Origin of the sequence: Geofilum rubicundum JCM 15548 (assembly GCF_000974365.1) — a bacterium.
Lineage (GTDB): Bacteria > Bacteroidota > Bacteroidia > Bacteroidales > Marinilabiliaceae > Geofilum > Geofilum rubicundum.
In genome coordinates this window covers 1-46,281 of sequence record NZ_BAZW01000032.1, presented here as the reverse complement: position 1 = coordinate 46,281, position 46,281 = coordinate 1, and the positions used below count along the sequence as shown (strand labels likewise).

Annotated in this window: 28 protein-coding genes and 1 pseudogene; 11 read left to right on the top strand and 18 right to left on the bottom strand. The window is 46.3% G+C overall.

Annotation, left to right across the window (positions count from 1 at the left end; all coding sequences use genetic code 11):
• The first annotated feature begins 202 nt into the window (after positions 1-202).
• The 7 genes from JCM15548_RS13440 to JCM15548_RS13410 all read left to right on the top strand — a co-directional run bounded on the left by JCM15548_RS13440 (position 203) and on the right by JCM15548_RS13410 (position 9,116).
• Entirely contained in the window at positions 203-541 is a 339-nt protein-coding gene (locus tag JCM15548_RS13440) for a translation initiation factor (RefSeq protein ID WP_062126351.1), read from the top strand.
• Between the two features lie 37 nt (positions 542-578).
• A complete protein-coding gene (locus JCM15548_RS13435; RefSeq protein ID WP_062126348.1) occupies positions 579-986 on the top strand; it encodes a DUF8478 family putative metalloprotein in 408 nt (135 codons plus the stop codon).
• 192 nt (positions 987-1,178) lie between these two features.
• The gene (locus JCM15548_RS13430; RefSeq protein ID WP_062126345.1) at positions 1,179-3,482 is read left to right on the top strand and encodes a TonB-dependent receptor; all 2,304 of its coding nucleotides are present in this window, start codon (positions 1,179-1,181) and stop codon (positions 3,480-3,482) included.
• Positions 3,483-3,786: 304 nt separating this feature from the next.
• Complete coding sequence (locus JCM15548_RS13425; protein ID WP_062126342.1) at positions 3,787-4,137, top strand: hypothetical protein; 351 nt, start codon at positions 3,787-3,789, stop codon at positions 4,135-4,137.
• Positions 4,138-4,145: 8 nt separating this feature from the next.
• Positions 4,146-5,075, top strand: a complete 930-nt coding sequence (locus JCM15548_RS13420; RefSeq protein WP_262487057.1) for an aminotransferase class I/II-fold pyridoxal phosphate-dependent enzyme — start codon at positions 4,146-4,148, stop codon at positions 5,073-5,075.
• A gap of 229 nt (positions 5,076-5,304) precedes the next feature.
• A complete protein-coding gene (locus JCM15548_RS13415; protein WP_062126336.1) occupies positions 5,305-6,339 on the top strand; it encodes an inorganic phosphate transporter in 1,035 nt (344 codons plus the stop codon).
• A 164-nt stretch (positions 6,340-6,503) separates the two neighbouring features.
• Entirely contained in the window at positions 6,504-9,116 is a 2,613-nt protein-coding gene (locus tag JCM15548_RS13410; protein ID WP_062126333.1) for an alpha-L-arabinofuranosidase family protein, read from the top strand.
• A 2-nt stretch (positions 9,117-9,118) separates the two neighbouring features.
• Here the strand turns inward: JCM15548_RS13410 and JCM15548_RS25615 are convergent, their stop codons facing one another.
• The 17 genes and pseudogenes from JCM15548_RS25615 to JCM15548_RS13340 form a co-directional block, all read right to left on the bottom strand.
• Positions 9,119-9,379 carry a beta-xylosidase family glycoside hydrolase gene (locus tag JCM15548_RS25615; RefSeq protein WP_157482765.1) on the bottom strand — a complete coding sequence of 87 codons (261 nt, stop codon included), beginning with the start codon at positions 9,377-9,379 and terminating at the stop codon, positions 9,119-9,121.
• A complete protein-coding gene (locus JCM15548_RS13400; protein ID WP_062126327.1) occupies positions 9,346-10,968 on the bottom strand; it encodes a glycoside hydrolase family 43 protein in 1,623 nt (540 codons plus the stop codon). Before JCM15548_RS13400 ends, JCM15548_RS25615 begins: the two co-directional genes overlap by 34 nt.
• Before the next feature lie 56 nt (positions 10,969-11,024).
• A pseudogene (locus JCM15548_RS13395) lies at positions 11,025-13,168 on the bottom strand (alpha-glucuronidase family glycosyl hydrolase).
• A 172-nt stretch (positions 13,169-13,340) separates the two neighbouring features.
• On the bottom strand, positions 13,341-14,375 hold the full coding sequence (locus JCM15548_RS21720) for a hypothetical protein (RefSeq protein ID WP_157482763.1): 1,035 nt from the start codon (positions 14,373-14,375) through the stop codon (positions 13,341-13,343).
• Complete coding sequence (locus JCM15548_RS21715) at positions 14,345-16,219, bottom strand: glycosyl hydrolase 115 family protein (protein WP_162198247.1); 1,875 nt, start codon at positions 16,217-16,219, stop codon at positions 14,345-14,347. The genes JCM15548_RS21720 and JCM15548_RS21715 overlap by 31 nt, the downstream gene beginning before the upstream one ends.
• Before the next feature lie 147 nt (positions 16,220-16,366).
• Positions 16,367-17,548, bottom strand: a complete 1,182-nt coding sequence (locus tag JCM15548_RS24130) for a RagB/SusD family nutrient uptake outer membrane protein (RefSeq protein ID WP_227625807.1) — start codon at positions 17,546-17,548, stop codon at positions 16,367-16,369.
• Between the two features lie 2 nt (positions 17,549-17,550).
• Positions 17,551-18,336 carry a RagB/SusD family nutrient uptake outer membrane protein gene (locus tag JCM15548_RS24125; RefSeq protein WP_227625806.1) on the bottom strand — a complete coding sequence of 262 codons (786 nt, stop codon included), beginning with the start codon at positions 18,334-18,336 and terminating at the stop codon, positions 17,551-17,553.
• Between the two features lie 29 nt (positions 18,337-18,365).
• Positions 18,366-19,412, bottom strand: a complete 1,047-nt coding sequence (locus tag JCM15548_RS24120) for a SusC/RagA family TonB-linked outer membrane protein (protein WP_227625805.1) — start codon at positions 19,410-19,412, stop codon at positions 18,366-18,368.
• Entirely contained in the window at positions 19,409-21,430 is a 2,022-nt protein-coding gene (locus JCM15548_RS13380; protein ID WP_227625804.1) for a SusC/RagA family TonB-linked outer membrane protein, read from the bottom strand. Before JCM15548_RS13380 ends, JCM15548_RS24120 begins: the two co-directional genes overlap by 4 nt.
• A 306-nt stretch (positions 21,431-21,736) precedes the next feature.
• Positions 21,737-23,911 (bottom strand): endo-1,4-beta-xylanase, encoded by a 2,175-nt coding sequence (locus tag JCM15548_RS13375; protein ID WP_062126325.1) that lies wholly within the window; start codon positions 23,909-23,911, stop codon positions 21,737-21,739.
• Between the two features lie 139 nt (positions 23,912-24,050).
• Positions 24,051-25,445, bottom strand: coding sequence for a glycan-binding surface protein (locus JCM15548_RS13370; protein ID WP_062126322.1), 1,395 nt, complete (start codon positions 25,443-25,445; stop codon positions 24,051-24,053).
• 112 nt (positions 25,446-25,557) lie between these two features.
• Positions 25,558-27,198 carry a RagB/SusD family nutrient uptake outer membrane protein gene (locus tag JCM15548_RS13365; RefSeq protein ID WP_062126319.1) on the bottom strand — a complete coding sequence of 547 codons (1,641 nt, stop codon included), beginning with the start codon at positions 27,196-27,198 and terminating at the stop codon, positions 25,558-25,560.
• 21 nt (positions 27,199-27,219) lie between these two features.
• Entirely contained in the window at positions 27,220-30,375 is a 3,156-nt protein-coding gene (locus JCM15548_RS13360) for a SusC/RagA family TonB-linked outer membrane protein (protein ID WP_062126354.1), read from the bottom strand.
• 372 nt (positions 30,376-30,747) lie between these two features.
• Positions 30,748-34,890 carry a hybrid sensor histidine kinase/response regulator transcription factor gene (locus tag JCM15548_RS13355; protein ID WP_162198246.1) on the bottom strand — a complete coding sequence of 1,381 codons (4,143 nt, stop codon included), beginning with the start codon at positions 34,888-34,890 and terminating at the stop codon, positions 30,748-30,750.
• A 123-nt stretch (positions 34,891-35,013) separates the two neighbouring features.
• The gene (locus JCM15548_RS13350) at positions 35,014-35,853 is read right to left on the bottom strand and encodes a restriction endonuclease (RefSeq protein WP_062126314.1); all 840 of its coding nucleotides are present in this window, start codon (positions 35,851-35,853) and stop codon (positions 35,014-35,016) included.
• Positions 35,854-36,001: 148 nt separating this feature from the next.
• Entirely contained in the window at positions 36,002-37,093 is a 1,092-nt protein-coding gene (locus JCM15548_RS13345; RefSeq protein WP_062126311.1) for a mechanosensitive ion channel family protein, read from the bottom strand.
• A 70-nt stretch (positions 37,094-37,163) separates the two neighbouring features.
• Positions 37,164-40,208 carry an ATP-binding protein gene (locus JCM15548_RS13340; RefSeq protein ID WP_157482757.1) on the bottom strand — a complete coding sequence of 1,015 codons (3,045 nt, stop codon included), beginning with the start codon at positions 40,206-40,208 and terminating at the stop codon, positions 37,164-37,166.
• 262 nt (positions 40,209-40,470) lie between these two features.
• On the opposite strand from JCM15548_RS13340, the gene JCM15548_RS13335 reads away from it, so the two are divergent.
• From JCM15548_RS13335 to JCM15548_RS13320, 4 genes are all read left to right on the top strand, one after another.
• Positions 40,471-41,058 carry an outer membrane beta-barrel protein gene (locus tag JCM15548_RS13335; RefSeq protein WP_062126305.1) on the top strand — a complete coding sequence of 196 codons (588 nt, stop codon included), beginning with the start codon at positions 40,471-40,473 and terminating at the stop codon, positions 41,056-41,058.
• A 58-nt stretch (positions 41,059-41,116) separates the two neighbouring features.
• Entirely contained in the window at positions 41,117-42,202 is a 1,086-nt protein-coding gene (locus JCM15548_RS13330) for an alpha/beta fold hydrolase (protein WP_162198245.1), read from the top strand.
• A gap of 129 nt (positions 42,203-42,331) precedes the next feature.
• Complete coding sequence (locus JCM15548_RS13325) at positions 42,332-44,428, top strand: PAS domain S-box protein (protein WP_083985143.1); 2,097 nt, start codon at positions 42,332-42,334, stop codon at positions 44,426-44,428.
• A 10-nt stretch (positions 44,429-44,438) separates the two neighbouring features.
• Positions 44,439-45,203 carry a LytR/AlgR family response regulator transcription factor gene (locus tag JCM15548_RS13320; protein WP_062126296.1) on the top strand — a complete coding sequence of 255 codons (765 nt, stop codon included), beginning with the start codon at positions 44,439-44,441 and terminating at the stop codon, positions 45,201-45,203.
• A gap of 91 nt (positions 45,204-45,294) precedes the next feature.
• Here the strand turns inward: JCM15548_RS13320 and JCM15548_RS13315 are convergent, their stop codons facing one another.
• Positions 45,295-46,191, bottom strand: coding sequence for an N-acetylmuramoyl-L-alanine amidase-like domain-containing protein (locus JCM15548_RS13315; RefSeq protein ID WP_062126293.1), 897 nt, complete (start codon positions 46,189-46,191; stop codon positions 45,295-45,297).
• Between the last annotated feature and the right edge of the window lie 90 nt (positions 46,192-46,281).

Here is a 46,281-nt window from a genome sequence, read left to right as displayed (position 1 = left end):
CCATCTATCCTTAACCCATTCAACCCTTTTACCTTTTACCCCATCAACCCATATACCCATATTTCCCAATCAACCCTATTTACCCATCATACCTTATACCCTATCAACCCCATCAACCTATTGACCTATTGACCTATTGACCTAATACCCTATCAACCCCATCAACCCATCCTACCCATTCAACCCTTCTTAAAAAAAAACCATGTCCAAAAAAAACAACAAAGGCGGGATCATTTTCAGTACCAATCCCGATTATAGCTACGAGGAAGAAGAGAACGATGCTGAAACCTTATCGCCGGCTCAGCAAAACCTGAAGGTTTGGCTGGATAAAAAGCAGCGTAAAGGAAAAATAGTGACCCTCATTACCGGCTTTATTGGCGGTGCGGATGACCTCAAAGAGCTCGAAAAGAAACTCAAAAACACCTGTGGAAGCGGGGGCAGTTCCAAGGATGGAGAAATTCTGATTCAGGGCGATCACCGTGACAAAATCCTAACTTTTTTAACAGCCAACGGGTATAAGGCCAAAAAGGCAGGCGGATGAAAATACCTAATTGTGGGGATTTGGTATTCCGTTACAAATGTCCATTTTTGCAAAGCAAAAGGATAAACAAAAGGTGACGCTACCAAAGAATCATATCATCGCCAAACATTTAGCCATCCCGACAGGGGGATTGCTGCTTTTATTGCACCTGTTTATTTCCCTTTCTTACACCTTTTTTCTACATATCCATACCCTCGACAATGGAAAGAAGGTGCTTCACTCCCACCCTTTTACAGCTTCCGACGCAGAAGGGGACCCCATGCACCAGCACCCGGGCAGCGTTTATCAACTATTACCCGATTTAAATGACTATCTGGACGTTCCGGAACATGGCCAAACATTCACCCTCAACACGGCCGCATTCTTCGGCCAAATGCCGGTTATTTATGATCTCCACTTCAAAAAATGTCCACAATTTCTGCGTGGACCTCCCGCTTTAGGATAACACAGACACTCCATTTTACCTGTTTTTCACATTGAGCTGATATAGTGCTTTTACCACAAAAAAGCGCGGACAGGCTAATGTTGTGCGTCCATGTAAAATAGTGTCTGCCAGAAAATCACTCATTGAAAAGTCTTTGAAAAAATGTGACAAGGACGAGTTATCTATTTATAAAAAAGATTAGAACCTACAAACATGCGAGCCATCATAACCATCATCACACTTTTATTTTTTATCCCACTTATTTCTATTCTAAATGCCAACAAGCCGCCTGTGGCCAATATCAGTGGCACCATAATGACCAAAGGTGAGCCCGTCCCCTATGCCTCGGTACAAATCAAGTCCACCACCATTGGCACGGCCACGGATATCAATGGGGCTTTCCGACTGGAATTACCCGAAGGCACTCATCAGCTAAGGGTGCAGGCCATGGGCTACAAACCGACCGAAATAAGCATTGATGCCTCCGAAGCCGTTACCGGTAACTTTAACATCGAAATGGAGGAAGATGCTCTGCGATTGGAGCAGGTAGTGGTGACGGCCGACCGCGACGAGCGCAGCCGGAAGGAATCCACTTCCATCGTTAACGCCCTAAGTTCTGATATGCTCAGCAACTTACAAATCACCTCCCTAAGTGAAGGTCTGGCCTTTTCACCCGGCTTACGGGTGGAAAACAATTGCGGCAATTGCGGCTCTTACCAGTTACGCATGAACGGTTTGGACGGCCCCTACTCACAGGTATTGATCAACGGCCGACCCATTTTCAGTGGTCTGGCCTCCGTTTATGGTCTGGAACTTTTGCCGGCCAATATGATCGACCGGGTGGAGATCATCCGGGGTGGCGGATCGGCCCTTTACGGCAGTAACGCCATTGGTGGCACGGTGAACGTGATCACACGTGAACCCATCAGTAATCGCTATGAGGTGCAATTGCAAACGTCCATGGTGGGCGTGGGCAGCAGCGCCCAGCCGGACAACACCATTCAGTTCAACACCACACTGGCCTCGGAAAACAGCAAGCAGGGACTGGCCATTTATGGTTTTCATCGGAACCGTTCGCCCTACGATGCCAACGGGGATGGCTTCTCGGAACTGTCAAAAATAAAAAACAGCACCATGGGCTTGCACTACACGGTAAAACCCGGTTATAAAAGTAAGATAACGGCCGACTATTTCCATATTGGTGAAACACGCCGTGGCGGGGATGCCTTCGACAAGCCATTGCATGAAAGCAACATTGCCGAGGCCGCGGAACATCAAATCAACTCCGGCAATGTGGCCTGGCACCTGTTCACAGCACCCGATCAGGAGTTGTCCTTCTTTGCAGCGGGGCAGTCGGTCCACCGCGATTCCTATTATGGCGCCTCACAAGCTTTGGATGCCTATGGCACCACCAAAGACTTCTCCTATTCAGCCGGCAGTCAGTACAAAATTAACAGTGGCGCCAACAATGTGATTATGGGTATAGAAGTGAATGGCGGCCAATTGGAAGATGAAAAATTGGGCCGGTCGGATGAAGCCAACACGCTGGTTTCCGACCAACGGTCGACCGTTGGCGGTGTCTTTTCGCAGTGGGAAAGAAAAATGGGGAACTTTTCGGTTTCAGCGGGACTGAGAGCGGACCATTATTCCATTGAGGACCACATTTCCCATTCAGACATTTCGAATACGGTGCTCAGCCCCCGATTGAACATCCTCTATGGTTTAAACAACCATGTACAGACCCGGGTTTCCTATGCCAAAGGTTACCGGGCCCCTCAGGTGTTCGATGAAGATTTACATATCGAAACCTCTGAAGCCCGTCAGGTAACCCACGTCAATGCCAACGATCTGGAGCAGGAAACCAGCCACAGCTACATGGGATCGGTCAGCTATCAAATGCAAAGCGATAAGCAAAACCTGGAATTGTTGGCGGAATTCTTCTATACCGATCTGCAAAATCCCTTTGACAATGAATTTGGTGAGCCCAATGAAGAGGGGGTAGTGGTTTACACACGGGTGAATGAAGCGGCAGGCGCAGTGGTAAAAGGAGTAAATATGGAAGCAACCTGGATACCGTCGGACAAATGGCGCATCAATGGCAGCTATACCGTTCAGAGCAGCGAATTTGGAGCGGCCCGGGAGTTTGGCGAAAAGCGCTTTCTCCGGACACCCAACCATTACGGTTACCTGTCCACCGAATGGAATCCATCAGAAAAAATCACTTTCAACACCAATGCCACCTACACCGGCGAAATGCTGGTACCCTATTTTGGTCCCCTGGCGGGCGAGGACGGCGAATTGCGGACATCGGACAGTTTTTTCGACTGGTCGGTCAATCTAAAGTACCACATCCGCACCAACGTGGGTTCTTTCCAAATTTTTGCAGGTTTGAAAAACATTCTGAATAGTTACCAGAGTGATTTTGACAGAGGTGGCGAGCGGGACCCGGGTTATATATACGGACCGACGGCTCCACGTACTTTGCAGTTTGGGGTTAAAATCAACAATTTTCTATAATGTATTTGTAAGCCATCGAGGCACATTCAAATACAGATCAGATTCAAAAACTGTTTTGCTCAAATACTCTGTAAGCAGAAACCCAAAACTGTCATCAAACCATAAAAACCGACTTTGGTCAAAAAACATCTGTTAACGAATACAAAAACAAGCAGGAAATTCCACTAAAAAAGTATTTTTGCAGACAAAGCAGGAAAAAATCCGCTTTTTGAAACCAAAAAACAGATAGAAACTGTTTAAAAATCCCACTCAACAGGGCGTTTTAAACAGTTTCTTAATACAACCATTAAATTCGTATTTTTTTATGAACATTCAGGCACAGGAACTTAACCGTACAATACAGGATATTAATCCGGCACTATTTGAAATGTTATCTGAACGGGGAAAATCCATTTTCTTTCCCAAGAAGGGTATCCTTGGACAAAGTGCAGAAGCCAAGGGCACGGCCATTAATGCCACCATTGGTTCTGCCATTGAAGATGACAACAGCCCCATGCGCCTGAAATCGATCAGCAAAAACATCAACCTGGAGGCCTCAAAAGTCTTTCCATATGCACCCAGTTTTGGAAGGCCGGACATCCGTGCCCGCTGGCGTGAAATGATATTAGAGAAAAACCCGGCGCTCAGTCTTCATCCCTCGGTTTACCGGTTGTAACCAGCGCATTGACACACGGCATCAGCATGGCCGGTTATATGTTTGTCAATCCGGGTGAGGAAATCCTTGTTCCCAGTCTGTTTTGGGGCAACTACAACCTGTCATTCATCAATGCTTACGATGCCAAAATAAAGCCTTATAACCTGTTTAAAGGGGAGGGCCTGGACGTGGCTGCCATGGGTGCAGAACTGATGAGCGAGGGCGACAAAAAGATTTTACTCTTGAACTTCCCCAACAACCCCACGGGGTATTCTCCGGATGTCCGTGAAATGAAGGAGATTATTTCTGCTGTGGAGCAAGCGGCCAAGGCAGGAAAAAAGATCGTGGTCATTTGTGACGATGCCTATTTTGGGCTGGTTTTTGAAGAGGGCATCGAGGCCCAGTCGCCATTTGCCTGGCTGGCCAATTTGCATGAAAATGTTTTGGCCGTTAAAGTGGACGGCCCCACCAAAGAAGATTATGTTTGGGGATTCAGAGTCGGCTTTATGACCTACGGAATTAAAGGAGGTACGGAAGCGCTTTACACGGCATTGGAAAACAAAACAGCAGGAGCCATCCGGGGGAGTATCTCCAACACCTCCAATCTTTCCCAATCATTGCTGCTCGAGGCTTTTGATTCCCCCACTTATCAGGAGGAGAAAAAGGAGAAATTCAATATTTTGAAAAGCCGCTATGAAGCGGTCAAACAAGCCATGAAAAATCCGGACTACGCCGAATTTTTCAAAGCCAAGCCTTACAATTCAGGCTATTTTATGTGTATTGAATTAAAGGATGGTCTCGATGCCGATGTGGTACGCAGGCTTTTGATAGAAAAGTACAGCATTGGAACCATCAGTCTGAACAATCTGCTAAGAATTGCTTTCTCAGCAGTGGCGGTCAAAGACATTCTAGCCTTGTTTGATGGCATTTATTCTGCCTGTAAAGAGTTGACTGTATAAAATTTAAAATCAGCAACTTAAAAAACAACAGCAAACGATTACAATATCTACCGTCAAAAAAACAAAGGGGCTTGTCTGTGCGACAAGCCCCTTTGTTTTTTCCCTTTACTTTGGGACCGTAGCGCTACGCATAAATACCCATTTTAAGGCCATCACTGAGCAGTCTTACAGTTTTTAGTTATTTTTACCATTCAAGGCACCAAAAAAAGGCATCTGAAGTAAGCAAATTATGACATCACCTATTTACAGTCATTTACTTTTACCCTATGTGATAGCGATGTTTTTGGCCATTACCATGGGCGGAAGCGGAACAGGTCCCTCTTTTTCAGTTGCTTACGGTGCCAATTTGATCAAAAAGAGTTTGATTCCCGGACTGTTCGGACTCATGGTGTTTATCGGGGCCATTGTAGCGGGTAAAAACACTTCGGTAACACTGGGAAAGGACATTCTGCCGAGTGAAATGATGACCTACGGACTGGTTTCCATCATTCTCCTGTCGGTTAGTTTGTCGCTGCTGTTTGCCAATATTGTGGGGATCCCCCAATCTACCAGCCAGGCCACCATCATGGCCATCACCGCTCCGGCTCTCTATTACAACATGCTCAACACCAACAAATTATTGGTGGACATTCTCCCCACCTGGTTTGTACTGCCCCTCATATCCTTTATCCTCTGCTTTTTGATAGGAAAGTACATTTACCACCCCATACGAAAGCGGGGCTATCTGATGTCTGCCAAGACCCATAGCCATCCCATTTTGCAAGTCCTGGTGGTGGGTATGTCGCTCTACGTGGCCTTTAGCATTGGCGCCAACAATGTGGCCAATGCGGCCGGTCCCATTGCCTCCATGACGCTCAATGAGATGGACATAGAACCCACCGAACACAACTTTCTGCTGATCATGATGCTGTCCACGCTGATTGTGGCACCCAACTTCGCCATAGGCAGTTCGGTTTTTGGCAACAAAATCATGCAGAACACGGGCAAAGAGATCATTCTTTTCGGAAAAATAGAAGCCATCATTATCGCCTTCGTCACCGCCAGTCTGCTGCTTATGGCCTCTGTCTTCAAGGGGGTACCGACTTCCCTCGTACAATTGAATGTCGGCGCCATTTTAGGCATTGGCGTGGCCAAGCTTGGGGCGAAAAACATCTTCAAAAAGACCGAAGTCAATAAATTCTTCATTATTTGGTTGATTTCTCCGATTATGGCCTTCTCCATTTCTTTGTTTCTGACCTGGCTGGTGGATTGCTACGGATGGTAAACCGCCTGACTTTTTCGATTCTTTATTACCTTCCTTCAATTTTCTGATAGTCAAAAACGGACCAATTGTCTAGCTTTGAATGGTGGCGGGCAAGCGGTATTAAAAGCGGCGAATTTTGTATCTTGCAGAACATAGGATGATTCTCACCCAAAGATGACCTTAAAATGAAAAGAAATCTCACACTAAGGCGGTTGACCTTGCTTTTATGCACTTCCATTTTTTGGAGCCAACCAATGGTCTCAGAAGAACAGAGTCCGGATTCGGTGTACCTTTTTGCTTATGCCACCGAAAAAAACAACCACCACAACGGACTGCATTTTGCCTGGAGCGACAACGGAGAACAGTGGGCGCCTGTTGGCCCGGAGCATTCTTTTATTAGAAGTGATTACGGCACCTGGGGTGGTGAAAAAAAGATGTTTGACCCCTTTCTTTTCCGCGACAACCAGGGTCTGTGGCATTTAATATGGTCGCTGAACCATTACGACGATGTATTTGCTCACGCGGCCGTGGACGACCTGATTCTGTGGCGCCGTCAATCCTACCCACAGGGAGTGGAGGGCCGGAATGTTTTACTGCCGGAGGTGACTTTCTCCAACAAAGACCAGAACTATCGAGTGACCTGGCTGTCGGTGGCCCATGAAGACTCAAGCTACTACGCCAGTACCACCAATGATTTCAAAACCTTTAGTCCTCCCCAGGAAATACAGGCAGCCAAGCGTCAGGACCTTCGCAGGGACATCGAAATATCCGGTAACATGGAAAGGGGAACCGTTCACAAGGTACCCCACTCCATGGTTATCGAACTCATTGCCGAGCATCAAAAAACAGAAGCACGCAACAAGCTGTGGTCCGAAACCACCAAAGGTGATTCAGCCCGCTTTGCCGGTCTGGAGCCCCTTAAAGTGTCGCTGAGCGTTGAGGGAAGCAAAAGCAAGAAGATATCCGAACAGCTGATTGGTATTTTCTTTGAAGATATCAACTATGCCGCAGATGGTGGTTTGTATGCCGAACTCATTGAAAACAGAGGCTTTGAGTATGCCTTATCGGATAAAAAAGGCAGCGACCCCGACTGGAACAGCTTTAAGGCCTGGGCGGTCAAGGGGGACCAAATGACGCACCGTATAAAGACAGAAAATCCGCTGCATCCTAACAATCCGCACTATGTGGAGCTAACGGTTGCGGACAAGGGCGGCGCCTTGGTGAATGAAGGCTTTGGTGGGATCCCGGTAAAAGCGGGTGAAAAATATGATTTCTCGATGTTTGCCAAGGTCATGAAGGGAAGAAAGGGTAAAATACTGGTCCGCCTGATGCATGGCGACAATGAAGTGCTGGCTGAAACCGAAATTAAGCGTATTGGTTCCGGATGGAAGCAATACAGTGCCGAGCTCACGGCCAGTAAGACCATTGACAATGCCAGACTGGAGCTATTGCCCCAGTCGAAAGGCACTCTGGCACTGGACATGATTTCGCTTTTCCCGCAAAAGACCTTTAGGGGTCGAACAAACGGACTGCGTGCCGATCTGGCGCAGACCATCGCGGACATCAACCCAAAATTTGTACGCTTTCCCGGTGGGTGCGTAGCCCATGGCGATGGTCTGGACAACATCTACCACTGGAAAAACACCATCGGTCCGCTGGAAGCCCGCAAGCCACAGCGCAACATTTGGAATTATCACCAGTCGGGCGGACTGGGCTACTACGAATACTTCCAATATTGCATGGATATTGGCGCGGAACCCATTCCCATTGTGGCGGCCGGGGTACCCTGCCAAAACTCATCGTGCGGGGGTGCCGGACAACAAGGGGGCATTCCCATGGAGCACATGGACGATTACGTGCAGGATGTGCTGGATTTGATTGAGTGGGCCAATGGCTCACCCGATACGTACTGGGGTAAAAAAAGGGCAGATGCGGGACATCCTGAGCCTTTTAACCTCAAGTATGTGGGTGTGGGCAATGAAGATTTGATCACCGATGTTTTTGAGGAGCGCTTCACCATGATTTATGAGGCCCTCCAGGAAAAGCATCCCGAAATTGTGGTGATTGGAACGGTTGGTCCCTGGTTTGAAGGAACCGACTACCGCGAGGGTTGGGATTTGGCCCGAAAGCTGGATTTGGCCATGGTAGATGAGCATTACTACCAGCCACCGGGCTGGTTCATTTACAACCAGAATTATTACGACAATTACGACCGCAACAGCTCTAAGGTTTATCTGGGAGAATATGCGGCCCATCTGCCGGGACGCCCTACGAATCTCGAAACAGCACTGGCCGAAGCGCTCTATCTGACAGCTGTGGAACGCAATGGCGATGTTGTAGAAATGACCTCCTATGCCCCACTGCTGGCCAAAGAGCGTTTTACCCAGTGGAATCCCGATCTGATTTATTTCAACAACACAGAAGTGAAGCCAACTGTGGGGTATTATGTGCAAAAAATGTACGGCCATAACATGGGAGACCGGTATATAAATAGTCGGATCGACCTGAATGGCGATTATGAAAAAGCCGTTGAGAACCGCGTTGCTGTATCGGTGGTTAAGGACAGCCAGGGGCAGGCGCTGATTATTAAACTGGTCAACATGCTGCCGGTGGCGTTGCAAACCGGGCTAAAGGTGGAGGATTTGAAAATTTCTGCCACCCGGGCGACACGCACCGTTTTGACGGGACACCCGGGCGACAAAAAACTCTTACCGGTGGAGGATGAAATAGTTGTGGGTTCTGACTTTGAAGTGGAGCTGGCTCCCTACTCATTCAGCATAATCAGAATAGAGAACTAAATTTAATAGATCTCATCGTCACCGCTATACTCAAACCAGTGGTAATCGGCACGGATATCCGCATCGCTGTCGCCCAACGAAACGGTGTACAGGCCATAGAGACAACCGACAAAGCCACCGGCGCTTTGGGTACTCAGGAAGCGGGCGTCCTGCTCTCCGCCGATGGTAGACCAGGTCTGCCCATCTTCAGAAAAGCTAAAGGTGTATGTATCGTGGTCCGATTCAATTCTCAATTGCAGTGGCGCCTGGCCGTCTCCTTCCAATAAGGCAGAAGCATCAACTCCAATTCGTAGAGCGAACTTTCGGCATTGGAACGGAAGAGTTGCACTACGGGCTGACCATTTTCGAGGGATTGACAGAGGTAGTAAAAACGGTTCTCCTTTTGAAGTATGGCAATACCCGCCTTGTGATCTTCTGTCTGTGGTGTAAATTCAATGGCCGTAGTGGCGGAACTCACCAGGTGCTGTTGCCGACGTCCGATAAAGGAGGGACTGCTTTCAAGCATTTTCTCACCCGGCAACAACTCCATGCTCAGCACACCGCCAGGAGCGTCGATCTGGTACCATGGGCGGTCGGGCACGCGAATATGCACCCAGGTCATATCCAGCTCATCACGGGTAAAATCATCTCTCAGAGTAAAATTACCGTTCAAAGGACGGATTTCTTCCAGATTCTTCAAGGCCGAATTAAAAGCATAAGTGTATTGCACCTCTTCAAAATCGGGATTGATAACAGGCCAGCCATCTTCCCAGCGAACGGGTGCCATGAAGGTCTCGCGTCCGGTATTGTAATGGTTGCCCTCGTAGGGGCGACAGGCCAGGAAGACCGACCACCAATTCCCTTCCAAGTCCTGTATCAGGTCGGCATGCCCGGTGCTGGTGATGGGATTGGGCCGGTTGGGATCGAGGTGCATCTGGGTCAGAATGGGATTCTTCTCCCAGGGGACGTAAGGTCCCCTGATATCTTCACTTCGAAAAATGACCTGACGGTGGTTGACGCTGGTGCCTCCTTCGGCGGCCGACAAGTAATACATGCCGTCGATATGATAGATATGCGGGCCTTCGATCCATACCGGCTCCTCGCTGATATCCACGCCACCGTTGACCAAAATGGTGGGCTCGCCAACGACCACTTTCTCATCCATATCCAATTCATAAAGGCGGATGGTGCGGTGTCCTTCATACAAGGGCGTGTTGTCAGGTGCATCGCTGTTATAGACCATGTAAACTTTGTCCTCATCGAAAACCAGAGAGGGATCGATGCCGGAGACTTCCGGAAAGAAGGTCGGGTTGGACCAGGGATCGGATGGGTCTTGTGCGCTTACCACAAAATTACCGCGCCCCCAGACTTCGGTGCAGGCCACATAATAGGTGCCGTTGTGGTACTCAATGGTGGGGGCAAAAATGGCCTCATTGCCCAGACCCAGACCTTCGAACTGCACCTGTTCAGGGCGGTTCAATACATGCCCTATTTGTTCCCAGTGCACCAAATCGGGACTGTAGAAAATGGGAATGCCGGGAAAATAGCCAAAGGTAGAGTGAACCATGTAGTAGCCATCTTCACCGGCACAAACACTGGGGTCGGGATAAAATCCAGGCAGTATGGGGTTAACAATGGTGGTTGGCTCGTATGGGGTATTGGTTGCTTGTTGACATTGAGAAAAAAGCACAGCCAGACCCACGGCCAAAATAAAAAAGTGCAGTTTTTTGAATAGAATAAACTTCATAGCAGAAAAGATGAAGGGAGGAAAACTCACGGAATTTATACGGACCAAAGCACCTAAAAAATCGGTAAACACAATTTCACACCTAACATTTATGTTGCCCGTACGTCCTTCCGTGAGTCCCTCCAAAGTTAAAATAATTTATGAAATTAAAAAAGTCATTTGTACTTTTTTTGAATGATTAATTAGTTGTGATGCAACATCTCAAACTTCGTTTCCTTGAGCTCATCCAGATCGTGGACAGGTCGCTCCAACTCAGCAGGGATGGGTCTTTTGGAATAAGTCTGGAAATAAAGCAGGCACGCATCCCGCCACCAAATGGCTTCCCGCGTTTGCACCTTAAATTTAAATTGAATGTCGGCAAAGCGCTGGTCATCGATGAACCCTTCCAACCTGTCCCACTCCCTCTGAAAATGACGGGCCTCTTCAACACCGGCATAATACCTGTAAACGATCGAATTCCAAAGCGTTTGTCCACTCTTTAAGCGGTAGTCCCATGGCAAATGGTGGAACCACAAGAGGAGATTCTCCGGACAAGTCTCGGGGGAATTATACAGCTCCTTTACGGGACTAAAATACTGTTCTACCGCATTGCTGCCCGTTTCACTCCGGTCGAAACCAATACCGTACGCACTGGCCTTATGATAGTAACGGGGCAGCCAGTCGGGCCGCGCCCCTTCAATATCCGTCCACGGCTCTGGTCCGTAATGGTGACTCCAGCCCATCAGATGGTGCAGACCCAGCGGGGTCATATAATCCACCACGCTTCACGCGAGCGCATCATCATATCGGTCAGGGGCCCGACAAATGCCGGGTTGTGCGAGAGCGTCATTTTAATCCACTCGTCGGCAATGTCCTCACTGCTCAATTGATGGTCCCAGGCCAAACGGCCAAAGGCATACCAGTTCGACTGGATCAAATGGTGTCCCGTCCACGTTGTGTCCCTGCCAATATTGGCCACTCCGGCGATAGCGGTTAAGGTCTGCGGAAACAGGGTGCCATCGGTGGTTCTGGCCACGGTAGAACCGGGGCCTTTGGCCCAGGTATCGGCATCGAGGACTTCCTTCCACATGGTGGACAGGTAGGCCAGGTGATCGGAAAACCCCAGATACTCCTGCGTGATTTGAAATTCGAGCATGACCGGTGTTTTTTGCATGGCACCGAAGAGCGGACTAAAGGGTTCGCGGGGTTGGAAGTCGATCGGTCCGTTTTTCACCTGCACAATCACATTGTCCTCAAATTTCCCGTCGAAGGGCATGAATTCATTGTAGGCCTGACGTGCCCGGTCGTCATCACCCGGCTCGTACACAAAGGCCCGCCACATCACAATGCCCTCGTGGGCTTGAAGGACGCGCGCCAGCATATTGGCCCCATCCTGATGGGTACGTCCGTAGTCCATAGGACCAGGCTGTCCCTCTGAATTGGCCTTGACCAAAAAACCGCCGAAATCAGGGATGGCCCGGTATATCTCGGCCACCTTATTTTCCCACCATGCTTCCACGTCGGGGTTCAGCGGATCGGAATTCTCCAAGCCGCCAATGACGGCGGGTGAGGCAAAGTTAACCGACATATAAATCCGAATGTTATAGGGTCGGAAAATATCCGCCAGTTGGGCAAATTGTTGAATGTATTCCGCCGTCAACACATCCGGATTGGCATTGACATTATTAATGGCGGTGCCATTAATGCCAATGGAAGCATTGGCCCGGGCATATTGCCGGTAAAAATCCTCCAATTCAGAAAATTCTTCCGTTCGGTTCCAGAATATAGAATGGCCGGCATAACCCCTTTCAACGGTGCCATCCAAGTTGTCCCAGTGGTTTAAAAGGCGCAGGTCGTATTTGGGACTTTCAACAACTGCCAGGTTTTCTAAGGACTGTCCACTCTGCATCCGGCGAAGAAGCGCAAAGGTGCCATAAAGCGCTCCGGCAGAAGAATTGGCGGCCACAACCGTCATGCTTCCCCCCTTCACGTCCATGGTGCGCAAAACATAGCCTTCCTCCCCTGCCCGACTCAGCTCATCCTCCAGACCCAAATCAGCAATGACTTTTTCGCTGGTAGTCCCCACCAAAAGGGTGGCGGCTGCCGGACGACGGACCTGCTGAACCGCTTTCCCGGTCAGTCCCTCAAAAGCAGCGAGGAACTCATCTTTGGCTGCAGCCATGGTGGCATCACTGCCGGCAAACTGAACCGACCGGATGGTCTGTGAATAGCTGGCGCTAAGCTCTGACGGCAGACGCTGGTAGCGTAGCCACAAGTCGGCACCCGTCTCTGCCTGTGCACTTACAGATAGCCATAAAATACCCAAAATCCATGCGATAAACTTCATCTTCATTTTGTCAATATTAATAGTTTTATATTAATTAAAATACCTAGTGCTCAATATCATCCAATTGTCTACAACGCCAATCAACTTGATTTTTTAACGTAAATTTTCGATGTCCTAATTTTCTATTTAAGGTATCAAAGAACGATTGTTTCCTTGCAGTGGTTAGAGATTTCTATTTTTTAAAACTCTCCTCCGGTCCCAGGTAGGTATTTTTCAGTCCACCGGTATCCACCACGATTTTTTGAAGCACCAGACCGGGCGAAACCATGTGGTACTTGAGCGTATGTTGTCCGGCCGATTCAATGCTGTGTTCGCTGGTATGCACCATGATGCTGTTACCCACCTTTTGGTACCAAGCGTTGTCCGACGCGTCGGCATGGGCATTGATCACAACAGGTGCATCGTCATCAAAAGAGATACCATAATGCAGGCCCTCACCTCCCGGATAGTTTAAAGTTGGAGAAAAGTACGCGTGTACCTTAACCGTGCCCGGCGTGCGTAAATACAGCTCATACTCGATGGAGGGGCCTTCACCGGCGACCTGCTCTTCTACCCGATAAGGCTGAGCCACCATGCCATCTAAAGTGCGCCCTATATCAGGAATAACCAACCAGCTGATGGCATCCGTTTCGTTTACCCTGGAATAATTGGACGACTCCATAGAGACATACCCCCTGGTCTCCACAAATCCACTGATGGCCGCTTTTTGAGCCTCGGAGGGATTCCAGGCGCTCAGCTTCACATCCATGGACCGCTTACCGGCCTTAACGTTAACCACTGCCTCATTGAGTCCGACAGGTGCCTGGTCCCAGTCGATGGAGACATAAATCCGCTTCTGATCATCGATGCTGCCTTTGGCAGAGCTGAATTTAACCCATTTTTGTTTGGATGTCAGTCGGTACTTAAACGACTGGTCGCCCTTATTGAATAGCTCCAGGTAGTAAGACGGCTGGTTAAAAACATCGAATTCAGGCAGGCGATCGCTTTCGGATGAGTAAACAGCACCATGGCCTTCCACCTGCATATCAGGCTGAGCACCGCTTAACACAGATACCCTTTCCGTTTTAGGAACAACATTGAATTCGGGCTGCTGCCAATAGGTATATCCAATACGGGTTTGCGCCATCATGTGGTTCCATTTCCCTTCTGCCATACCGGTATGAAAATAATGGGTCATCAATGAATCCTTCTCATAATAATGGCGCACGCTATCGGCCATTTGATTGGCCATGCTTCTGCCCTGCCTCGCATACAGATGATTTTTAGCAGTGGCATGATAGAGATGATAGAGGTTGGCGGCCGCTCGATGGGATACAATACCAACTGATAATAGGCATCCCGGTAGTTATCAGGGATTTGCTCATTCACTTTGGCTGCCTTGGCAGCCAAAGCATTGTACTCATCGGCCACGCGTTCAAACTCCCGGTAATTCAGGAGTGAAAAAGTATTCCAATCCAGCATCTCCGGCTTGCGACGGCCGTTAATTTTTCCATAATGGTCCATAAATCCGGCAATCTCTTTGGCATAGTTCTCACCAAACTGCTGACGGGCCCAGACCTCCGAATATTTGGCCACATCCTCTGCTTCAAAACGGTCGGGGTCCCATGCCAGGTCCAGGTAAAACTGGATGGGAAATTCCATGGGCTTCAAATCACCCACATTCACCACCCATAATTTATTAACGCCATGCGCGTAGGTCAGCTTGTTTTGCTCCCATATTTTGGGCAGCGGATTGGTATTGATCCATTTGTAGTTACGGGGTCCTCCCACATAATCGAAATGGTAGTACATACCCAGTCCCCCCTCCCGGGCCCGCTCCTTATCATCCGGCATGCGTCGCACATTGCCCCAGTTATCGTCACAATACAACAGCATAATGTCGTCCGGCACGCGCATGCCCATATCATAATATTCCTGCACTTCCTTATAAAGGGCCCATACCTGAGGGACCTCTTCGGCAGGTTTTTCAGTAACTTCTTCAATAATTCTTCGCTGATTGGCCACAATATCGGTCAATAAATCAATGTTTCTGTCGTCGCTCATGGCCTCATCGCCATCGCCCCGCATACCAATGGTTATAAAACTCTCATAGCCATTGTTGCGCGCTACGCCTTCCGTCCAAAACTGATCCAGCTTCTCTTTATTTTTAGTATAATCCCAGAGACCTTCACCGTAACGCGACCATTCCACATGGGCCCGCATCATGGGCTCATGGTGCGAATAACTGATAACAATGCCGTATTCATCGGCCAGAATGGCATTGTTGATATCATCGTCGGCATGCGCCTTGCCCCACATGGCCGGCCACAAAAAATTGCCCTTCATGCGAAGCAGAAGTTCATACACATGTCCATAAAAGTCCGCATTGAAATCGCCGAAATTCTCCCGAACCCAACCGCCCAAAGCAGGCTCTTCGTCGTTCAGAAAAATGCCCCGGTACTGCACTTTGGGTTCCCCCAGATTGTATCTGCCGGCTTTGACATATAATTCAGATTGTTTTTCAACCGGCACATCGGCCCACCAGTACCAGGGTGAGACCCCTATTTGAGCCGACAAGTCAAACATGCCAAACATGGTGCCCCGCTTATCACTGCCCACAATGACCAGGGCTCTGTCTATGCCCTCCAGAGGGTTTTCCACCACCTGAATCAGCGACACCTCCCAGCGTCCAGCCACATCCGATACATCTATTTTACCCGCTGTTACCAGTCCGTCAATAAGCGAACTCTGCCCCAGCGTGCCTATAATCACCGCACTTTTCAACCCCGAAAAATCCTTTGAAATAAGTTCCGGTCTTTGTCCGGTCACCATCAAAAGGTCCTTTTGCAAATGAGCGGCCACCCGATGCACTCCGGAATAATCATTTTCTGCCACAATCAGTGGTGCAACTGAACCATTCCCGAACAACGGAAATCCACCACTTGCATCACTAAATGAAACATAGGGCTGAGTTTTAAAGGTGCTGCCCAAATCATTTTGAGCTTTAACCCCCATAAATACAATCAACAACAACAAAATCCCACACCAACCTTTCAGCATCCTGACTACCATATCAACAAATTTAACATTGAAACCACAAAAAGCTGTTCCAATAGTACCCATCATCCTCATTGTCCATATTAACACAAAACAACGGACTATTTTCTCTATTGGAACAGCCTTAAAAAATTATCTACCTATTGTCAAACCTTCACCCATTTAATATCCAGGATTTTGGTATTCCGCTTTTTCAGCCTCCGTCATTTCTAGTCCGTCGATCTGTCCCGATGGTATTGGGCGCAGATAATGGTACTTTTCAATGGTTCGGTTAATGGTCTGTGCTTGTCTATCCAAACGTTCGCGACCAGCAATTTGGTAGCTTCCTGCCAATTCTTCCCACTTCTGAGTGCGAACCAGGTCAAACCAACGGTAGCCTTCAGCAAAATACTCACGCGAACGCTCCGCAAGAACATAGTCAATGGTAATCTCCACTGGAGTGGCGGCCATCATAGCTGCACTATTGTCTTCCTCCCTGGCAACATTGCCATTGTTGTCCCAATTCCATTTTCCGGCACGGGCGCGAATCACATTAATCAGTTCACGGGCCGAACTGCCAGCCTGCACCGATGCACCTTTAACAGCAGCCTCAGCAGCGATAAAGTAGAATTCGGAGAATTTGGCAATGTAAAATGGACGGGTTAATGCCCCGTTGGGCTGTCCCAATCCGTCGCCACTATCGGTACGATAGGTCCCCAATTTCCAAACGGTAGGATATCTCAAACGACTAATGGCACTTGGCTCAATAACAAAATCTGAGCGTCCGGACAAAGTTCCACCCCCTACATTGCTGTAATCAAATCCAGCTAATTCCTTGCTACTAGTTTGAGTAGGATAAACAACATTGGCATTATCCTCATCCAGGAAAGTCAAAATGGCATCTCCGTTAGATACAGGAAGTCCGTTTGCATTGTACAAAACCTCTTCAGTGACACCCCCTTTTTTCCAGTTTCCACGGAAAGTAGTCACAAAAGTGGCGTCGTACCGTGAGTCGAGTGTTTTGTCGGCAAAAGTATTGGTGATAGCACCAATGGTAGGCGCCATACGGGTCCATGGACGACCATAGGCCTGGGCAGCCTCACGCTGAACAGAGCTCACCTCATCGGTCCATGCTGCATCTTTAGCACTTCGGATGGTTGTGTAGTTCCAGGTTACAAACCAAGCAGCAAAATTCTCAGGTGCGGCGCCGTTACTCCAACTAAAACTAGCGGCATTGTAATACTCACTTTCCTCAGTGTGATCGGCATACAGCATCATCTCGCTGTTGCGATCATTGGCACCCAAATGCAGATCATAAAAAGTCTCTTGTAAAGCATAGGGGCCTGGATTGTTAATTCCATCCAAAGCTATATCATAAGCCTCCTGGAAATACCAATCTGAACTGTTCCTTCGGGATCCTGACGGGCAGCTTCCGGATAAGTCGGAATGCTGTTGGGATTCTCCAACCACCAGGCATAGGTCAAATAAGCCTTTGCCAGGAACAAGCGGGCCACATTTTTGGTAACCCCACCGGTGACCCGGGGATTCTCAGGCAAATCTTCAATGGCCTTTAACAAATCAGGGAAGATGGCTTGCGTATATACTTCAGGAACGGTGTTACGGACAGAGACACGCACCGGATTGGTATTAAATTTCAAGACCCCGGCTCCCAGATCTAAAGGAACGCCTCCAAAGGTTTGTACCAATAAGAAATAGTCAAATGCGCGAAAGAAACGTGCTTCGGCAATCAATGCGTCAGAGATGGTGCCAACAGCCTCAGCATTCTCGATGATACCACTGGCTGTGTTTATATTGGGGAAAGCAGCTCCCCATAACACATCCGAACGACTGCTGGAAGGAGTAATACTTCCCACGCCCGACAAGTCCATGTCTCTAAAGTTGCCATCAGCACTTTGGGCATAAGTATATTCATCTGTACCGGTAAGACCAGTATTAAAGTAATATCCCTGGCCGTAAATATACCGCATATGGGCATACAGCGAAGTCAAACCCCCATTCACACCCTTTTCAGTTTGAAAAAAGCCGGGTTCGTAAATGCTTCGGGGCTGCTCCTCCAAAACATCGGAGCAAGCCATAAAGGAAAATGCGATCAGCGCAATCCCTATATATGATTTAAAATGCTTTCTTTTCATGAAAATATATTTTTTGTGAAATTGCAAATTTAGAAGGTCAAGTTTAAACCGAATATGAAATTACGAGTGGCCGGTGAGTTGGTACCCACTGTTAGCAAACGCTCTCTATACTGGGTGGTAACCGCAGCATTTTCATCCCCGTAAGAGTTAGACTCAGGATCCAGACCAGTTTCGTCGTTGAAAGGTGAAAACATAACAAATGGATTCTGAACCGTCGCATAAACCCTCATGCGTTCTACGCCCACGTTATTAAGGAAAGCATTATTATTAAAGTTATAACCAAGGCTAATGGTCCTGACCTTCAAATAAGTTGCATCAAAATATCCCAGGGTTGTACCGTATTTTGGGTTGTCAGCGCTCGTTGAGCCACCAGGTTTTGGATAAGAGGCGCCAGTATTCTCAGGCGTCCAATAATCCACCTTCACATTGTTTCTTCTTCCGCTCAACATGTTTAGGTAACCAGATGAGGAGTGAAGGGTACTGATTAAAATGCCATCCTTTTTGAAGACGCCCACCATGGTCAAATCCCAATTATTATAAGCTAAACGAGTATTGAAACCACCTTGAAACTTAGGCTCAAGACTTAAAATCTGACGGTCGTCGGGACCAATAGCACGAACAGGGACTCCGGCAGAATCGTATTCGCCAGTATACTTGACTTTAATCATACCTACATTGCCACCTCCTCCTTCAAGAACATCCAGATGAGGGTCACCTTCCTGCCACAGCCCCACCTTCTCATAATCAAAAATCACATCGATAGGATGGCCAACAAACCACCAGTTGCTTTCATCACGATCCTGACCAGAAGCTAGTTGGGTCAATTCATTGCGGTTGGCATAAAGGTTAAAACCGGCGTCCCAGCTAAAACCATTACGGTTGTCGATGATTGTGCCGTTTAGGGTTAATTCAAATCCCTTGTTTTGAGATTCACCTATATTGGCCATATAACTTCCCACACCAGAGGTCGAAGGAAGACTTACTCTGAACAACAAATCTTTGGTATTCTGCTCATAGTATTCAAAAGTTCCGTTTAAACGATGGTTCAAAACTGAAAAATCAATACCATAGTTCATGGTTTCAGTAAATTCCCAACCAACTGGGCATTTGGCAACTCAGACACATAGAACCCTGAAGCAAAATCGCTTCCAAAATTGTATGGACGAATAGACAGCCTGCCTAAAGTTGAATAAGGGTCAATAGATTGATTAGAGGTCTGTCCATAACCTACACGTAGCTTTAATTGACTCAACCACACAACGTTGTCCATAAAAGGTTCACTCTTGATATTCCAACCCGCTGAAATAGCAGGATAAGTATGCCATTCATGCCCAGGGGCCAGACGTGAAGAACCATCAGAACGCAAAGCCACGGAAAGCATATACTTATTGTCGTAGGCATACATCGCACGACCCATGTAAGAAGATAGTCCGCTGACATAGTACTCCTGATCACCGGGATTAACTGTCAATTCACCATTGGCTTGTCCCAAATTGTAGAACTGAAAGTGGTCGGAGGGAATGTCCCGGGCAGAAAGCCTTGATTTATTATACTGGGTTTCCTCTGCAGAATACAGTGCCACCAAGTTCAAATTATGCTTACCGAAGCTCCTGTCGTAGGTAATCAAATTTTCAACCACCCAATTGATCGTGTGAGCATTTTCAATAGCTGCAGTTGAAGGATTGTCGGCAGTTACATTAAAGACGCCTTCTCCAGTGTATTGGCCAAAATTCTCCTGACGGTAGTTCAAACCAAGGTTTACGCGGTACTTGAGGCCATCTATCCATGGCACTTCAACTTCTCCGTAAAAAGAGTTATAGGTACCAAATGCACGGGTCTGATTAACCCATCCATCACCCAGATTTTCAATGGTCTCACGTGTATAAACCCATTGGTCATCCTGAGGCATCCGAATGATGCGCTTCAAATTACCGTCCTCGTCATAGGGGCTTGCCAACGGGGAAGCACTAAGGGTGCTGTAGAGTCCAAGGTTGGCACCATTGGTAGTGGCAAAACTACTGTTAGAAGTAAAGCCGAAATTCAAATACTCTCCTACTTTTTGATCAATGGCGGCGCGCATGGAATAACGATCGTAATTTTGCCCTGGCAAAAGTGACTCATCGAGGTAGTAACCAATTCCAAAGTTGTAGTTGGCATTTTCAGTTCCTCCTGATACACTAAGGTCGTGACTGGCCACCATGCTGTTTTTGTACATCAAATCTTGCCAATTTGTATCGTTGGTGCTCAATTCTTCCAGACTGTTGGAGAATAAACCGGCTGCTTCTCGCAATTCTGAGAACTCAGCTGCGTTCATCATGGGATATTCTGAAAACAGGGTTTTAACGCCTGTATAACCATTGTATGAAACACGAGCTTCTTGGCCCTTCCGTCCTTTGTTGGTGGTAATTAAAATGACCCCATTGGCACCACGAGAACCATAAATTGCTGTAGCAGAAGCATCCTTTAAAATGTCGAGACTCCTGATATCACTGGGACTAATATCTCCAATTTTACCGGCAAAGGGAATCCCATCCAATACAATCAAGGGATCGTTACTTGCATTCAACGAACGCGTACCCCGAACTCTGATCTGCATTTCAGCGCCGGGTTTGGAAGAAACCTGAGACATTTCGACACCAGACACACGCCCTTGCAAAGCCTGGGTTACGTTGGCAGAGGCAACTTCCCGCAGCTCATCACCACGCACCGAGGCCACAGAACCGGTTATAGCTTCTCTGCGCTGGGTTCCGTATCCAACTACAACGACCTCATCCAATCGCATCAGATCTTCTTCCATTGTCACGTTAATTATGCTTCGCCCCTGTATCGGTATGTCCTGCATCTGAAAGCCCACAAAGTTAAATCGAAGTACGGCATCAGCAGGTACTTCAATCACGTAGTTACCATCAATATCGGTAATGGTACCGGTGGTGGTACCCACTACCACGATATTAACCCCTGGCAAGGAGGCCCCATAGCTGTCAAGGACCTGTCCCGAAACAGAGACATTTTGTGCCAGTGCCACAAAATGCACGCACAAAAAGAGGAATAACGTAAATATTACCTCCTTTTTAAAGACATCAATTTTTTTCATAGATTAAAAAATTTTGGTAAAAGTGAATTGAATTGTAAAAAAGTGTTTCGAAACTATTAATTCCCAAACATGACTCTTCAAAGCCCTAATAAACTGGCTATCACAATGTGAAGTTAGACTTAAGAATTGTTTTTGAGGGGTAAAAAACTACACAAAAAGAGGATTATTATAATGAATGGTGTACAAAACTGCGCTAAAGGAGTATGTTTTTACACCAATTGCAAATTCTTGTTACAAAAGTTAATTTTATTAAAAAAGGGTGCCCTACGGGGCACCCTTTGATCACTTTTTATGAAAAAAACCAAATTAGTATTGGAGTTCTCCCGTGAAATCTTCACTCACATCACGTCCTGCCAGACCATCCGCAAAGCCTTTGTAGGCTACTTTGCGCTGGTAATCGGCATCCCACAAGTTAGGTGCATCATCCGGAATCCAATAAATATGTTCCTCTTCATGATCGCTCACCCCCCAAATGGTAATGCCATACTGCTGGGCAGCGGGAATAATTTCCAGGTACTTTTCGGCCACAAAGCGGTACATTTCAGCCTGGGCCATGAACTGCTCCTCTGAAGGCGCATCTGTATTGACCCGGACATCCAGTTCTGTTACCTTAATCATTTTACCGGAGGCTGCCAGTTTTTCAAACATGGCCACAATGTTGTCCTTATTGGTGTCAATACCAATGTGCATTTGGGTTCCAATGCCGTCCACAGTGGCTCCTTGACTTTCAATATAACTGACATACTCGATGAGTCCGTCGCATTTGGCCAGACTGTGTTCCAGATTATAGTCGTTGATGAAGAGGATATCGTCCGCATTGCCATACTGACGAGCCAGATTAAAGGCCTTTACAGCAAAATCATCACCCAGATACTTCACCCAAAAGAATTCATCGGTTACATCCGGATTGGTTACTGAGCCATCCCGACGCGTGCCATTTTCATTCATAGGTTCATTCACTACGTCCCAGGCCTTAACATCATCTTTATAATGCGTCATCATGGCACCGATCCAACTTTCCATGGCATCCCCTATTATCTGAGTCTTTTCTTCATCGGTTTTCTCTACAATGGTTACAGTTGTAGCTTTCAACTTTGGCGCACCAGCGGCTTCCACAGCACTAACCACCACATTGTCGATATAGTAAACACCGGCAACGGCACCCAAATCAAAGTTCAAGCCTTCAATGGCCCCATCTGAGGTAAACGTCCATTCAATCAATTTCCAGGTACCCGAAGTGCTTTGATCACCCTGATATCTGGCAGTACCGGTGGTAGAACAACGAATACTTCCGGCAGCTTCTGAACGAACATAGAACGACAGGTTATAGTCCCCTTCCGGTAGAACTGAAGTAAAGTCGGAGTGAATTTGAACTTTCCACTGGCTTCCCGGATCGCTGATATCATGCTCCACACGCATGGCACCTTCGCCCTGAAAAGCAGCCTCGCCTGTAGCATGCGTTAATGCGTTGTCCGGTCCATTCCACTTGGACCATCCCTCAATACCTGCTTCAAAATCGCCATTGGCCAACATGTTGATCACTGTTGGCTCAGCATCCAGGTCAATAACTACCAGGTTGTTGATGTCTAAATAATAAGTAACGCCCGGCAGGTACCCCAGGTCAAAGGCCATAGTAAAGGATGTACCGGTAAAATCATCGACCGTAAACTTCACCTGTTGCCAGGTGGAAGTCGTGGTAAACGCCTCCGTAGCACTTCCTGTGGCCATCCAGTCCTTCCAGGGATAGTTGTTGGCCAGCCCGCCGAATGAAATTCGTCCCTGCCCGGGTTGGTCAGAGCGAATATAAAAAGAGACCTCGTAAGTGTGTCCCTCAATGGCAGGAATTTCAGGCGTAATGAGTTGCAGGTTGTAAGCAGCCGATGAACTGGCACTGGAAACCAAACGTATGGCATCTGCACCTTCTCCCAAACCTTCACCTTCGGCCAGTTCGATGCCGTCGCCGGGGTTTTGGCGGGCCCAACCACCACTAAAGGTTCCGTCTTCCAGACCAGTTACATCCAAAACGCTGCTACCAGCGGGGCCGGGAATGATTTCCGGAGCTATAAGACTGTTCAAATAGCTGGCATTTTGATTTTGGTGCCAAACCAGGGTATGACCGTAAGTCGTCAACCCATTGTCTTTGGCCTTCTGAATAAAGGCATCCACATCGGAGAAGTCAATCACGCCACTGCCACTGACCATGGCTGCATGCTTCATGGCATAACCAATCACCACCTCATCAAAATTTTCGTGGACGATGCTGTCGTATCCCTCTCTGTTCATGTACAGATCTAAACCTATGCCAACGCCCAAATTGAGGTCGGTATAAGATTTAAGCGCTTCGTAGCGCGAAATTTTCTCGGATAAAAGCAAGGGAATTTCAGCTACTTCAATTTGTTGACTGGGATCCATCTCCTCCCACTCCATCTTGCTGTCGTCGCAGCCTGTGGACATCAATGCCGCCAGTGCCACAACAGGCATATATTTCTATAGTTCATCTTGTATCTTATTAAATTAATTGTCCAACTACACGTATGTATAACAACTGCTTATTTAACACGCTTTGATTAAGTCTCAAGAACGGGTATAAGGGCCGCGGCCTTATACTTGTTCATAGTCGTTATTCAGCTGCTGCTTCCTCTTCAGGAAAATCTGAATAAACAGGCCTTTCCAAAGAAACAATGCGCCAGTTATCGGTATAAACATTCTTGTCAAAAACAGCTGATTCAATCACTACCTCGCTATCGGCAGCGTTGCCGCTTACGTTAGAAAGGGTCACATCCGAGTTTTCAAAAAAGAATCCGAAGTTTTTGTAAGTAGCTGCTTCGCGGGCGGCCAAAACATCTTCAAAGGTGAAGTCCGTTTCCGTGCTCGAAAATCCATAGAACTGACTGAAAGGAACCGTTACAGTGGTCCACCCCGTCGTTTCAAAAGGCACTACTTCTTTATTGACGATCCAGGGCAGGTAATTATAAACAAAACCAGTCCACTCGCCACCGTTGTAGTTATTCATCAACAGAATTTTCAGAAAACCGGTACCGCCCCATGGTTCGGGCACATACACATCGAACTGAAAAGCCACCTGATTGACAGGTGTTGTGGCCGGGATGTACGGGGTTAACTGACCGCGCCAGTCGTCCACATCATTACCGGCGGTCCACACTTCAGAGCGGCGATTGGCCGCAGGATTAAAGGATTCCAGTCGGGCAGGCCTATGGGCCACATAATTACCTTGCGAAACATTTCCGGTTCCTATCACTTCCGACTCCAGATCTTCAGCGTTGATCATGGTCCCTGTTTCACTCCAACTCCAGAAGCCTTGCTGTCCCCGACCATCAAAATCAAGAATAACACCACCTTTGAAATTAAAATAGGCCGGTGAATAAGCACCTCCATTGGCACCCAAAACAAAAAGAGAACCGCCCTCATCTGACACGCCATCGGGCACTGTTACGGTGACAAATTTGCCATCCTCATCCGATTCAATACCTTCGGTCACTTCAACATCACCGGGGAAAACCACTTTTTCAATTTCCACCAAACCCGAACCATAAATGGTAATCGACTCACCAGGCAAAGGCATGGTATGGGATATTCTGGATACAGATGGCGCAGCTGCTCTGATCTCCAGAGGAATAACCTTCTCCGTTCCCGTTTTTACCAAGCGAATGGTATTGCGCACATCCTCTTCAGCTTCAGAAGTAGGGGTATCTCTGCTCACCTGCAAAAGCATGGAGTTATCGGTGACATACACCGGATTGAAATAAGTGTTATATCCGTTAACAAATACGCGCCGTATACCGGTAAAACCGGAACCTTCAAGCCGCAATACCTGGCCCAGACGAATAAAGTCGACCGGACGATCAGGGACGGTTGACTCTGCATCCTGGAGGAATACTGAGTTCACAACAATCGGGTCGTTGTTCAACTCCTCATCATCATCGTCACACCCGGAGAAGGCTGCTGCCATGAGCAGAACACCGAGCAATAACCATATATTTAGTTTAATTTTCATATGTGTATGATTTATTGTTTTTGTCATATGCAACTCGCCGGGATAAGCTTTTCTTTGTGAGAGATAACGCTCAGGCTCGTTTCATATGCTATACTTTAATTGTTTTCAATGATTATTCAAACAGATTGATGCGATCCTCATTAAACACGTAAGGCACCGGATCCTGTCTTAGCAAAGGATTCTGAACAAGTTCAGATTCCGGATAAGGCAGCAACATGGTTGCAGCAGTGGCGGTAGCCACCTGTTGGGCCGTGTTTTCCTCCAGAGCCTCATAAGATTCTGTTGCCTCGTTGTATTCATACTGGACGGCTCTGTCCTGTGTATCATTTACATAATTCAGCACCTCCTGTTGACGGTAATACGAACGGCGAACCAAATCATACCAATATTGACCTTCCATGGCCAACTCAATGCGGCGCTCATAACGGATATCTTCATACGTGAGCGCTGTTTTGGCTGGCATTAACGAACGTTCACGCACCCGGTTAAAATAAGTCAGGGCTTTTTCATCCGTGATAGTGGCATTGTTTCCAAGCGCTGCTTCGGCATAATTCAGATAAACCTCCGCCAGACGCAACATTTTGGTGGTTAAACCAGAATTCATTCTTTGCACCACGCCATCGGTATCCTTCGTGGAACCAACAACGCCCTTTTTAACGTTGCAACGGTCGGTTGTTTCATAAAGGTATCCACCGGCTGCTTTGGTCAGTTCAGGATATTCCGCATTATAAGTGGCAAAAGTAGCATGTAAGCGCAGGGTGTCCGCAGGATTGTACTCTCTTATCATATCCCAGGAAGCAAAAGTATAATAGCCCCAGGCTGCATCGTCTCCGGTAATTTCTGAATCCCAGGCAAAGTAGGCCTGCTGGGTATTGGTGATACCATATTCTGTTGATCCGCCTACCCATTGTAGCCCGAACAAAATCTCAGGATGATTATTGTTGCCCAGAGTGAACAAATCACCATAACTCTCAGCCAATTCAAGACCGCTCTCCTCTATCACCACTTCTGCAGCTTTGCGCGCCAATTCAAGGTACTGAACATTTCTGGCCCCTCCATTTCGGTCGCTGATATCATGCAGACCGGCATACGACAGGTACACCCTTGAGAGCATACCATAAGCGCTCCACTTGGTCAGGCGACCCGCCTGACCAACCGTGGCGGGCAAATGCAGTGCTGCAAATTCCAGGTCGCGAATGGCAAATTCAAAAACATCATTTCGGGGATTGGTGGGCACAACAGGATTGTTGACCATGGCAGCGTTGTTCTCAAGAAGAATAACATCCCCCCAAAGCGACGCCAGATACCAGTAGGCAGTACCACGCATAAAGCGGGCTTCTGCTATGGCGATATTCTTCTGCTCTTCGGTGACGTTGACGGCATAATCCTTTATGTTGTTAATGGTATTATTCGATTGTCCCACTACATTGTAAAGCGACTGCCAGGCAGATACCAATGGACCGGTCAGCGCTGTTTCCGTGAAATTGGTAAAGGGATAGATATAATCAGAGTAGGGCGCAAAGAGGTTATTACCCCTTCCGTCTCCAAGTGCATAATAAAACTTATCATTAAAGTCGAACCAGACTTTACTGTATAACGGAGCGGTAGCTGCCTGTAATTCAGCGTTACTTTGAAAAAAGTTGCTCACAGTCATCTGACTGTTGGGCGTCATTTCCAAAAACTCCTCGTTACAACCAGTCATGGCCAAAATGGCAGCAAGCGCTACGGTCTGTATCTTATTTTTTATCTTCATATTAATCGACATTTTTAATGGTTAAAAGGTAAGATTTAAACCAAAGGTGTAGATACTGGGTGAAGGATACCTCGCATTGTCTATTCCAGTCATCAAGGCATTCTGATTGTACGAGCCTACCTCAGGATCGTAGCCGGAATACTTGGTAAAAGTATATACATTCTGCAGGTTGGTATAAACCTTAACATTTTCAAAACCGATAGCACTGGTCCATTTCCTGGGCAAATTATATCCCAGAGAAATATTTTGGATTCTAAGAAAAGAGCCATCTTCTACATAGCGGTCGCTCAACCGGTTATTGGCATTGGAGGAGGAAGCAGACAAACGGTACATGTCATCTGCACCACCATTTACGCGCAGGTTGCGGTAATCGTTATCCGGTCCGTTGGGATTAATCACCTCCACCCTTGCATAATCCAGTGCGGTGCGCAGCAGGTTGTGATTCTCGCGCGGATTTTCTAACCACCTGCGCTGGTAATTGATTAAATCATTGCCATAGGAACCGTTCAATGAAATGGTCAGATCGATGCCTTTATAAGAGAAAGTATTACCAATTCCAAAAGTGAACTTGGGTTCGGGATTACCAATAAAGTCCCGATCCTCCTCGTCGATAACACCATCCCCGTTGACGTCCTTAAACCTATAATCTCCAATCCAAACGCCTGTCTCGCTGATTGGCAAGCCTTTTGGACGAGCCGTTTCCTGAATGTTGCCTTCGGCATCCCGGTAGTAAAAGTCCGTGGCCTCATCAAAGCGACCAATAACCCGGTATCCGTAGAACTGACCGATGGGATTTCCCACGGAAGTCCGCGTAACAATGGTTGTTTCCGACCCTTCCTGAATGGTATTATCCAGTGTGCTTGACTTGCTATCCAACTCAACCACTTTATTTCTGTTCATCGATAGAATCAGGTTGGAGCGCCACTGAAAACCGCCGCGATCCACATTCACTGTATTCAAGGTTAATTCAATCCCTTTGTTTTCTAAAGAACCGACATTGGCCCAGGGCGGGGACGTAGCTCCCTGTCCCTGAGAACCCAAATATCCGGGCAAAGGCAGCAGAAGTAATAAGTTATCGGTCTGTTTATAATAAAAATCCGCAATAAACTCCACGCGGTTTTGGAACAGGTTCAGGTCCAAACCGATGTTGCTTGATTGGGTAGATTCCCACTGAAGTTCAGGGTTGGCCGTATTTCCGCTTAATTGTCCGGTTCCCCAAACGGTTGTAACAGATGCCAGTGTTGAGGTGTAGGCGTAGGCCGCAGCATTTTGATTACCCACCATACCCCAACCAAAACGCAGTTTAAGGTTGTTGATTACCGCATGATCCCTTAGAAAGGATTCATTTGAGACCCGCCAGGCCAAAGCAGCTGAAGGAAACATTCCCCATCGGTACCCTTCGCCGAAATTGGAGGAACCATCCCGCCGAAGTGTTGTGGTTAATAAATAGCGCTCATCAAAAGAATAGAACAATCTTCCAAAATAAGACAGCAGCGCATGTTCGCCACTGTTTCCATTGGCCTGGGAGGTTTGACCATCTCCCACATTCAAGTCACGGGCTGAGTTGTTCAGGAATCCGGACCGGTAGCCATAGAGATACTCCCATTGATTGTTCTGCATCTCCTGTCCCAGCATGGCATTAATATTATGCACCTCAGCTAATGTTTTGGTATAGTTCAATACATTCCGCCAAACCCAAAACTTGTTGTAGGATTTGGAACGTTCTGATTGAATTACCTCATTGCTGATGGCACCGAATGAGTAAGAGGGGTTGAACTGATAGGTATTGTTAATACCAAAATCGCTCGACAATTCCGTCTTAATGGTTAAACCGTCGAACATTTCGGCCTCCAGAAAAATATTACTCCGGATACCCAGTTTTTCATTTTCATTTTCACGCAACATGGCCAATCCAACCGGGTTGGTCTGTACATACATGTCGGTATCCGGTCCGTCAAAAGTACCGTCGGCATTGCGTACAGCCACGTTGGGTGTTTGTTTCATCGCTGTTTTAATCAGCGACTGGCCCTCTACTGTCAAATTTTGTTTGGTGTTACTCAGGGCAAAACTGACACCTGATTTGAGCCAGTCCTTCACTTGCGTATCAAAATTCCCCCGGATATTGATACGTTCAAAGCCCGAACCAATGGCAATACCCTCCTGGTCGAGGTAACCAATACCCATGGCGTATACAGCCTTTTCACTGCCGCCGGAGACGCCAATATTGTGACTCTGCATCATGGCCGTCTGAAACAATTCCTCCTGCCAGTTGGTTCCCTTGGCCAATAAATCCGCCCGTACAAAATAGTTGTCACGGGTCACAATTCCGGCATCGGCCCGGGCATTTTTGTGCATGGCATATTCCTGCAGGTTCAACAAATCCAGTTGGGTAGGCATCTGCTGAAGCCCCACGTAACCATCATAGGTAGCTCTGGCTTCTCCGGCTTGCCCCCTTTTGGTGGTCACCATAATAACCCCATTGGAACCCCTGGATCCGTAGATAGCTGTAGCAGAAGCATCCTTTAAAACATCCATGGACACGATGTCGGCCGGATTGATCGAAGCCAATGGATTGTCACTGCTTGAATTGGTAGAGCCGTCAATGACAATACCATCAATGACAAAAATGGGTTCATTGGATGAGTTCAGTGAGTTGATACCCCGAATCCGAATGGAGGAGCTTCCACCCGGGGTTCCTGAGTTTTGCTGCACCTGCACACCTGCAGCACGTCCCTGCAACACCTGATCGATGGAGGTGGGTACCGACTTTTCAATGGCGTCACTGGATACGGAAACCATTGAACCGGTGACGTCGGTTCTTCTCATTTGACCATAACCTACCACAACAACCTCGCTCAGGGCAGTGAAAGATTCCTGAAGCTGAACATCAATATCCCGCTGGTTATTAATTGGAACAATCTGCTCTTCAAATCCAAGAAAATTGAAAATTAAAACAGCATCTCCCGGGGCATTGATCTGATATTTGCCATCCAGGTCAGTAATAACACCACGGGACGTTCCCTGAATAAGGATATTGACCCCCGGCAGGGAATTCCCCTGCTGATCAACTACTGTTCCTGAAACAGAAATATCCTGAGGATACATTGTTAAAGGAAACAACAGCATAAGAAATAAGGTAAGAAAGATACCTCTTCTAAACACATCAGTTTTTCTCATAAAATAAAAAATTTGGTAAAAGGGTAAATACATTCTGTGCTGTTCTGCTACCAGGTAAAAAAAACAGAGCTTTCTATTTTTTAAATCTCATCCCCGTAGCAAAAGGTACGCTCTCATAACGGACCCGACACAGTAATCGTTTTACAATTTAAAAATTAATTTTAAAATTCATTAATACAAAAATAGTCAGTCCGAACCTTGTAGAAGAGTAAAATAATAGGAAAATGGGGGAATTTTTTGTGAAATACCAAAGCCTTTTTGAACGCTCTAAAACACTATACTATGAGAATCAGGACAAAAGACAAAAAGGGATTTTTTTATTCCCCATCTAAAAAGAAAAAGTTTGTTTTAAAAAAATAATCCTGCCTCCTGTTAAAATGTATCAGGGCAACCTTGTTCATCCATGATGCTCCTTAATAAACTCGGTAGCTTCATGCCCATTTCTTTGGTAAAGCATTTACTGAAGTACTTCGGATCGGAAAAACCCACCATAAAGCCGACTTCCGAAACCGACAGCTTATCCTGCCGGAATATCTGAGCGGCCTTTTTGATGCGCATGGAGCGTATAAACTCCACCAAAGACAGGCCTGTTAAGGCCTTCACCTTTTTAAGAATAATGGAATGGCTCATGTGCATTTCGTCAATGATGTAAGACACATCAAAAGAAGGGTCGGCCAGCTTTTTATCGGTGATTTCCATCAGTTTGGTTAGAAATCTTTCATCCATGGGTGTGATGGCCTCTTCGGTGGGCTCCAGCACCATCTGCTTGCTGAAGCGGGCTCTGAATGCGTCGCGCGACTTAACGACAGATTCTACCTGCGCTTGCAAAACATTGATATTAAACGGCTTGGTAATATAACTATCGGCACCTACATGCAGACCTTCTACCATGTTTTCGTCGCCGGTACGGGCGGTGAGCATGATGACCGGAATGTGAGAGGTTTCCTTGCGCGACTTCAGATGTTTGGTCAATTCGATGCCATTCATTCCCGGCAACATCACATCACAGATGATCAGGTCGGGCATAATGGCCGGAATTTCATCACAGGCCTTGCGTCCGTTGTTAAACACCACGGTGGTATATTGAAGGTCGAACACCGTCTTGAGGTAGGCCGACAGATCTGCATCATCCTCGATGATCACCATGGTCTGCGACCGCTCCTTTCCACGGCTGACTTCAGAAATAACGGAATCCTGGATGACAGGCTCCTCCGTGGGTTCAATATGGGCCGTATATTGATCACCGGTTATGGGGCCCACAGGAAGGGTCACCTCAAACCGGCAACCTCCCTCCGGCAAATTGCGAACATTCACATCTCCCTTTAGTACCTCCACAAACTCTTTTACAATGGACAAACCAATGCCTGAACCACCCAAATGTTCAAAACCTTCGTTCTTTAACTGATAAAAACGATTAAACACATTGGCGATTTCTCCTTCCGGAATTCCGGGCCCTGCATCACTGATCTGCAACTTGATCCGTTCGGCCTGGTTTTCATTCTGTAGGCGTTCAATGGAGATCCTTAATGCACTGTTGGCCGGTGAAAATTTGATGGAGTTCGACAATAAATTATGTATAATCGTATCCATCAATCGCTTATCTGAGCAAATGGTGGTTTGGTCTGTTGTCGCCAGTTTCACCTCAATCTGATTCTGTCTCAAAACGGGTTCAAAATCGAGCAAGGATTCCTGTAGGAGCGCTTCCAATTCAAACACCGAAGGGCGAACGGAAAATTGCCCTTTATCCATTTTTCGCAATTCCAGCAGTTGATTGACCTGGTTGAGAAGCCGTTTCACATTTCTGAAGATCATCACCAATACGTGGTGGGTTTCTTCACTGGTATCATTCTTTTCAATCAACTGTTGCAAGGGGGCATGAACCAAAGTCAGCGGCGTTCGGATTTCATGCGAGACGTTGGTAAAGAAACGCATTTTTGCTTCCGCTATTTCCGTCTCTTTTTTGTGTTCCAGACTTTCAATGATCAGTTGGTTCTTCTTCTTAACCGCAATCAGCGAATATTTTCGGAACACGATCAGCAGAAACAGAAAGACCACGGCATACAGGATGTAAGCCCAGACGGTCAACCAAATGGGCGGTGCAATAACCATATTCAATTCAGAGATTTCGGGCGCCCAAATACCATCGTTGTTGGTAGCACGTACCTGCAAGGTATAATCGCCAAAACGTAAATTGGTATAGGTGATGCGGCGGTTGGAGCTACCCGTCTCCTGCCACTCATCATTGAATCCCAACAATCGATAGGCATAGCGGATTTTATCGGGACTGGAAAAATGTAGTGCGGAAAATTCAAAGGAGATCTCATTATCGGAATGGGCCAATTCCAAAGCAGCTGTATGGGAAATGTTCTTCTCCAGGATGCTTCGCCCGTTTATCTTTTGAAAAGGCTGAATACTTCTGTTGTGCAGTCGGAAATCCGTAATGGCCACACGGGCATTGAAAGGGTTGCTGTCAATGCTGTCCGGATGAAAAATGGTCAATCCATCCACACCACCAAAATACATCTCACCGCTTTCCCGGTCTCTAAAAGCACTGTTTATATTAAATTGATCACTGGGCAGACCGTCATTGACGCCGTAACTCACCAAAACACCACTTTCAGGCATATACCGGCACAGACCCTTATTGGTTCCCAACCATAAATGACCGTTGTGGTCCTCCCGGATGGTATAAACCAATCCCCCGGGCAGCCCATCCTTCTCACTGATGTGCTCAAAGGAAACCTCACCGGCCATTATATCGCTGACAGAAATATCCTTATCCAGAATAATTTTATTCAATCCCCGACCGGTTGCCACCCAAATATGACCATGCCGATCCTCCTGAATGTCGTACACATCATTATATGCCAAAGAATTAGGGGCATCACCCTGATGTCGGAACACCTGAAAAGTGCCTTGCCGCTGCATGACCTCTTTGATGGGTGCCACACTTAAGCCACCACCTTTGGTGCCTACCCATAGTAAGTCGCGGGAATCCTGAAAAAGGGTGAGCACTTTATCGCTTCCGAGGCCGAGCATATGAGCGGGGGTTTCGTTGTACTGCTCAATTTGGCGGGTATACTTATTGATGTAGCCAATGCCCTGCCCCCATGTACCAAACCAGATATTGTCCCGATCATCTTCCAACAAGGAGAAAATAAAACCATTCACCACGTAACTGTCGAACTGCCCGGCCTGGTTATGGACGGCCAGACTGTTGGTGGCAGATCCCACCCAGAGCAAACTGTCCCGATCGAGCAAAAGGGCCGAAATTTCACTCTTCCACTGTCCCTCCTCCAATACAACACGCGGAATATTATGGGATTTCTGCAACTTTGAATCATCGGTGTTAAAAAGGTCTATGCCCGAGGCGGCGGTGCCCACCACCAGCATATGACTGTTTCCGGTAATAGCAGAAACCAGATTATCACTCAAGCCATTCGGTTTTCCCGGTAGTAAAGTCCTGAATTGTTTGGCATATAAATCCAGATATACCAACTCATTGCTCTCCGTTCCCACCCACAAAACCCCGGTCCGGTCGATGTACAAAGCATTGATAATATTGTCAGGAATGCCCGAAAACGCTTCCTGCGAATAGCCATAAGTGGCCAGAACTTTGTTGTTGGACATCTGAACCAACCCGCCACCGCGGGTGGCCAGCCACAAATCGCCTTTAGAATCTTCCACAAAATCCTCCACCCAATCGACCGGCAATCGCCGGTCGGGCTCAGCTGAAGAATCATACTGAAGCACATCGTATTCGGTGGCATCAAAAGGCTTGACCAGTCGGCTTAAACCATCGTAGGAAGAAGCCCATAACTGACCTCTGCGATCGCGCCAGATTTTGGTAAAAACCGTTTGCCCAATGGTCTCGGACGATACGGATTTGAAATTGTCTCCGGATTGGATATCGTACTCAAACAATCCCTCCTCTGCACCCAACAATAGCTTACCCGGCTCATGCTGAAAGATGGAAACAATGGAAATATTTTTCCGGATGGGATTAAATGGCTCGTTGGTCACCTGACGGTAGACCATGTTGCGCGAGCGGTTCACAAAGCGGTCTTCTCCGGTTTCATCAGCTGTCTGATACAAAAAAAGCCCCTCTGAAGTACCCGCCCACAGTCGGCCTTCCTCATCAAAATACAATTCGCGTATTAAATCATCGTAGGTCAGATGATTAAATCGGGTAATTTCCCCGGTCGATAATTTCAGCCGGTTAATCCCGCCGCTTCGGGTACCAATCCATAAAAACTCATCTTTTTCAAGGGCCAGACAGCTGATTTCGTTATTGGACAAGGTATTGGGGTCATTGATATCATATTTGTAAGTCACAAATTCATAACCATCAAAACGGTTGAGTCCGTCTTTGGTGCCTACCCATAAAAAGCCCGTGCTGTCTTGAACCATGCATAAAACAGAGGATTGTGACAGACTGTTGGTGGCTGTCACCGTCCGGAAGTTTAGCTCTGAGGCGGCCTGAGCAGAACCGGCCAGAAGCCAGAAAAATAACAAAAGGCAGAAGGTTATTTCTGCAGCAAACAATTTTCGTTTAAGGGCGAGATCTTTAACCATTTTCTATTGAATGAACAGCCTACTTAAAGGCGGTTGACAAAGGTTAAAAAAAAATACAAAACATCATTTATTCCCCAGGTCTTTTATCTCTGTCAATACTTTTCTCCGCTTGGCCGTATTCATTTGAAGCGGGTGCAACAAATCCGGATTATCGGCCAGCTGTCGGCACAAAACGATGCCATCGGACAATAACTTTTGCTTCTCTGCCTTGGTCAGCATGGTTAAGGCAGTCACCGGAAAAAGGTGTTTCTCCTCAACAATGTGTTTCAGGCTCTTACCCTCGGGGTAATCCCAGCTTAACAAATTGAGTCCACTACAATTACCAAAAGCTAGTGCATCCGTTGTAAACCGTGTATTGGTGGCCACCCAGCCATGAAACTCAAAACCATCGTATTGGGGTTGCGACTGGCGCTTCATAACAATATCATTGACCCGTGAACGGATGTAGAGTGGCACCTGTACGCTGGCATATTTACCGGGACTATTATAAAACTTACATTCCACCAGGTGCTGATGCTGATGATTCGTGGCGATGACATCCACCTCGTGCTTAACACACATGCCTTCGACTTCTTGCCCCACTTCCACCTGGAAGCCTTGTGCCTGAAATACCGCGCCAATAAAATTTTCAAAGGGATAGCCCGATGGCCCCAATTCCATAATCGCCTTTTTAAGGCTGTAGCGCGCAGCAGCGCTGCGCTTGTATTTTCGCAACAAGGAAAAGGCCCGGGCATATATTTTTCGCGTGTGCACACCTTCGGTCAGCCACGAAACGATATCATTTACCACCAATTGAATCAGGTCCTCACTGGCCCCCACTCTTTGAAGTGATGCTGCCAATTTTTCGGCAGAAAAAGGCACCAACTCTCCGGAAGCCTTTTGAATTAAAACCCTGTCAGTCATTTTATTTTCTGTAATATTATTTCTATTTCAAATATACCTTTTACTGTCCAGCCTCCACCAAAAATTCAAATACTATATATCAAAAGCTGCTTAAACAACCTAACGATCCCGCCTTGCGGGACTACGTTGCACTTCGCCTCCCAACCTATCATTTATAGCCGAGATCGTCCTTATTTATCAAACCCTGCTCCAGCAATTCCTTCAGCACAATCTCTGTCATGTCACTCTTGAACTGAAACTCATACCGGATATCCATCACATAGGCTTTGAGGCGCATTTTGAGATAGGATTTCCGCTCGTGCATTTCATTAAAAAAGAGTACCACAATGGGCTTGTTAAGATAGATAAACTTTGAGACCTGCGCAGCCTCGGTGGCAATTTTTCGTACTTTTCGGGTGTCAACATCGATGGGAAGGATAATTTCGGCCACCACCTGACAATTCAATTCGCCAGAATTGGCATTGGATACCGAGGCGTTCATCAGCTCCAAATTGGGCACAGAAACCACCGAATCATCCGGTGTTACCAGTCGCGTGGCCCGTAATCCAATCTCCAGAACTTCTCCGTAATGCTGGCCAATTTGAATTTTATCCCCCACTTTAAAAGGGCGGTCGAACAAAAGCATGATACCACCAAACACGTTTCTCAACAAATCCTGCGCTGCCAGTCCCACCGCTATGGCCACGGAAGCACCCAGTGCCAGCAAGGTTTCGACGGGCGGATTATAAATGCCTTTAACAATGGCAAAAAGAATGAACGACCATATCAAAATGCGGACTACGGGAATCAGACTCTTAATGGTTATCCGGGCTTTGGCGCTTTTTTCTGCAAAGGCCTCCAAAACGGTCATTAAAAGCCGAATAAAGAGATAAGCAATGAGCAAAATGACGAGCGTCCAAAATATTTTGGAAAAAGAAATCACCTGCAATACATCCGAGGGAGCATTGCTCATGTCATCGACCGTGGGCCTGGTGGCGGACTTAAGTTGGCTGTCCGCCTCGGCCAATCGGACCACCAGCGTGTCGCCCTTGACCCCAAGGCTGTCGTTTTTTTCAATGACCGCAGGTGAAGGAATGGCAGCATCCACCGCCTCCGAATCCTCAGCCATTTCAACGGCCTTCACACCCAGCGTGTCGACCTGAGAGTGCCAGATGAGCGGGTTCCTTTCGTAATCAGTTTCCCCGACCTGGGCGCCGGCAAGGCCACAGAAGAGCAATAACAGAAATAACAATGACTTCATTAACATATCAATAGGTCGATTTTCTTATGCATACAACTCACATTCCTTCATATACAAAACCCGAATTTCCCTACCCTAAAAAATTGCGTGATTGCAGATAACTGACCACAGGGTTGAAAATAATGGGGTTGATATTGTACTTCTGTCGCGGTCTTATCAATAAGCCCTTTTCCAACATGGGTACCAGCACATTTTTACTGGCCGCCTCTGTTTTATCCATCACCCGGGCAAAGTCTTCCAAAATAAGACCGTCGTGCAAAATAATGGCTTGCATCACAAACAACTCAGCGGCCGACAACTCCTTAATAAAGGAAAAATCGATTTCCTTTATATAGCCAATATTAATGGTATTATCTTTGACGCCCCGCGTTAAGCGCAGCCAGTAGAGTTGGGCCAGACTAATATTACCGAAACTTAAAAGGCTTAATTTCTTGAAGAGGTTTTTACGCAAAAAGGGTTGTTTTTCTGGTTCACTCAAGGCACGAAAAGCCTTGGAATCAAGCACCTCCGCTTCCGGAATAAAATGAAGCCGGAAGCCGCTGATTTTATTTCTTCGGGTAATGATTTCTTCGAGGGCTTCGGGCGACAAGGAGGAAATAAACACCTCGTTGGTAAAATAGTTGGAAATTTGAATGGTCTTATCCAGATAGGACCAGACGTGCTTGGTTATGGCGCCTACCCACAGCACTTTCTTCATGGTATTGGACATCAACTCAAACAACCGTTGAAGGTTGTCAAATCCATTCACCTTCTTCAAATAAAAATGATGCAGATTTTCTAAAATAACGAGGCGACTCTCACTGCTATTATTCAGGTATTCAATAATGGCCTGATTGCTTTCGAAAGCGGGTTGCTCAAACAGCGCACTGAAAAAATCCAGATACTGTTGCTCCGTATTTAATTTCTCATTCAATGTTTGTCGGTCAATTCGCAAATCCACCTCATTGTTGGCCAAAAAATAGTTGAGTAAGGAAGTCACGCCGCTGCCCTTATCGCCAATCAAGGCGACTGAAATAAAACGGTCTTTTTTCCAGTTCACCAATGATTGCTTCAACTCCCCCAACTCCTTTTCCCGGTTGACAAAAAAACGGGACTCATCGGTGGGCGTGAGCTGGAATAAGCGCTGGTAGACGAAAGGTAGTTTTTTGAGGACTTCCTGGGTCTCGTTAATAAACTCCGACAACTCAAAAGTGACGTACTTTTGGTTCTCCACAAAGCCTGCCCGCGCTTTAATATCTTTGACGATCCGAAGTAGATCTATGTATAAGCCCTTACCGGTATGCACCACCACCGGAATCAGGTTCTTAACCATCTGAATACCTTTTTGGCGGAGCTGCCGCGACTTTTCCAGCGCTTTGATGCGCGCGATCTTCAGGTTCAGCTCAAAAATATTTTCGGTATTCTTAAGTCGCTGAATGTCCACATTGAAACGAATGATGCCCTGATGGAAGTCGCTGTGGATGGTCTCCCGGATATGCCCCAGGGCATTCCGGGCCTCTTTTAGATGTTCAATGGCTCTATCGGCGCCTTCCATGGCGCCATGCACCGCCTTTTTGGGACTGCCCTGTGGTTCGTCCAGCATGAGCAGGGTCGATTCCAGACTAAAATCCCACACGGTACTCATGCCCAATATCATGGCACGGGCATCCTCGAGTTGTTTATCGGTAAATTGCTTTATTTGTTCCACCACCTCTTTAAAGCGCGGCAATGCTTCAAAGTGAAGCAATTCAGAGGGAGAAATCTGTTCGACCTCAGCCTCGGTTACACTTTCATCGTACCTTCCTGCTTTGATATAAACCCTTTTTTCCGAGACTTTATCGACCAGTGTATTGGTTTTGTTTAAAAGCTTATCAAAATCCGTTGTGAAACAGATGGTGAGTTTTTCGACCAGACTGGCAATGCTTTTATCGATGAGTTGCCGGGAGGATTCAGAGCGCTCTTTGATCAGCATCTCACGGATGCTTTTTTTGGTGGTACCGCAGGCTTCAATGCGTTGGCGACTGTCCGACAAGAACTTCTCAATGGATTGAAAGGAGGGACTCAGATCGGTTTCAATATGGCGGTCAATTTTCACCTGTAAATCGTGAAAGGCATCAAACACCGAAAAATAAAGGAGGGTAATCTCTACATCCAGGGCCCAATCGTCGAGTAAAGCCTTATAAGATCTGCTCCAGCCATCGAGCAAATGTGCCGTAAGTCCGTCTGCTTTATGGGCATTTTTAGCTACCGTCTCTTTCTTGTAGCGACTCAAGGGAACATAAAGGGTATCCACAAGGGGAAACTGGTCATCTATATCTTTGAAGCAGGCCAGCCCTAATTCTGAAAGCTCTTTTTCAAAGCTCTTCATGGCCTCCTTTTGGCCATGAAGGATGGTTTCCATGGTTTCAGAAATGGCCTCTGTATCCAGCTCTGAAACTTTTTCATTCTGCAAGATGGCCTGATTATAAGCGTCCAGCTTCTCATCTACTTTCCACAATTGAATGAGCAGACGACTGCTCTTGCTCAGTAAATCGGTGGTGGGCTGGTGGCTGGATAATAAATAACGCTGGTGAAAATAATCACTGAGCAAAGCCTGAAAAGGCACTTGCCTGGTTCGATACACCACCGGATCCAGCGGCTTTTTGCGGAACACCTTTCTGATGCTGTTCCGGAGGTGTCGCCAAAAGACTTTTGCCTCATAACGAACATTGAGAAAGGCGGCGTGAGGATAAAGAAAGGGGTTACGCAAGACACCCAAGAGGTATTTTTTGTAGGGCTCCCTGACCTCAATGGTTTCAGGCTGAGCCTGTAACCATTTGTTAAAGGAGGCTTTTAGGTGAAAAACCAAATCGCCATAGGCCGACGCACTGAATTCGTTCTGATGCTTGTCAAGCAGCGCCAACAATTTCTTGCGGAACTCGTGTTGCTGATCCACATGGGTCAGCAAATCATCGATGCTGGTCCCGGCATCTGGCAACTTTTTGTATAGCAGCCGGTACGACTTAACCAGAGCTGCCTGCTCTTTTATCCGACTGCCATAAAATTCAAGCACCAAAGGTTCAATATGTTCCAGAAAGGCCACATAGGCTTGATTAACCGCTTTGTTATGATAGTCCATAGAGGAAATTCGCGTCAATAATTAACATTGTACAAGATAGCAATTTTAGGATAAATATTTTTTTTTGAAAGACCTTCTTTTTCAACCCTTAACGCCTATTATTTCAAATGTGACTTTATTGCTAGGTGTATCAGACTTAAGTAGCAACACTTTCAACTGAATCAAAAACACCTTCATTTGGAACATCGACACCTTCAGCACTTTAATATTTTTTGTCAAACACCCTCTACTTAATTTTGATCCGAAATTTAATCATTAATCATTTCAAACAGCAACAACCATGAAAACAAAAGAATTATTAACACTGGCCCTTCTTACAGTATTATCGGTAAACAGTATAGCCCAGGAAAGGGAAAAACGATTTGGTTTTGAATTTAGCACAGGAGCCTCATGGTCAACAAGCCAGCCTGGCGATGTCCAATTAAATCCAGGCTTTGGATTGGAGGGGATTTTCCATTACCGTTTTATGCCCCACACGGGTGTTTATGCAGGCTGGGGATGGAATCGATTTGGTGCCGACAACTCATTTGCAGGTTCCGATGTGTGCTTCGAGGAAACTGGCTACGTATTTGGTCTTCAATTCAAGCACCCCTTTGGAACTATGCCTCTATCCTATTATTTAAGAGCCGGAGGCTTATTCAATCACATCGAGCTTGAGAATTCCGATGGTAACATTATTGGCGATACCGGTCACGGTTTGGGTTTTCAATTGGCCGCCGGAATAGATTACACGCTCGGCAACAATTGGAGTATTACACCTGGTTTTAAATTCAACTACCTCTCGAGAGACCTTGATTTGGAAGGTCTTACGACCAGTCTTAACCACAACTACCTATCCATAAGGATCGGTTTTCTCAAAAGATTCTAGACCGTAGAGGTAAACACCTGTCGATATGTGGATTAAATTCATAATATACACACTCTTAATGATCTTAGCGGTATTCATTACATTGGTAGTTGACCTGTCAATGAGTAGTCCGGGTAAACCCGAAGCCTTCAAAGATGAGATGGGAAATATCCTTAAAGGAAGTATTTCCGAGAAAAAATTTGTAACCATAGGCGGAGTTGAGCAAGGAATGTTTATTCGTAGTAAAAACATAAATTACCCTGTGCTACTTTTCTTGCATGGTGGGCCAGGTTTTCCAAATTACTTCCTTTTTGAAAAATTCAAACCCGGACTTGAGAATTATTTCACCGTCTGTTACTGGGAACAGAGGGGTGGTGGGCTCTCTTACACACCAAGTACAAGTATTGAAAGTATAACTCTTGAACAACTCACCTTAGATGCCATTGAAGTAAGCAACTACCTGCGAGAGCAATTCAAAAAGGATAAAATTTACATCATGGCATGGTCGGGGGGAACCACCATTGCTTTACCAGCCATATCGAAAGCTCCTGAACTTTTTCATGCCTACATGGCCATGGGACAATTGACCAGGCAGCGTAGATCGGAAAGAATTGCCTACGATTATATGCTAACCCGGTTGACTGAACTGAACGACCGGCCATCCATTAAAAAGTTAAAAAAGTACAGGGATTTGCGATCGGAATCCGATTTAATCTCCTTTTACAACTCGGCTACCCGCGACAATCTCATGCACGAGCTGGGAATTGGTACTATGCGAAACATGAAGTCGGTTTTCAAGGATATCTTTTTACCAGTTTGGACCTGCAGGGCTTATAGCTTAGGAGAGAAATACAAGATCTGGAAATCCAAGATTTTCTTTCTTCCTAGAACAAACCTGAAAACCGAAACCCTAAACACCGATTTTCCAGCGACTTTTCCCAAAATCGACCTTCCCATATACTTCCTATGCGGCAAGCATGATTTAACGGTTAATATCAATCTGGCCAAAGATTACTATAATCAACTGAATGCTCCGGTGAAAGGATTTTACACCTTCGAGAATTCAGCTCATGGTCCGCTTTTTGAAGAACCCGAGAGATTTATGGAGATCCTGGAAAAGGATGTTTTACGGGGATGTAGCAATCTGACAGACCCGGAAAAATAAAGCTTTTGTTTCAAATTCAGTCCTGCAAAAAACACTTTCAGCTTCCTTTTATTTGCCCCCAATGAAATTTTTTTTTCTTTATGAATAAGCTTGAGTACTTTTATTAAATCGTTCACTAAATTCTCTGAAATGACTTTACGGCAAATACACCAGCTTATTCCTTTCAACCGGCTATTTAAACTTGTGCTGGGGATGGCTTTGGTGTTACAGTTGGTTATTATAACCTATAATCATTTTAGCGGATATCACGAACTCCACGGCTTTGACGCGCTTGTTTTAAGAATAGTCAGAGGCGTTTTTTATAGCATGATTGCGGGATTCGCTATTGCGTACCCCGATCTTTTCGTGATACAACATCTTAATAAAAGCCTCCAATGGAGTAAGGGTGTACTAAAAAGGGCAGTGCTTCAGTTTACAGCAATGCTTATAATTGCTACCGCCGTTTCGTCGATCCTTACAACCTTTGCCCATTGGGTCAACAGCTATCCACAAGGCTTGCAGAATGTTCTATTTAACAACATGCTGATTTATTGTGTTGTGAATGCCTTCTTTATGTCAATACTTGAAGCTTGGATCTATTTCAATGACAGCACCAAGGAAAAAGTAAGATCTGAAAAGAATCGTATCATATACGAGGCGCAGATTAGGATGGAAGAGGAAAAGAACAGATATGCCAAACAACTTTTAGAGCAAGAGAAAAGACTTAATAAACATCTTGAAGATGAAATAAAAAAGCGCGAAATCATTACCGGACAACTAAAAGAAAGCCGTGAGCAGCTTAACAGCATCCTGACAAATCTGGCAGGTGCCGCCTATCGTTGCTATTTGGATGACCATTACACAATGAAGTATATCAGTGAAAAGATTTATGACATTACCGGTTATCATGCTTCCGATTTCATTGGAAATGACCAGCTGACCTTTGCTTCCATTATTCACCCTGACGATCAGGAATTTTGCAGGCATCGGATTCTGCAAGCTTCCATGGAAAAAAGACATTACGAGTTTGAGTACAGAATCATTCATAAAAATGGTCAGGAAGTTTGGGTCAACGAGAACGGAAAAGGCATTTACGATGAAGGTGAAGACTTAAGATTTTTAGACGGGATTATCATTGACATTTCCCGGCGGAAAGAGGCCGAAATGGATGCGAAGGATAGCGAAAAAAAATACCAGGACTTATTGAATTTGTTGCCACAGCCCGTTTTTGAGCTAAACCTGCAAGGCGAGGTTGTGCTGAGCAACAAGGCAGGTGATGCTTTTTTTGGTTCTTTGCCAAATGATACCAACAGGAGGCAATCCGCGCTTGATTGTTTTATTCCTGAGGACCGACCAAGAATTATTGAGAATTTCAAAAAGTCGGCTCACGGTATTGACACTGAACCAGGAGAGTTCACCGCCATAAAAATAGACGGATCACTTTGTCCAGTTATGGTTTTTGGCAATCCCATTGTACGAAATGGAGAGACTGTTGGCCGAAGGGGAATTATTGTGGATATATCAGAAAGAAAAAAACAGGAAGAAAAACTTATTAAAGCCAAAAAAGAATTGGAGCGTATAAACAATACGCTGGAGAAAAGCGTTGCCGAGCGCACTAAGCAACTAACTGAGGCCAACACGCAACTCCTGAAAGTTCAGAAAGAAAACCTGCAATCTCAATTCGAAGTACTGAAACAGCAGGTTAATCCACATTTTCTTTTCAACAGTTTGAATGTACTTACTTCCCTTATAAAAATTGATCCCGACCTGGCAGAGTCTTTCACAGAAAGGCTCTCGAAAGTTTATCGCTACGTATTGGAGAATAAAGAGAAGGATCTGGTTAGCCTAAGCACCGAACTGGAATTTCTATATGCCTATTTATTTCTGCTGGATATTAGGTTTATGAAGAAGCTGAAAATCAATATCAAAATCGACAAAGTCTACCACGATTACCAGATACTACCCATTGCTATTCAGCTAATTATTGAGAATGCGATTAAGCACAATACGTTTTCCAGGGCGCAACCTTTAAATATCGAAATTTTTGTTGATAACCATCAGCAATTGAACATCATTAACAACCTGAATGTACGGGAAACAAAATTTGTATCAACTGGAGTTGGTTTGGAAAATATTCACCGCAGGTATGCCCTGGTATCGGATCAAAGTCCCGAATTTACCCAAACCTCTGAACAGTTTATTGCCCGGCTGCCTTTACTCAATCCGAATAAAATTGAAACAGAATAATATAGATACCATGCATGTCGTAATAATAGAAGACGAGGCCTTTGCCGCCTTGCGATTGAAAAAGATGATTCAGGATTTTAACCCGGAGATAAAAATTCTGGCAGAGTTAGAATCGGTAGCCGAATCGGTAAAATGGTTCAAATCGAATCCTGAACCCGATCTAATTTTTCTCGATATTCATCTTGAGGATGATCTCAGTTTTGCCATATTCGATCAAGTAAACATTTCAAGCCCGGTAATCTTTACAACTGCATTTGATGAATATGCCATAAAGGCTTTTAAGCTTAAAAGCATTGACTACCTTTTAAAACCCATTGTTCACGAGGAACTGGCTGCTGCATTAAAAAAGTACGAACAATTTAGCGGTTTGCATCCTAAATCCATCGACCTGCAATCGCTTTACAATCTGCTAACCACCAATGAAAAAAAATACCGGGAGCGTTTGTCCATTTCGGTTGGTCCAAAGATTAAGATGGTTGAGGTAAAAGAAATTGCCTATTTCTTTGTAATGGATAAAGGCGTTTACCTTCGCACAAGCACGGGCAGCACCTATAACATCGATTTCACATTGGATAAGTTGGAAGAGCTACTAAACCCCGATTCATTCCTGAGAATCAACCGCAAATATGTCATCAACATTACATCCATTTCGCAAATGATAAGCTATTCACGTGGACGTGTAAAACTTGAGTTACATCCCAAAGCAGATAATGAGTTTGATACCATTGTAAGTATCGACCGATCTGCCAAATTCAAGAAGTGGATAAATAGGTAAATCATTCTTTCGACCGAAAATACAAAAGCGGACCTTCTCAAAACTACCCGGAACAGACAGGATTTGAAGGGAGTGTCAACGGCCATTCCATTTAAAAATGGGGGCGAGCCACCAGGATACCGGAAACGGTGGCCATATTCTGCAGGTATTGGCTGAGGGGGACAGGAGAAATCTCGACCAGATTGGTGCGGGTGGAGGCGTGCAAAAGATATAAGCGCTCCCCTTGAAAACAGGCAAAGCCGGTGTGCGATACATCCAGGCCCTCAATGGTGGTGACAAAGGCGATGATATCCCCATCCACAATCAGATGCTCCCTATCCTGGATGCTGTCCTTGGTGATGTAGGCCATTTCAGTGTTGGCCAGATCTTCTTCATGCAATCTTATTTTTTCCACCAAGGCGGGATTTTTCTCCAACTGCGGGTAAAATCCGGGGTGGGCCGACATAAAATCAAGCCCCATATCCATGGAAGCGTTTCCTATGCTATCGCTGATGAGGGTCAAAAAACCCCGACGCTCATTGTTTTTTAGCCAGTCCGTAAAATAATGCAGACGCGAGGGATAACCCTTCACCACCCCGTCACGATAGCGCAAGCGCTGCAGTTCATAAGCCATCCGGCCAAAATCAGTCCCTCCATCCAGGGACACCTGAACCATGGCCAGGACATACTCTACAAAAGTGGTGCAATCCACATTCCTGAGATTGACCACCAATTCCTCCGCTCCTTCCCGCTCAAGTGTGGCAGCCACGTAGGGGGTTCCCACAAAAGCCTTTGCCGTTGCTATAATGCGTTCATTAAGGGCCACAGCAGTGTCCATCGGCGTCAACACCTCCTTCATCACCTCATCATAAAACAGAGAATCAGATGCCGTAGCCACAAATTGACCCTGTTGCAGTGTCGGGCCCTCCACATTCTCCTCGTTGGAAGAAGCCCTTCCCTGGCAGGAAACCACAATCATCAGTGGAAGCAATAAAATCCATCGGCTCATAACACAGAATAATAAACGTTTCAGCTAATTTACAACATTTTTCCTGTCCCTACCACCCCATCGACCCAATCATCCCTTTCTACCCCATCT

What these genes read in the sequence shown, in the direction of transcription:
- JCM15548_RS13425 (WP_062126342.1), top strand. Translation starts at nt 3,787, where the DNA reads ATGAACATTCAGGCACAGGAACTTAACCGTACAATACAGGATATTAAT.
- JCM15548_RS13345 (WP_062126311.1), bottom strand. Translation starts at nt 37,093, where the DNA reads ATGAAGTCATTGTTATTTCTGTTATTGCTCTTCTGTGGCCTTGCCGGC.
- JCM15548_RS13430 (WP_062126345.1), top strand. Translation starts at nt 1,179, where the DNA reads ATGCGAGCCATCATAACCATCATCACACTTTTATTTTTTATCCCACTT.
- JCM15548_RS13435 (WP_062126348.1), top strand. Translation starts at nt 579, where the DNA reads ATGTCCATTTTTGCAAAGCAAAAGGATAAACAAAAGGTGACGCTACCA.
- JCM15548_RS13330 (WP_162198245.1), top strand. Translation starts at nt 41,117, where the DNA reads ATGATCTTAGCGGTATTCATTACATTGGTAGTTGACCTGTCAATGAGT.
- JCM15548_RS13410 (WP_062126333.1), top strand. Translation starts at nt 6,504, where the DNA reads ATGAAAAGAAATCTCACACTAAGGCGGTTGACCTTGCTTTTATGCACT.
- JCM15548_RS13335 (WP_062126305.1), top strand. Translation starts at nt 40,471, where the DNA reads ATGAAAACAAAAGAATTATTAACACTGGCCCTTCTTACAGTATTATCG.
- JCM15548_RS21715 (WP_162198247.1), bottom strand. Translation starts at nt 16,219, where the DNA reads ATGGTAGTCAGGATGCTGAAAGGTTGGTGTGGGATTTTGTTGTTGTTG.
- JCM15548_RS13320 (WP_062126296.1), top strand. Translation starts at nt 44,439, where the DNA reads ATGCATGTCGTAATAATAGAAGACGAGGCCTTTGCCGCCTTGCGATTG.
- JCM15548_RS13360 (WP_062126354.1), bottom strand. Translation starts at nt 30,375, where the DNA reads ATGAGAAAAACTGATGTGTTTAGAAGAGGTATCTTTCTTACCTTATTT.
- JCM15548_RS13365 (WP_062126319.1), bottom strand. Translation starts at nt 27,198, where the DNA reads ATGAAGATAAAAAATAAGATACAGACCGTAGCGCTTGCTGCCATTTTG.
- JCM15548_RS13325 (WP_083985143.1), top strand. Translation starts at nt 42,332, where the DNA reads ATGACTTTACGGCAAATACACCAGCTTATTCCTTTCAACCGGCTATTT.
- JCM15548_RS13440 (WP_062126351.1), top strand. Translation starts at nt 203, where the DNA reads ATGTCCAAAAAAAACAACAAAGGCGGGATCATTTTCAGTACCAATCCC.
- JCM15548_RS24120 (WP_227625805.1), bottom strand. Translation starts at nt 19,412, where the DNA reads ATGAACTATGGTATTGATTTTTCAGTTTTGAACCATCGTTTAAACGGA.
- JCM15548_RS13375 (WP_062126325.1), bottom strand. Translation starts at nt 23,911, where the DNA reads ATGCCTGTTGTGGCACTGGCGGCATTGATGTCCACAGGCTGCGACGAC.
- JCM15548_RS13370 (WP_062126322.1), bottom strand. Translation starts at nt 25,445, where the DNA reads ATGAAAATTAAACTAAATATATGGTTATTGCTCGGTGTTCTGCTCATG.
- JCM15548_RS13315 (WP_062126293.1), bottom strand. Translation starts at nt 46,191, where the DNA reads ATGAGCCGATGGATTTTATTGCTTCCACTGATGATTGTGGTTTCCTGC.
- JCM15548_RS13350 (WP_062126314.1), bottom strand. Translation starts at nt 35,853, where the DNA reads ATGACTGACAGGGTTTTAATTCAAAAGGCTTCCGGAGAGTTGGTGCCT.
- JCM15548_RS24125 (WP_227625806.1), bottom strand. Translation starts at nt 18,336, where the DNA reads ATGAAAAGAAAGCATTTTAAATCATATATAGGGATTGCGCTGATCGCA.
- JCM15548_RS13380 (WP_227625804.1), bottom strand. Translation starts at nt 21,430, where the DNA reads ATGAAAAAAATTGATGTCTTTAAAAAGGAGGTAATATTTACGTTATTC.
- JCM15548_RS13415 (WP_062126336.1), top strand. Translation starts at nt 5,305, where the DNA reads ATGACATCACCTATTTACAGTCATTTACTTTTACCCTATGTGATAGCG.